Source organism: Nostoc sp. C057 (genome assembly GCF_013393925.1).
GTDB lineage: Bacteria > Cyanobacteriota > Cyanobacteriia > Cyanobacteriales > Nostocaceae > Nostoc > Nostoc muscorum_A.
On sequence record NZ_CP040281.1, the window covers coordinates 4,745,789 to 4,803,459 of the forward strand.

Genomic DNA, 57,671 nt, shown 5'->3' on the forward strand with positions numbered 1-57,671 from the left:
ATCTATCTATAGGAATAAATTGTTTATTCCAGATAGAAATTGCAAGTGCCATGCCTAGGTTGGGCTACGTCTACGCCATTATGGATTTCCAATAAATAAGATTATGAGTCTATACCTTCTGCTTCATACACCTGTTCGCTAAATAGCAGAAAATCTAATTCACACGCCTTAAAAGCTTCAATGGCTTGAGAGTATCCTTGTGCATCAAACAAATCGCGAGCGTGGATTTTAGGCAACCAAGAACGCAGTTTATTTAGTTCCGCCTCGTTCTCTTCTAATTCTGCAAAGGTGAGATTACCTATTTTTCGTTCCTCGCTCAATTCGCTATGCAAATCCCGACATTGCCCCAAAAACTCTTGATATTCTTGATCTGCCTGCTGTTGGAAACGATTTACCAACATAGCGTTTTGCTCAGGCTGATCAATCCAAATAGTCAATAAATCCGCTTCACCACCACCTGCTGTAATGTCTGTTTTTAATTCTGCCAAATGTTGTTGCAAGTCTTCTCTATGCGGTAGCACACACACTGACTGCTGTAGATAAAGTGCGCCCCAGCCCTTGAGTTTACGCCAAACATACACCCGTTGCGTCGAAGGCTGTGCGGGTACTTTGTACACCAATAAGTTCCAACACTTTCTGTCCATAGATAGATTGTAACAGGTGTTGCATTAAATTTATTTTATTGCTAGTCTACTTATGAAACACATGTTGCATTTCATAAAAATTATGAGTCTGAATCATAAAGTTGGAAGCATTGATTGGAGTCCCATTATCGGTAGCATGGAGCTTCGGGGGAATTGTCACGTACCCACATATCTGGGGGATTTGAAGGATGTTCTGCTGAATCATGCTGGTTTGGCTCAACATCCTAAAGGTGAGAAAGCCTACCAACTTGCCAGAGAAATTGCTAGATTGACTACTTTTAGCGATCCAGAAATCACCTATTGGTTCTCAAGAATTACAGAGTTGATGTAGTAAATGCCAGTCAGGTAAACAGGAAATATGCAACTACAAAAGAAACTTTTCCAGACAATTCCCCGCACTGTTTGGGTATTGGGATTTGTCAGTCTGCTGACAGATATTAGCTCTGAGATGATTCATTCTGTATTGCCCTTATTTTTGGTGTCAGTTTTAGGGGCAAATGTTTTGACTGTGGGCATTATCGAAGGCATTGCAGAAGCAACAGCTTCAGTTTTAAAAATCTTTTCGGGAGCGTTGAGTGATTATCTGGGACATCGCAAGGGATTAGCAGTGTTTGGGTACGGCTTATCTACCTTTGTTAAACCACTATTTGCTATAGCTACAAGCCCAACTGGGGTGTTAATAGCTCGATTTGGCGATCGCATTGGCAAAGGGATTCGTGTAGCACCCCGTGATGCTTTAGTTGCCGATTCTACTAATCCAGAGGTACGCGGTGCAGCCTACGGATTGCGCCAATCTCTCGATACTATCGGAGCATTTTTGGGGCCTTTGGCAGCATTTGCCTTAATGACTGTTTCCAAAAACAACTTCCGCCTTGTTTTTTGGCTAGCACTCATCCCTGGTTTCTTGGCGGTGGCTTTATTAACAGTAGGAGTGCGAGAACCAAGGACAAAGCAAACTCAAGTAAGCCGAAGCAATCCTCTGCAATGGGAAGGTTTACGCAGTTTGGGTCAAAAATATTGGGTACTTGTAGCAGTGGCGCTGCTATTCAATTTAGGAAACTCTAGCGATGCCTTTTTGTTGCTGCGAGCCGAGCAAATAGGGATTTCTGCCTCACTCATCCCGTTGACATTAGTGGTGATGAATATGGCTTACTCATTCAGCGCCTACCCATTAGGAATACTTTCCGATCGCTTGGGTAGATTTTGGCTACTAGTAGGCGGATTTTTCCTATACTCTCTAGTATATCTGGGCTTTGCCTTCGTACAAGCACCTTGGCAAGCCTGGGGATTGTTTGCTCTTTATGGTCTACATCTGGGCATGAGTCAAGGATTGCTGTTAGCGTTAGTGGCAAATAGCATACCTGCAAATCTGCGCGGCACTGCTTTTGGATTCCTCAACTTAGCTGTAGGACTAGCGCTTTTACCTGCCAGTTTCCTAGCTGGTGGGTTGTGGCAAACACTGGGAGCAGAGGCAGCATTTATCGCTGGGAGCTTGTTTGCGATCGCAGCTATATTATTGTTAATCACTCAAAGAAACAAATATTAATTCGACCAAAAACAAATTATTTTTATACCATCCACTGCCTATTTTTATTTACTAAATCATCGCTTCCAATTCTTCCAAAGCTTGAAAGCTTCCTACTTGCCAACTGCGTTCCACGGCAGCAGGGATAATCTGAGTAATAGCTATATCTTCAAAATTAGGACTGGTATTAGATTTTATGTATTTCCCATCTGTTAGCAAATAAATAGAAAGGTTTCCACTGTCGTAAACCCATAATTCTGGAACTCCAATGGCTTCATAAGCATCAAGAGTAGTTTTCGATGTGACATCAGTTTCAATGGCTAAATCTGGGGGCGGATCATCAGGTTGTAAGCGGCGATGACCAATCATTTGTTGATAATTCTGAATATAAAAGCAAGCATAAGGTTCAACTCCTGCTACACCTTGCCGTTTAAAGGTGGTGGAAGCAAAAGGTTGATATCTGATATTTTTAGCCTTTAGCAATATTTTGACAATATCAGAAATTAAATCTTTGGGAATTTCATGTTCTGGTAAAGGAGCCATAATTTCTAAAGTACCCTGGCTGTAGGCAATTCGTGTAGTTCTTTTTTCTCCCAATTCTTGTAAAATAGATTCAAATTCTTGCCAGCTAACATCAGGAATACTCACCGCGCTACCAGGTGCTAACTGCATCCGGCTAACAGCTTTGAAAACGGGGATAGCAGCAGTCATGTCGCTTCGCTCCAATTCAAAATTGAAAATTCAAAATTGAAAATTCAATATCTATCAGGTTGCGGTGGATAATACAGCCCACCGTAACCTTTAGACTAATAGATTGAGTTTAACAAAAGCGATCGCTCTACACCTTAAACTTCTCGGTAATCCGCTTCATCGCTTCTTCGACATTCTCCCGGCTGTTAAACGCCGAAATGCGGAAGTAACCTTCACCCGCAGCACCAAAGCCAGAACCAGGTGTCCCCACAACGTTGACGGTTTGCAGCAACTTATCAAAGAATTCCCAACTGGATAAACCATTAGGCGTTTTTACCCAAACGTAAGGTGCATTCACGCCACCATAAACTGATAATCCGGCGGCTGTGAGTTTCTCGCGGATAATTTTGGCGTTTTCTAGATAGAAACTAACCAATGCTTTGATTTGTGCCTGTCCTTCCTCAGAGTAAACCGCTTCGGCTCCCCGTTGAACAATGTAAGAAACACCATTAAATTTGGTAGACTGGCGACGATTCCAGAGTTTCCACAGTTCGACATCGGAACCATCGGCGGCTTTTCCTGTGAGTGTCTTCGGTACAACGGTTAAGGCGCAACGAGTTCCTGTAAAGCCTGCATTTTTGGAAAAAGACCGAAACTCGATCGCAACATCTCTTGCACCTTCTATTTCATAAATTGAGTGCGGAATCGATGGATCGGTAATATAAGCTTCGTAGGCTGCATCAAAGAAAATAATCGAGCCATTAGCTTTGGCATAGTCCACCCATGCCTTTAAATATTCCTTGGTAGCAGTTGCGCCAGTGGGGTTATTGGGAAAGCAGAGATAAATTAAATCGACTTTCTTTGAGGGAATCTCTGCGATGAAGTTGTTATCAGCCGTAATTGGTAGATAAACTAAGCCTTCAAACTCGCCTTTATCGTTGGCATCTCCCGTATTACCCACCATCACGTTAGTGTCTACATACACGGGGTAAACTGGGTCAGTAACGGCAATTAGATTGTCATGACCAAAGATTTCTAGAATATTGCCGGTGTCGCACTTGGAACCGTCGGAGATAAAGATTTCGGAAGCATCTATATCGGCTCCCCGTGCTTGGAAATCGTGAGCAGCAATTTTTTCCCGTAACCAAGCATAGCCTTGCTCTGGCCCGTAGCCTTTGAAGGTATTGCGATCGCTCATCTCTTCCACAGCTTTGATCATAGCTGTGCGGCAAGCCTCCGGTAGAGGTTCGGTAACATCACCAATGCCTAGCCGGATGATTTTAGCATCAGGATTCGCTTCTGCAAAGGCATTCACCCGCCGAGCAATTTCTGGAAATAGATAACCCGCTTTCAGTTTCAGGTAGTTGTCGTTAATAGTTGCCATTATATAGATTATGAAAAACGCCCTCAAATAGCTTACTGCTAATTTATGAGGGCGGGGAGTGGGGAGTGAAGAAGGGAATAGGGTAAAGGTTACAGGGTACAGATTATTCCTTATCACCTATCACCTATCACCTGTCACCTATCACCTCTTGCCAATTAGACATTTACAGGCTGTTTATTATCGGCTGAAATTACAAACTCCGTGATTGATTCTTTACCTGTAATCAATCTTGCTCCGCGATTACGGGTAAAGTAATTCCACGCCCACTGAATCATTACTACTAATTTGTTGTCAAATTCAATTAAGAAGTAGATGTGAATCACTAGCCAAAACAGCCATGCAAAGAAACCTTTCAGCTTGATAAAGCCCAAATCGACTACAGCAGAATTGTGCCCAATCATTGCTAAACTACCATGATCTGTATAAGCAAAAGGTGGCAAACTTTTACCTGCAAGTCTCTGTTGGACTAATGTTGCCACATATTCACCTTCTTGCTTGGCTACAGGTGCAACACCCGGTAGAGGTTTACCATTTTGATGAGAAAAATTTGCTAAGTCGCCAACTACAAAAATATTGGGATGTCCCTTAATACTCAAGTCAGGTTCAACAATAATCCGTCCAGCGCGATCGCACTCAGCACCTGTGCGTTCTGCTAACACTTTTCCCATTGCTGAAGCTTTTACACCTGCTGCCCATAATACCGTTTTTGAGGCAATTTCTTTAACTTCATCGCCTTGTTTGAGGGTAACAGTATCATTTTCAATATTCGTTACCAGTGTTTTTGTCTGGACAACCACCCCCAAGCGCGTCAGGGATGCTTCCGCTTCTTGTGATAACTCTGGTGCAAAGGGTGGCAGAATCCGATCCAAACCTTCTAATAGCAAAATCTTCGCTTCTGAAGTGTCGATGTTGCGGAAATCTTCTTTGAGGGTTTGATTTGCCAATTCTGCGATCGCACCCGCTAACTCTACACCAGTTGGGCCACCACCCACAATTACAAAGGTTAACCAAGCACGGCGTTTTTCTGGATCGGTTTCTTTTTCTGCGGCTTCAAAGGCTGAAAAAATCCGGCTACGCATTTCTATGGCATCTTCTACAGTTTTCAAGCCTGGGGCAAATTCTTCCCAGTTATCTTTGCCAAAGTAGGAATGCTTTGCACCTGTGGCAACAATCAACGTATCGTAAGCTATTGCTTCATCGCCCACAGTCACTTGTTTTGCTTCTGGATCGATATTATTCACCTCTCCCAGCAGCACTTTCGTATTCTTGCTCTTGCTGAGGACAGAACGCAACGGTGAAGAAATATCAGCCGGAGATAGCGCACCTGTGGCGACTTGATATAAAAGGGGTTGAAATAGATGAAAGTTACGTTTATCGATGAGAGTAACGTTTACTGCTGCCTTGGCGAGTGTTTTTGCCGCATACAGTCCTCCAAAACCACCACCAACAATAACTACTTTATGAGGTGGATTATTGTCAAGAGAATTTACCATAAGAAATATTATCCGGTATTCTGACTATTGTAACTATTCTTAACAAATTTGTATCAAAATTGTCATCATATATTTTGTATTCCTGTTTACATTTGAAGAATGATTAAAGCAATCAAAACTACAAGATAAATAGAACTTTTAAAGATAGAGGGTTAGACAATAAGATTTGGCAATATTTAACATACTCTTTGCTTATGTAAATTTATCAACGGTAGATGTAGGATTTATGCAAATTCATTCAGAACGAGTTGATTCTGGTGTTTGTGTCAAACGTAGTGAATGAGTTCGCCGCCAACGGTTAAAGCCATAGATAAGAGCAGCAAAAATTAACAAATAGGGACTGTAAACAATTAACCAAATACCCAGTTTGAGTAAGCCAACAGAAAATGCACTCAAAGAATGGGTAGAGTTATTCCAAGTTTCCTGAACTTGCAAACCAAAAGCAGGTTGGGGACTGGTGCTAGAAACTGCTGCTTCTAGGTTCAGCGTAATTGTGGAATAAGCAACTTGATTTTTGAGGTTTTTCAGTTGGGCATCAATTTGTTCTATTGTTTGTCTGACATTACTCAATTCTTGGGAGACACTAAGCACATCTCTAACAGAACCCGCCCGATCCATAATTTTTTGCAAATTGGCTTCAGTTTTTTGCAAATTTGTTAATCTGGCTTGGAAATCCACCAGGCGATCGCCTACATCTTCCGCAGTAATATTACGACTCTCAACAGTGCCCAATTTAGCTAGCTGTTCTAGGGTAGGTTCTAGCCGATCCTCTGGTATCCGCAATTGGATTGTTGCTGTGTAACGCGGGTTGTCACTTTTGGGTTGTTGTTGTTTCAACCCGATTAAATCCCCTTGCTGTTGATTGATAATTTGCGAAACAGCATCAACAGTTTTATCTACAGAGTTGACAGTCAAAGAGATTGCTGCTTTTTTGATGAGTTGGGGGCGAGAACGGGCTATTGGTGCAGTTTCCGCCTTTTGGGAAATCCTGCTTTCGCTAGCCGGTGCAGATGCTGAATTTCCCGCGCTATCAGCCGCAATTCGAGGTAACTGCTTATTTGCTAACTGAGAGGAAGAGGCACAACTAGTGAAAATCAACCCTCCTAATAATGCACTCACAAATAAAGCAGATGTGCGCGGCAATTTAGTCGAAGCGTACATAATCTATCCTTAGATGGATGAAGTTAAACCTAGTATTGCTGAAAGAATACTCAAAACCTGTATTGTTGCGATTTATGTAACAGGTTTGTCATTTGTAATTTGTCATTTGTCCCTTGCTCCCCTTAGTCCAAAGAGATAAATTGAATTATTTAGCGCCGTGTGCAACTTTTTTTCAAACCTTACCCCCAGCCCCTTCCCTGCTAGCGTTGGGGAGCAAGAATCAAAGCCTCTCTCCGTTTCGGGGAGAGGAATGGAAGTAGGGTTCTAAGAATAAGTTGCACATCGCGTTATTTATAGTCATCTGTGTTACTCAATTTGAGGTACAATCGTAAGCCTGCCAATAAATGACGATGCTTGCTGACAGGAGATGCTTCTATGGCCCGGATGTACTATGACGAAGATGCCAATTTAGACCTTTTGGCTGGAAAAACTATTGCTATCATCGGCTATGGTTCTCAAGGTCATGCCCACGCTCTCAATCTCAAAGATAGTGGTTTGAATGTGATTGTGGGACTATATCCGGGTAGTAAGTCAGTAGCAAAAGCTGAGGCTGCTGGGTTAACTGTGAAGAATGTCGCAGATGCTGCCAATGCTGCTGACTTCATCATGATTTTGTTACCTGATGAAGTCCAAAAAACGATTTACAAAAACGAGATTGAACCCAATCTAGAAGAAGGAAATGTGTTAGCTTTTGCCCACGGTTTCAATATTCACTTTGGGCAAGTTGTACCACCAGATAATGTAGATGTGGTGATGGTAGCACCAAAAGGGCCGGGGCATTTGGTACGGCGGACTTATGAAGGTGGGGAAGGTGTACCAGCGCTGTTTGCAGTTTATCAAGATGCTAGTGGTCAGGCACGCGATCGCGCCATGTCTTATGCTAAAGGTATTGGTGGTACTCGCGCTGGTGTTCTCGAAACCACTTTCCGCGAAGAAACCGAAACCGATTTATTTGGCGAACAGGCAGTATTGTGCGGTGGTTTGAGTGCTTTAATCAAAGCCGGATTTGAAACTTTGGTAGAAGCTGGTTATCAACCAGAATTGGCTTATTTTGAATGTCTGCATGAAGTCAAGCTGATTGTTGACTTGGTTGTAGAAGGCGGTTTAGCTAAAATGCGCGACAGCATTTCTAACACTGCTGAATATGGTGATTACACCCGTGGGCCAAGGATTGTTACCGAACAAACCAAAGCTGAAATGCAAAAAATTCTCAGCGAAATTCAATCTGGGCAATTTGCACGAGAATTCGTTCTAGAAAACCAAGCTGGTAAACCAGGATTTACCGCCATGCGTCGCAAAGAATCTGAACACAAAATTGAGGAAGTTGGTAAAGATTTACGCGCTATGTTTAGCTGGTTGAAAAAAGCTTAAGCAAAACAAGGATCTGAATGTAGAGACGTTGCAATGAAACGTCTCCACAATGATTTTGAAATTACGCAAAATTATTTTTCATACTGCTATAGATGTTATTTAAAATGCGTAGAATAGGTGCATTTTAAATAACATCTTTTGCTTTAGATTTTGAGATAATCTGCAATGTACTCTCCATAGCGATCGCGCAACATTTGTTCGCGTAATTTGAATCCTAATGTTTTTCCTCGACAGGATAGAGATTTGCACAAGCACCGCGAGACAGCTATTGATTCATATTCAGTGGTTTCGTAGTCCCAGGTAATTTCGTCACCTGCTTCGATATCGCCCAAAGCAACGAAGTCATATCCCCCAAACAGATTGTTGCTTACACCAGTATTTGGATCGCAAGAATGATTAATTACGACAGCAGGCTCATCTAGGTTGACATACAAATTAAAATCCATCTGAAAGGAATAAATTGTTCGTTGGGGAACTTCTTCAATTGGGATACCCACCACAACAGTTTCCCCTTTGGCAAATTTTTTCGTAGCAAATACTCCTCTTCCTTTTGCTGTTTCCTGAATCGTGACATGAAAATTGAGCTTTACAGCTGAAATTGACTCTATTGTATTCATAGATAAAGACCCACTATGTTTAAATTTCTTGCTTCCAAATTTCAAACTTGGCTTAGTTTGATTTCACTTTCGAGGTGAAAGCTCGTTAACTGCTCTGTACCTCAACTTTTGCTTCCGGCTCAAGCTTTTGAGGGCTTTGACTTAGAAGCAGAGCAACTAAGACAAGAATCGCGCCAATTAGACCGCGTATTCCCAGATGTTCTCCAAGTAGCCAAAACGAAAAAATTGTGGCGAACAATGGCTCAAGTGTATAAAGTAAAGCTGTTTCGTCGGCTGAAACCCATTGCTGTGCCAATGTTTGCAGCCAGATAACAGCAGCCGTCGCCAACAGACCTAAGTAGACAATTACTCCCCAATGCTGGTGAATTACCTCAAATTGGTTAAGAATTTGGGTATTATTCCAGAGCAGACCTAGCACCGCAATGAACAAAAGTTGAACACTGGTAAGCGTTAAGGTGGGGTGACGAGACGCAACCCGGTCTAGGAAAATTATGTAGCCTGCATAGACAAAAGCATCAACGAACATCAACAGATCGCCAATTCCTAGTTCTCCCCCTTCCCAAAACATCACGCCAATACCGATCACAGCGACTCCAGCAGCTAGGAAAGTTCTCAACGGTACGCGCTGACCACTCAGCCATGCTAGTAGCGGGACGATGAGTGCGTTCAAACTGCCAATGAATGCAGCTCGATTCGCTGGTATAGTCTTGAGTGCAATTGTTTCTATAGCTAAGAAAAAGAACAGGAAAAGACCTAGTACTGTACCATCACGAAGTAAAAGTGCGTTAATATTGCGTAAATTTACAGCAAAAACTGCTGCTGCTATGACAAAGCGTGTAGCAATCAATGCACTTGGTGGAAGATTACTAACGATGTCTTTAGTCAATGGAAAAGTTGTAGCGCTAATTACATTAACAAGGATAAGCAGCATTATTCCTTTTAAACGCAACGTATTTTCAATTTGCATCAAATTAATTGATTGAATAATGTTTCTTTACATCCATAGAGAATGCGATCGCATAGAGAATGTTGGTTTTCCTGTATCCAGTCAGCGCCTTCTGAATTGAGGATTTTTAGTTGGGAAAGTTCTACTAAGTAAGTTGGCACAATAAAAACAAACTATGTAAATAAAAATGAACTAGCCTAAAACCCTTATACCTATTGCCTGTTGTCTATTCCCTATTGCCTTATCCCAACGACAATTATTCACGCCCACTTAACTTAATCTGATTTTGGTAATTTCATGTCTTTTTTCACATTGCAATTAAAAGGTAAAACAAGTTCGCATTAATCCAATCCAAATTGTATCATTTGCTGCGTTATGTTTAAAATTTCTAATCACTAAAAATCTCCTAGTCACAAAAATTATGTCACTAAGTAGATAGCGATAAAATAATTACAAATGTTAGTAGACTGAAAATTTTTGCGATCGCCTAATTGATACCTGCAAATCAGATTGCTACATTGCGCTTCTCATATACTGCGGTAAGCTGCTACACATCATCTATGGATGCGATGATTTTGGTATCACTTCCATTTCTCTTTCCTAAAAGGAGAGAGGCTTTGAGGCTTAGTCACCAACGCTAGCCAGAAGGGGCTGTTCTTATCCTATACAATTGAGAAACCCTATTTATAATCTGGTGAAATCCAAAAATAAATAATTTATACTTGCAAAAAGGCTTTAATCCCATAACTACTAAAAGGATGCAGGTATGAGAAAGTTTTTTAATTTCTGCTTCGAGGTTGAATTTTATCTAAAAATTGCTATTACTTGCACTATTGTTCAGCAAATATTTTATTGGTTGTTGCACAATATAGAACTCAATTTTATAACTCAAGTGCTGTTATACTGGCTTGTTGGTTCTATTTCATTTTATAGCATTGGTCTTTTCATCGAAAAGGTAATTAAAAAGAATGATAATTTAAGAGAGAAACTAACTGCCAGAGTTAAGAAAGTCAAAACACAACCATTTCCTTCATTTACTGCCAAAGGCATCATTACTGGAGAAATCAAAAGTTTCATAGCAGCTTTAATTATCCTCTACATAGCGCCAGAGGTAAATAGAGGAAATAGTTTGCTCTCAAATTTTGGATGGTTTTTGATGAGAATAATTGTTGCTGATTTCTGTTTTTACGTTTCCCATTCGCTACTTCACAGAAAATTTTTACAAAAAATACATTTAAAACATCATGAGTTTGCCGACTCATCAAGTTTTGTAGCTGGACATAAGAGTTTAACTGAATATATTATTGTTACTATTACAGACCTTTTGCCTATCTTTATATTTGGGTATGACATCACCCAACTATGTGCTTGGACTATTATAGGTAATGCTTACAACCTTGAAGGTCATAGTTCCTTATCAATATTTTTTGTTCCATCAGATTTTCACGATCTTCACCACAGTTGTTTCAAGAGAAACTATGGAATTCAAGGATTTTGGGACAGGTTATTCAACACCCTAAACCCTCCTACAAAGAAGCCAGGAATTATGTTCCCTATAGCTTATTTGGAGCATATCACCATGAAGTTGTCTAAGACTTTAGATTGATTAAGAACTTTAAATATAGAGAACCCATCTTTTGATTTTTGGCTACAGTGTACACACAAGTCTTTTAAAGTTCTTCTACAAGCTTTTGATTCTCCCAACTCCCCTTTTTAAGGGGGAAAATTTTCTTAAAGTCCTCCAATTTATCAGAGAATTTAGGATAATCTGAAACATTTATTGTTGAAAGATGTGTGTACACCATAGCTGATTTTTGGAGAGATAAAGCGTAGTTTGACGGGGTTGGTTGCAATGAATCTAGGAATCCTAAATAATTGTCTAAACTCGATATTCATGAGGCAAAATTTTCAAGAAATTCTGACTCATTAATTTTATGTCAAAAATTACCACCCCATTGTTCCTGGACTACCTTTAAATGGCCCGACAATATCAGAGGTAATCCATCCCCCATAAAAATCACCGGGTTGAGACATAACTAGCTCATCATTTACATAGCAAGCATCCATTAAACTAGGGTAAAAAGCATAATATTCTTGAATCGTTACAAAATCAGGTGTGGGGTCAAAATATCGCCAAGCAGCGTTATTTATATACTTATCACCGATGCTAATATCATAATATTGACACTTGCCTTTCCATTCACACCAAGTTTTTTTAGGTGTTTCTATTAGATATTCTAGTTTAATGTCTTCAGAAGGAATGTAATAAGAAGGAGGATGGCTAGTTTCTATGACCCTTTTAGCTTTACTTGTTTCTGCTAAAACAATATTATTAACAATTATCCGAATTGATTTGTTTGTATCTTCTAAACGAGCCGGACGCGGATAATCCCAAACTGACTCTTGACCGGGTTGTGGAGGAATAGGATTTGGTCTCATAGTTAATAATTTCCTGTTTTTACGTTGCCATTAAAATACAAAGGTAGTTCGCATGAATCCAATTCCATTTTAGGGTAATTTTTCGTACTATTCCTCCTAGATTTTGGGCTAGTAATATGTTTGCTGTCTCAGCAACATATTGAGCCTGATCGTTACAGGGAGAAATGGAAAATGTAAAAACTGCTATTCTGTAACTATTAGTAGCCTGCAAAAAATTATTTTTCTAAAACCTCATGTCAGCGTTAATGCTTGATATCTTGAACAATCCTAAAACCGGCGTGTTGATAAAAATTAGGACGGAACCAGTTGCGATAATATTTTAAAGCTTCTGTACCGTTAGTTATCCAGCATCCTCCTAACATCATCTGATGTTTATTATCAAAAAATATTGCAGAATTATCTTCGTAAAGAAAATGAGGCTTATATCCTGACAAAGGATTTAAATTATCACTCAAGTGTTCCCAAATATTTCCGCGTAAATCGTACAATCCAGAATAACTTTTCGCGGTTTCTAACATTCCCACTGGACTAGGTGAGCCAAATTTTAGATTGACATTGTAATTGTCTACATCTTCTACCAAAGCGCTACTATAAGTTGCTAAATGATATTCAGCTTCACTCATTAAACGGGTATTTTTACCTTGCCAACGACAGTAAGCTAATGCTTCATAGTGATTGACCTCTACAGGCCAATCTAAGGGTAAGTCGATTTCATCAAACATGGCTCGATACTTGTAACTGCCATTTTGAGGTATCCAAAATTTGGGATATTTGATGTTGTTTTCAGTTTTCCAATGCCAAGATTCTTCATCCCAATACGCTTGATTGTCGTAGCCACCAGACTTGACAAAATAACTAAAATCTGCATTAGTAATCAGATATTTACTGGCTAAAAAAGATTCTACTTCAACAGTGCGATCGCCATAATCAATATCCCATCCATAAGTTGGATCATTAAAGGCTTTACCCAGCTTTACTACCCCACCAGCAACTCGTATCATTTCGTTTTGAGCAGTGTAGCCATTAAAAGGGGCATATTGCCAGTTTTGAGGGCATTTCACTCTCTCAACTGGTAGTTGGCGAATTAACATCGAAGAGGTTTCAATATGAATACGCTGATGTTCAATCCCCATCATTAAAGCCCAGAGGGGATGAGTAGGGTGAATTGGTAGCGTAATCGGAGTAGTTTTAATTACTTCGGAAATTACTGTATATGCTTGTTTTCGATACTCCCAAGTTTGTGCAACTTGTGGCCATTCTAAATGAGCGATCGCTTGATTTAATTCCTCTGGTACTTCTGGATCAACTCCAATTTCAAATAGGATTTCATAGTCTGGATTAATCCTTTTTTCTAATAATCCAACGCTAATTAATTTATTGATGTAGAAAACAGCCGAGTGCCCCAGATAGAAAATTAGAGGGTTTCTCAAAGGATCGGGATTGAGATAAAATGTATCTTCTCCTATTAAAGTTTTCATCAGCATATCTTCTAGTTGCCAAGCATTCTCAAAATAATCGAGGATAACTTGGCGATCGCAACTATCTAGTTTAGGCGGATGAGTAGATTGAAGACTGTTCATGATATAACTCAATTGCTATTAGATATACGATTAACTCTGGTTGATTTACTTGACATTAATCAAAAAGTTGTTAATGTTAATTGTTGATTGCATTCCGACTTTGTTTATTTTTTCCAGATATGTTGAATTTTCATAAATGAAACATATTCATGAACAAACAAATGCCACTTACTTAAGCATTTATAAAATGGCTAAAAATACTGAGATATTGTAGGATGATCAATGCCTATCCGCCTTAAGTAAGTGCCATTTATGAACAAACCATAAGCTATGGAAGTTAAGGTTTAAGAGGATGTTTGAAAAGTTTTCTTCTCGGTGACAAAACATTCTAGATCCCCCTAAATCCCCCTTAAAAAGGGGGACTTTGATTCCGGTCCCCCCCTTTTTAAGGGGGGCTAGGCAGGGTGGATTAATTGTGCGGAGAGAAAATTTGTAATCCCCGTAACCTCGTCAGCCTGCTAACAGGGGAACTGGATTTATGAACGCAAGAATGAGGGTTTTAATTTTTCTCTCTAGACAATTAATCCACCCTGCTTTTTAAGGGGGGCTAGGGGGGATCAGTTAGTGCCTAAAATCACAGTCAACCACTTTTCAAACAACCTCTAACAGCTAATTCACGGATATGTCTATTTAAATTCAAATTTTGGTAAGCAAAATTTAAGCTTGGCAAAGAATTAACCCAAACCACTGATTGGGATCTGTCCAAGTTTTCAGAGTCTTGAGTCCATGTGTCTCCAGTTGTTTTTGCATAATTACTAAATCAAACTTGCGAGAAATTTCGGTGAGAATGCTCTCTCCATCTGTAAAGCCAACTTGCAAATCTAGCGCTTCTAAAGATACCTCATGACTCTTTTGGCAATGCAGATACATTTCTATTTGAGCATCATTTTGATTATAAATAGCTTGGTGAGTGAATAAGCTGATGTCAAAATTACCTTGAAAACGCCAATTTAAATGAGAAAGGATATTTAAATTAAAAGCAGCCGTTACTCCCTGACTATCATTATAAGCTGGCTCTAAAATTTCTTTGGGTTTTTGTAAATCAATCCCCAAAAGAAAGTAGTCACCTGCTTGCAAAGTCCTAGTAATTTGGCTTAAAAAATTATCACATTCTCGTGGATTAAAATTCCCAAGAGAACTGCCTAAGAAAAAAATCATCCGTGATGCTGCAAATGTTGATTCTAGCTTCGTCAAGGCTTGTTCGTAGGTTCCTATTAATCCCTCAACAAAGAGATTTGGATATTTATGTTGTAATTTTATTACGCTAGATTTAAGGATGCCATGACTAACATCAATGGGTATATATCTACAGTGGCTTGCAATTTTTTGGTAAGCATCTAGCAAAAAAAGAGTTTTTGTAGAACTGCCACTGCCTAACTCTACAAGTTCACAATTACCTGTTATCTGAGCTATTTCATCGGCATATTGGCGTAAAATCCATGCTTCTGTTCGTGTTGGGTAATATTCTGATAATTCACATATTTGTTCAAATAGTTCTGAACCGTAATCATCATAAAAATATTTAGGGGGTAAAGTTTTGGGACTTTGAATTAATCCTTGGATGACATCTTCACCTTCATTGTTGAGAACTCGATCGTTCTCATTAAGAGATTTTAGATATGTAGCTAACATTGTGTCAATATATTTAGTTCTGAATGAAGTACTTAATATGACATATTTAGTACTTTAATAGCAAGGCTTATTTGTAGGTAATTAACAATGAATTAAAATACGAAAAATCTCTCGATTTAGTGTGGTATTAAAGCAGCTTTTACTAATTTCATATTTGTTAATTAATTGAAATGTGGGCTGATAAATAAGTCGATAGGAATAGACATAACTACACTGTTAGAGTTAAACATTATCTACTACTAAAAAATGGCAAAGTACATAAGTTACCTTTATCGATGACAGGGCGAACGCACGGGATTTCTGAAACCCTTGCTGGGCAAGGATCTTGATGAAAAAATAGGCTAAATTAAAAAACGCCAAAACCCTTGCTATTAAAGGATTCTTATACTTTAGATGCGTTTGCCCTGTTATCGATGATAATTTAAAGTTTAGTTAAAAATAATTAAAGCTTTGGTAGTGATCGCAAAATTCAAAGAACTCTTATTTTTATGTTAATAGATAACTAAAGGTTATCGAAAATGAGTTTTATCAAATGCCAAGCTATCTATTTTTTTTTCATAAAATTTAAATGATTTGCGAGCGCCTAAATTAAAAAAGTTGTGTTTTTATACCGTTTTTTGCTTAACTTTTCTCCTGTCAAAGAAGCTCGCTATGCTAGGGTGTATACACAAGTATTTTAAAGTTGTCTCACAGCATTTAGATTCCCCCTACGGTAATAGGAACCAAGGTCTCCCTTTTTTAGGTGGATTTAGGAGGATCTAACGTCGTTTTGTACCTTGTACAGAGTTGTATGTACACCATAGCTTAAAAGGAGAAAGGGTTTGAATTTTACTGCCCTTCTCTACAATTTCAATGCAATTGATAATCGCTATATGGTATTAAGTAGGTAATTAAAATTAAAGATAATAGTAAAATTAAACATAAAATAAAATCCTACTTTTGAGGGATGAATCGCTCAAAAGTAGGATTGTTAGGGTTAAAGCCCTTACTACAAACTTTAATTTATTTAGGCTTAGTTACTTATCTTTTATAGTCATCAGAGAGATTTACAAGTATGAGTTTTAATAAATTTCGTGCAACTAATTTTGAGAAGCATACGGCGATGCCTTCACAGTAGGCATCGCGGATTTTAGATAAAATCTAAAATCCCAAATCGAGTTACCGATTCACCGCCGCAGCTTCTCTTGCTGCTGCTGCTTGATCTGGGTGGATACCCAAGCGGGTGAGATTAATCCGACCTTTGTTATCAATTTCACGGACTTTGATAATCACTTCATCGCCCACCGCTACTTCATCCTCAACTTTGCCAACGCGGTAGTCAGCTAGTTGTGAGATGTGGATCATCCCTTCTTTCCCAGGCAGAAATTCCACAAATGCACCTATCGGTATAATCCGAGTAATACGTCCTGCATAGACATCCCCTTCGTGGAGCTTGCGAGTCATACCTTGGATAATGTTTCTGGCTCTCTTCGCCTTGTTCTCATCCACAGCCGAAATTGTCACGGTGCCATCATCTTCGATGTCAATTTTTGCACCAGTTTCCTCTGTGATGCCCTTAATAGTCTTGCCTCCAGGCCCGATGACCAGACCAATCATGTCTGAGTCAATCTTGATTGTTAACAGACGTGGGGCATAAGGTGAGGTTTCAGTCCGTGGCACATCGATGCAGGCGAGCATTTTCTCCAGGATGTGCAACCTAGCTGCTTTGGCTTGGTGGACGGCTTGGGAAATAACATCCAACGACAAACCGGGGATTTTCATATCCATTTGCAAGGCGGTAATTCCGGTATCCGTCCCGGCAACCTTGAAGTCCATATCGCCCAAAAAGTCTTCAATGCCCTGAATGTCGGTGAGGATTCGCACTTCGTCCCCATCCTTAATCAGACCCATTGCTGCACCACTGACGGGTTTGAGAATTGGTACACCAGCATCCATGAGGGCGAGGGTAGAACCGCAGACTGAACCCATTGAGGTGGAACCGTTGGAAGAAAGTACTTCTGATACGATGCGAATCACGTAGGGAAATTGTTCTTTTGACGGTAACACAGGAATTAGCGATCGCTCTGCTAATGCCCCGTGACCAATTTCACGCCTTCCTGGTGAACGCATTGGCTTGGTTTCCCCGACTGAGAACGGCGGGAAGTTGTAATGATGCAGGTAACGCTTATGTTGGTCTAACTGCATATCATCGTTGAGGTTTTGAGCATCCCCAGGTGTACCCAAAGTACAAGTGGATAATACCTGAGTTAGTTCCCGATTAAATAAACCGCTACCGTGGACTCGCTTTGGTAAAACACCAACTAAACAAGAAACACGTCGCACTTCATCAAGTTTACGACCATCAACGCGAACATTATCTTCGATGATTTGCCGCCGCATGAAGTATTTGGTAATGTCTTTAAAAGTGTTACCAAGTGCCTTGCTATTTGCAGTTGCCGCAACTCGAATTGGATCTTCTTCTGGCAGTTCCTTAATCGTCGTGGCAATTTCATCCTTGACGACATCTAAAGCTGCATCGCGTTCGGGTTTGGTAAAGGTAAATTGAGAGAGGATTTTCTTAATCTGACCGTTAGCGCGATCGCGGATATAATTTTCTAGCGTCTGGTCTACTTCTGGTGGTGCTTCTTGCACTATCACTAAGCCCAGTTCTGCTACTAAATCTTGCTGCGCTTTGATTAAGTCCCGCACTGCTTCATAACCAAAGTCAATCGCCTCGATGATATCTCGCTCTGGCAACTGATTGGCTCCCGCCTCCACCATGATTACGCCATGTGGAGAACCGGCTACTACCAGATCCAAATCTCCGGCTTCAATTTCTGCATAAGTGGGGTTAATAATGAAATCATCTCCCACTAAACCAACGCGAACTGCTGCCATTGGCCCATTAAAAGGAATCTGGGCAATCAGGGTAGCGATGGAAGCGCCTGTAACTGCTAATACATCGGGTGGAACCAACTCGTCCATCGATAGTGTTAAGGCGATAATTTGCAGGTCATCCCGTAACCATGAGGGGAACAAGGGACGCATGGGACGGTCTATAAGACGGCTGGTGAGAATTGTTTTTTCTGGTGGACGACCTTCCCGCCGCATGATCCCTCCGGGAATCCTACCAGCTGCATACAGTCTTTCTTCGTAATCTACTGTGAGGGGAAGAAAATCAATGCCTTCTCTGGCTTGCGATCGCGTAGCTGTCACTAAAACGGATGTGTCCCCTGATTCTATCAAAACCGACCCACCTGCCTGGGGAGCTAGTAAGCCTACTTTCAGTCGAATATCCCTTCCATCGAAGGATATTGACTTATCAACTTCTGCCATTCAGTTCTTTTTCCTTCTCTTTCGCTATTCTCTTTCTGTGGCAATCCTAACATTTATGCACTAGGGCTGACTTCTAGTACATACAAAGATAAGAGTTGTCATCAATCCAAAGCACGATACATCATCAGCGCGTCTACCACCTGTTCATTATCTAGCTTCGCCGCACGAGGAATTCGCCCAATAATCTCAAATCCTAACGACTGCCAAAGGGTAATTGAAGGTATATTAGTTTCAAAGACCAAATTGAACATTACTGCTTCGTAGCCCAGGTTTGCTGCTATCAAGAGCATAGCCTCCCCCATGAACCGCCCGATACCCTGACCGCGCAACCCAGGTTGTACAATAAAACCAGCGTTGCAAATATGGCAACACCGACCGGGGAAGTTTGGTTTTAAATAAAACGCCCCCAATATTTCTTTGGGTTTGTGTGTAGCATCCAAAACAGATGTCCTGACAACAAAGGCATCCTTGCTTAACCAGTAAGTTGAAAATTCTGCCTGAGATAGAGGTTGCCTTTGGGGATAAGTTTTACCTTCAACAATTACAACATTGAGTAATGCTCTTACAACCTCCTGTTCTTGAGGATGAATATAATCTAGTTCTACTTTTATGTTATTTTTTATAACTTTAACAATGGGGAAATCCATTACTAATAATATTGATGCAGAATGATTATTTGAAAATTATTTGTATGCAATAATTTGATTATAAATGCTATTGGCAAGATTTAATAGTTAGAGCTTTGCGAGTTAAATTATTTAATTTTACAAGAATCTGAGTAGTTAGCAAATGGCGATTTTACACGGTAATTGGTTACTAAAAAGTCAAAAGGGTTGTTTATTTATTTGGGGAGAAACTTGGCGATCGCCACGAGTCAATTTAGAGTCTAGTGAAACTGGAGATATCCCACCACATCCATTGGCAATGACATCAGTGGAGTTGAGTGAGTGGTTGGTTTCTCAGAAGATGGCCATTACCAAATTTATCCAGCAACCCCAAGTTGCAAATGCTACTACTGGGCGAACACGAAAAGCCGCCAGTGCCACTGAGATCAGTTTACCAACGCATTCACATATAATTGCCCTACCAACTTATATTCCCGAAGAGAGTACAGAAGGAACATCTGCAATTTTCCCTGTGCATTCTGCCAGCTTGGGGCTAGAAACAGACTCTCCGCAATATTTGCAACCGTGGCGGGTTGAAGGTTTTTGTCTCAACCCCAGCGAGGCAGTAAAATTTCTCGCTGCTATTCCCTTAAATGCTGCAAAAGGTGAAGATGCTTTTTTAGGAGGAGATTTACGTTTTTGGTCGCAAGTTTCCCGATGGAGTTTAGATTTAATTTCACGGTGTAAGTTTTTACCAAGAATTGAACGGCAATCAGACGGTGCATTTGCTGCTAAATGGCAAGTACTTCTAGACAGTGCTGTAGATGGAACTCGCCTAGAAAAATTTTCTGCGGATATGCCGTTGGTTTGTCGGACTTATCAGGGAGATGGGGGAGACAAGGAGACAAGGGGACAAGGGGACAAGGAAAATAACCATGCCGAATGCCTAATATATGTAGACTTTCCAGCCGAACCTCAAGAATTACTTTTGGGATTTCTCAACAGTACGATAGATACGCAAGTGCGAGGGATGGTAGGTTCTCAGCCTCCAATGGAAGCTAAAGCGATGGCATCTTTACCCGGTGGGGTGCGACAGTGGTTGCAAGCTTTAACTAGTGCATCTCATACAGTTAACGCAGATTCAATTGAAGTGGAACGACTGGAAGCAGCATTGAAAGCTTGGACAATGCCGCTACAGTACCAATTAACTCTTAAAACTCTATTTCGTACCTGTTTTCAACTGCGTTCTCCAGAGTCTGGTGAAACAGATTGGACATTGGCGTATTTTCTGCAAGCAGCTGATGATCCTGAGTTTTTAGTGGATGCGGCAACTATTTGGAACAATCCAGTTGAACGATTGGTTTATGAAAATCGGACAATTGAGCAACCACAGGAAACCTTTTTGCGAGGTTTGGGGCTAGCTTCTCGATTATATCCAGCGATCGCACCCAGTTTTGAAACCGAATATCCCCAATCTTCTCGGATCACTCCCATGCAAGCTTATGAGTTTATCAAAGCTGTAGCTTGGAGGTTAGAAGACAGTGGTTTAGGAGTAATTTTGCCTCCTAGTTTGGCGAACCGCGAAGGATGGGCGAATCGTTTGGGTTTGAAAATTACAGCCGAAACCCCAAAGAAAAAGCAGGGACGTTTAGGATTGCAAAGTCTACTAAATTTCCAATGGCAATTGGCAATTGGTGGACAAACTATTTCTAAAGCTGAGTTTGATAAACTTGTGGCTTTAAATAGTCCGCTAGTGGAAATTAACGGCGAGTGGGTGGAATTGCGGCCTCAAGACATTAAGACAGCCCAAACTTTTTTTACCACTCGCAAAGATCAAATGGCCCTTTCCCTGGAAGATGCCTTGCGTTTCAGTACAGGAGATACCCAGGTAATAGAAAAATTACCAGTGGTCAGCTTTGAGGCATCTGGGGCATTGCAAGAGTTAATTGGGGCGTTAAGTAATAATCAAGCGATCGCACCTTTACCCACACCAGAAGGCTTTAAAGGGCAGTTGCGACCTTATCAAGAACGAGGTGCTGCTTGGCTGTCATTCTTGGAACGTTGGGGCTTAGGCGCGTGTCTCGCCGACGATATGGGACTCGGCAAAACCGTGCAGTTCATCGCTTTTTTGCTACATCTTAAAGAACAGGATGCACTAGAAAATCCAACACTATTAGTTTGTCCAACTTCGGTTTTAGGTAACTGGGAAAGGGAAGTCAATAAATTTGCACCAAGCCTGAAAATTTTACAATATCACGGCGACAAACGCCCAAAAGGGAAAGCGTTTTTAGAAGCAGTAAAAAAGCACGATTTAATCGTTACCAGCTACTCACTGCTTCATCGAGATATCAAGTCATTGGAAAGTGTCTCTTGGCAGATAATTGTTTTGGACGAAGCTCAGAATGTGAAAAATCCAGAGGCCAAACAGTCAAAAGCAGTGCGGCAATTAGAAGCTACATTTCGCATTGCATTGACGGGGACACCTGTAGAAAATAGACTGCAAGAACTCTGGTCTATTTTAGATTTTCTGAATCCTGGCTATTTAGGCAATAAGCAATTTTTCCAACGTCGGTTTGCCATGCCAATTGAAAAGTATGGGGATACAGCTTCTTTGGGTCAATTGCGTTCATTAGTGCAACCATTTATACTGCGGCGATTGAAAAGCGATCGCGACATCATTCAAGACTTACCAGATAAGCAAGAAATGACCGTATTTTGCGGTCTGACTGGTGAACAAGCCGCACTTTATCAACAAGTTGTAGAACAATCTTTAGTAGAGATTGAATCTGCTGAAGGATTGCAACGTCGGGGGATGATTTTGGCTTTACTAATCAAACTCAAACAAATCTGCAATCACCCAGCCCAATACTTGAAACAAGCGACATTAGAGCAACATAATTCGGCTAAACTTCTGCGGCTAGAAGAGATGTTAGAAGAAGTTTTAGCAGAAGGTGACAGAGCTTTAATTTTCACACAATTTGCTGAGTGGGGTAAATTACTTAAACCCTATTTAGAAAAACAGCTTGGGCGAGAAATATTCTTTTTATATGGTAGCACCAGCAAAAAACAACGAGAGGAAATGATCGACCGTTTCCAACACGACCCTCAAGGGCCACCGATTATGATTCTTTCTCTGAAAGCGGGTGGAGTAGGACTGAATTTAACACGAGCAAATCATGTATTCCACTTTGATAGATGGTGGAATCCAGCCGTGGAAAATCAAGCCACAGATAGAGTATTTCGGATTGGTCAAACCCGGAATGTGCAAGTACATAAATTTGTTTGTACTGGCACTTTAGAAGAAAAAATTCATGACATGATTGAAAGTAAAAAACAACTAGCTGAACAAGTTGTGGGTGCTGGTGAAGAATGGTTGACAGAACTAGATACAGACCAACTCCGCAACTTGCTAATACTCGATCGCAGTGCAGTAATTGACGATGATGCAGAATAAGTTCGTAGTAAAGACTTTAGTCCTTGATTTGAGCGCTAAAGCGCTCACTACGAACTCACACTGATATAGCAGCAGACTACTAAGTTTTGAAATTGACTTATGACTAATTACACATTACAAGCAAGCCGAGAATGGTGGTCGCAACAATGGTTAGACTTACTAGATTCTTATCGCTTTAAAAAACGTTTAGAACGTGCGAGAAATTATGCCCGTCAAGGAAATGTTTTGAGCATCGAATTTAAAGGCGCAAAAGTATTAGCTAGGGTGCAAGGTAGTGAAGTAGAGCCTTACAAAGTTTCCCTTTCCCTTGAACCCTTTAGTGATGAACAGTGGGGTTATGTAATTGAAACCATGTCCCAAAGGGCAATTTTTGCTGCCAAGCTACTAGCAGGAGAAATGCCACAAAATATAGAAGAAGTGTTCACGGCAAATGGTCTTTCGATATTTCCTTTTACCCTTGGTGATGTCCAGAGTAAATGCTCTTGTCCTGATAAAGCAAATCCCTGTAAACACATTGGTGCGCTGTACTATCAGTTAGGCGATCGCTTCAGTGAAGACCCCTTTGTATTATTTCAATTACGCGGACGCACCAAAGAGCAAATTATCAGCGATTTACGTCACTTACGTAGCGCTAAGATTCAACCCAATACTACAGAAACGCCCGATATTCAACAGTCAATTCCTAATAACAAATACTCGGTAAAAATTGATTCTTTCTGGCAATACAATGAGCCACTAGAGTCATCATTAGTAGTGATTGCGCCTTCCACTAATGAGATGGTATTAGATGTATTAGGAGCAATCCCCCTAGCAAAAGAAGAGGAAAACGCAGTAAGTTCAACTTCAAGTGATGTGGTAATGAAGTATTTGAATACAATTTACAGAGATGTGAGCCAGAAGGCTTTTTTAGCAGCAATGAATGTGGGAGGAAGTTGATACTAATTCGTAATTCGTAATGGGCTACGCCCCGCGACGCTAACGTAATTCGTAATTATGAATTAGGTTGATTGGGTAGTTCAATCTTCACCCATTCCCGCACTGCTTGACGAATTGCCCTTCTACCATTTGCCCGATTTTGCTCAATCAGTTTTGGCAGATACCGAATTGCTAAATTAGGAAACACTAGACTATTTTCTGACTCGACATATTCCCCATTTTGTAGGAGATAAATCTTGAGTTCACCAGAATCATAACACCAGAGTTCTGGTACTCCCAAGCGGGCATAAATGGGAAAACGATTTAGCGACTTACTAGTAACATCAATTTCCAGTGCCAAATCAGGCGGTGGGTCTTGTCTCAAGTCTAGATCCAATCTACCCCGAATCGCAGCTTCATTCTGGAAATAGAAGCAGTTATCTGACTCTACCCCTGCCATTCGGCTTTCTCGCTTCCAAGTAGTCGAGCCATAACTTTCATAGTCTATAGCCAACTCTTCAGCGATATCTTGAACTGCGATACTAATTACCTCTTTGTAATATTCGTGTTCTGGTAAAGGTGTCATAATTTCTAAGGTAGTGCGATCGTAAGCTAACCGTGCTGCCCGATGCTCTCCCAAGTCTTTTAGAAGATTTTCAAACTGTTGCCAGCTAATGTCGTAAAGCATTACTCGGTCTGCTCGATTTTTGGCGACTGTCATTGTTATGACCTCCAGAATGTTTTATTGTCCAAACTCAAGCCTAGCCTGTTCTACCAAATCAGCCGTCACAACTTCTTGTCCTGCTTCACGGGCTAGTTGTTCAATTCTGGCTTTAGCTTGAGAGCGGACAAAAAAGGGAATATTTTGCAATTTTTCCTTAGCTTCAGATGTCCATCGTAAAGCATCAATAAAATTGGAATCGCTCATGGTATTAATGACCTTGGTAAGTCCTTCAGTTTAATCAATAGGTTTACTAATTTTCCTATAAAAAAAGCCCTTGCTTTTACGCAAGAGCTTTTAAATTATTTAGTTGTCAGTAATGAAATAAACTTTACAACCTAATCTAGGTCGTCCATAAACATTACTGGCTCAGTATCACGGTTAATTCCTTTCTCAAAACCACCAGCCGCAGCCCGTGCGCGACCAGCGTGCCACAAGTGACCAACTAGGAAGAAGAATCCTAGTACGAAGTGAGAAGTCGCCAACCAAGCACGAGGAGATACGTAGTTGAAGGAGTTAATTTCAGTAGCCACACCACCCACGGAGTTCAAAGAACCCAGAGGAGCGTGGGTCATGTATTCAGCAGCGCGACGAGCTTGCCAAGGCTGAATATCGTTCTTGATTTTTTCCAAGTCAAGACCATTGGGGCCACGTAGAGGCTCCAACCAAGGGCCACGGAAATCCCAGAAGCGCATGGTTTCACCACCGAAGATGATTTCACCAGTTGGAGAGCGCATCAGGTATTTACCTAGACCTGTGGGGCCTTGGGCAGAACCGACGTTAGCACCCAAGCGTTGGTCACGAATCAAGAAGGTCAAAGCCTGAGCTTGAGAAGCTTCTGGACCAGTAGGACCAAAGAATTCGCTGGGATAAACGGTGTTGTTGAACCAAACAAAGATGGATGCAATAAAGCCCATCAGTGAAAGAGCGCCCAAGCTGTAGGAGAGGTAAGCCTCACCAGACCAGATGGATGCACGACGTGACCAAGCAAAAGGCTTGGTAAGAATGTGAAAAACGCCGCCAGCAATACAGATAAAGGCAATCCAAATGTGACCACCGACCACATCTTCCAAGTTATCAACGCTAACAATCCAGCCTTCCCCACCGAAGGGAGACTTGATTACATAACCGAAGATAACTGCTGGGTTCAATGTCGGATTGGTAATAACACGAACGTCACCACCGCCTGGTGCCCAAGTGTCATACAAACCACCGAAGAACATTGCCTTTAGAACCAACAGCAAGGCACCGCATCCCAAAATAATCAGGTGGAATCCGATGATGTTGGTCATCTTGTTCTTGTCTTTCCAGTCGTAACCAAAGAAAGAAGAGTATTCTTCTAAGGTTTCTGGGCCACGGACGGCATGATAGATACCGCCAAAGCCAAGGACGGCTGAGGAAATTAGGTGGAGTACACCGACAACAAAGTAGGGGAAGGTGTCGATTACTTCACCACCAGCACCAACACCCCAACCCTGAGCGGCGAGGTGAGGTAACAGGATCAAGCCCTGCTCGTACATGGGTTTTTCAGGAACGAAGTGAGCGACTTCAAATAAAGTCATCGCTCCAGCCCAGAATACAATCAAACCAGCATGGGCAACGTGAGCGCCCAGGAGTTTGCCAGATAGATTGATTAAACGCGCGTTACCAGACCACCAGGCAAAGCCAGTAGATTCTTGGTCGCGTCCAGTGCCGCCTAATATATTTGGTCTATTAGAGAGCGTTACCACGTGGTAATACCTCCTCAGGGAATACAAATTGTTCGTGGGGTTGATCTTGAGGAGCCATCCAAGCGCGGATACCCTCGTTCAGCAAAATGTTTTTGGTATAGAAGGTTTCAAACTCAGGGTCTTCCGCCGCCCGTAATTCTTGGGAGACGAAATCATAAGCCCGCAGGTTGAGTGCTAAACCGACGATGCCGACGGCACTCATCCACAAACCTGTGACTGGCACGAACAACATAAAGAAGTGCAACCAGCGTTTGTTTGAGAAAGCAATCCCGAAAATCTGTGACCAGAAACGGTTTGCTGTCACCATTGAATAGGTTTCTTCAGACTGGGTGGGATTGAAGGCGCGGAAGGTGTTAGCACCATCACCATCTTCAAACAAGGTATTTTCTACCGTGGCTCCGTGAATGGCACACAATAATGCACCACCCAATACACCAGCAACACCCATCATGTGGAAGGGGTTGAGTGTCCAGTTGTGGAAGCCTTGCAGGAATAGCAGGAACCGGAAAATTGCCGCTACGCCAAAGCTGGGTGCAAAGAACCAGCTTGATTGTCCCAAGGGGTACATCAGAAATACGCTGACGAATACTGCAATGGGAGCTGAGAAGGCGAGGGCGTTATAAGGACGGATACCTACTAGACGCGCAATTTCAAATTGCCGCAACATGAAGCCAATCAAACCGAAGGCTCCGTGTAGGGCGACAAATGGCCACAAACCACCCAATTGGAACCAACGGGTGAGGTCGCCTTGGGCTTCTGGCCCCCATAACAGCAATAGGGAATGTCCCATGCTGTCGGCGGGGGTGGATACTGCCACTGTTAGGAAGTTAGCACCTTCTAGGTAGGAGGAGGCTAATCCGTGGGTATACCAAGAGGTGACGAAGGTGGTGCCGGTCAGCCAACCGCCTAGTGCTAGGAAAGCGCAAGGGAACAACAGTATCCCTGACCAACCTACGAATACGAAGCGATCGCGCTTGAGCCAGTCGTCTAGAACGTCAAACCACCCTCTACTGGGCGCACGTCCAACTGCGATGGTCATCGGACTAAAATCCTCTTTTTTTACTAAAATTGCAACGTTTCTAAGGCAATACGGAGAGCCAATGTAACCGGCTGCCGTGAGGAATTAACGTTTTTTTTGACAATCTCAACAGCTTAAAAGCGACTGAGATTCTGAGAAGTTGCTGACCTGTGAAATCAGCATTTCTCTTTCTTTATGCCATTACACGTACCATCGGCTAGTAATCTAGCTTGTGGTAACTTAATGATTCTTAACTTATCACACTACTCAGGGTTTTTGCCTGACACACAGAAGCAAATCAGGCATGAAACACGAACCTTATAAATAATATGAATATCAGAAATTTTACAATTTGACACAACTTTTCTCAGAAATGTAAGAAAATTTAGTCTAGATGGACGTAGGTAGGTAACTCATTCCCAAGAGGTCAAAAAGAGGTAGAGGGAAGGGAAGAAAGAATTTTTATCCGCCAGTGAGTAAAGAAATCATATAACGTCCCCTCACAAATAAATTATATGGGTCGCAGGAGGCAGGAGCGCATCTGAGTTTTTGTCAACAATGTTTGGTAAAATAATCAAGCAGCAGAGCCTCTAAAGTGTGCTTTAGTTGAATGACTAGCCTTCAATTTAGTCGAATTCTGTCTAGTAGCATTCAGTGTGCGAGTATTTCACAGCGAGTATCTCACGGGCAATTGTAGTTCAATGACGACATCAACAACGATTAACAAAGGCGATCGCCTCCTGCATCAAAATGTTCTCGGTTCTCGTCGGTTCAGTAACTACTGGTGGGCAACTATCGTTACCTTGGGAGCAAGCGGCTTTTTACTGGCTGGGATATCTAGCTACTTAAAAGTTAATTTACTCATAGTTTCCGATCCAACTCAACTAGTATTTGTCCCCCAAGGATTGGTGATGGGGTTATATGGTGCTGCTGGCTTGCTATTAGCCACATACCTATGGCTAGTGATTTTATTGGATGTAGGTGGCGGCTACAACGAATTTAATCAGGAAACTGGCACAATCAAAATCTTCCGTTGGGGTTTTCCTGGCAAAAACCGCCGAATTGAGATTGATAGCCGCATAGAAGATGTGCAATCTGTGCGAATAGCTGTCAAGGAAGGTCTTAATCCCGTTCGTGCCCTTTATCTACGCATTAAGGGGCGGCGAGATATTCCCTTAACACGAGTTGGACAACCCTTATCTTTAACAGAGTTAGAAACAGAAGGTGCGAAGTTAGCCCGCTTTTTGGGAGTATCGTTAGAAGGGCTTTAAGAGATTAGGGTAAAGGGTACAGGGTACAGATTATTCCCTATCACCTGTTAACTGTCACCTCTCCTCTAATCCCAATTCCCCTGAAAAGGATAAGATACTGTGGTTAAATCAGTAACTGGCAATGCGGTTAAAAATTTCACAATTTTTGCTTTCTCTTGTGCTTATTAGTGCTGTGATGCTTGGAGGATGTTCAACACAGCAGGTAGCTTCTAATACCTCTTCTCCAACCTCGACAGCTACCTCGACTACCCAGACGACTACTGAAGCAACATCTGTATCTCAAACTAGTAGTGAGAGTATTCCTGGAACCACTGGTTTACCACGTCTTGAAGGCAAGGCGACTGTGGTAATGACGGTTAAAGGTTCGCCCATTACTATCGAAGTAGACGGCACTGATGCCCCGATTACAGCTGGTAACTTCGTAGATTTAGTTCAAAAGGGTGTTTACGATGGTTTAGCTTTCCATCGAGTTGTACGCGAACCCCAACCGTTTGTAGTTCAAGGGGGCGATCCTCAAAGCAAAGACCCGAAAGTTCCAGCAGATCAGCTGGGAACCGGTAGCTATATTGACCCAAAAACGGGAAATGCTCGCTATATACCTTTAGAAGTTAAGCCGAAAGGTTCGGATACTCCGCTTTATAACAAACCATTTGATGCTACTGCTCAACCCGTCGTATTGCCCCATAAACAGGGTGCAGTAGCGATGGCGCGATCGCAAGCACCAGATTCGGCTTCTGCTCAGTTTTACTTTGCTTTGGCGGATCTAGCCTTTTTAGATGGTAACTACGCCGTGTTTGGCAATGTCACTCAAGGCTTGGATGTAGTGAACAAAATTCAGCAAGGCGATCGCATTGACTCTGCTAAAGTCACCCAAGGGGCTGAAAATCTGAAAACAGCAGGGCAGTAGGAAGAGAGCAGGGGGAGATGAGGGAGTAGGGTGAGATGAGGGAGTAAATGGAGCAAACAAACTCTTCATCATCTCCCTTATCCCCCTCATCCCCCTCATCCCCCTCATCCCCCTCATACATCCCCCCAAATTGCAAATTGATTAAGGTTTGTGTCACTGGTATTGGTCTTGTTTCCGCCTTGGGTGGAAGCTTAGAGGATAGCTGGCAAAATCTGATAGCAGGTAAATCTGGAATTAAGTTACATCAACCATTTCCAGAACTTAAACCACTTCCTCTAGGTTTGATTGCTCAACAACCATCTGAGTTGGCAATGTTAACTCAAATGGTTGTTACTTCTGCTTTGCGAGATGCTGGGTTAGTTGCACCTTTAGCTGACTGTGCTGTCGTCATTGGATCGAGTCGCTCTTATCAAGCATCTTGGGAGATGTTGGCGCGGCAAATGTATAAAGATGCGGAAAATTTGCCCGTTTCTGATTTTGGAAATTGGTTAGAGATATTACCTCATATCAATGCGATCGCAGCTGCAAGGCAAATCGGTGCAACAGGAATAGTTTTAGCACCGATGGCAGCTTGTGCAACTGGAATTTGGTCTATCGCCCAAGCAGCTTTACTTATACAAACTGGGCAATGCCAACAGGCGATCGCTGGCGCAGTGGAAGCGCCGATTACACCCCTAACTTTAGCTGGGTTTCAGCAGATGGGTGCTTTGGCGAAAACTGGGGCTTATCCCTTTGATTTGCAGCGAGAAGGCTTAGTTTTGGGCGAAGGCGCAGCTGTGTTTGTCTTGGAATCCGCAGAGTTGGCAAAGCAGCGTCAAGCAAAAGTGTATGGTGAAATTCTCGGTTTCGGCTTAACTAACGACGCATATCATAGTAATTCACCGGAACCTGAAGGGAAAAGTGCGATCGCAGCTATCAAACAATGTCTAGAACGTAGTTGTCTATCACCAAGCGATATTGATTACATTCATGCTCATGGTACAGCAACCCAGCTAAATGACCAGATGGAGAGTATGGTAATCCAGCGTTTGTTTCCCCAAGGTGTGGCAGTTAGTTCCACCAAAGGAAGCACAGGTCATACATTAGGAGCTTCGGGAGCATTAGGCGTAGCTTTCTCTCTCATGGCATTAAAGCATCAAATATTACCGCCTTGTGTAGGATTGCAGCAGCCAGAATTTGATTTAGAAATCGTTACAGCAGCGCGTTTAAGTAAAATTAGTCAGGTTTTATGTTTGAGTTTTGGCTTTGGTGGACAGAATGTAGCGATCGCGTTAGCTAAGTCCCCATAGTACTTTGTACCTACAGCATAATATAAAATATAAAACTGTAACAAAAACTACAAAATTCCTATTTTTCTCAAAAAAAGGATAAGCTAGTTACAGAATGATATCCGGTTCGTAAAGATACCGTGATTAGGAGAAAATTTTATGATTTCAAAATCACTACTACCGCTAGAACCTGCTTCTCCAGCGCATATATGCCCATTTGATCAAGCCTGTAGTTACTTAGAAGCGGCAGCTAAAGAATTAAATTTAAATCAAGGTTTGCTGGAAATCCTCAGCCACCCGCGTAAGGTTGTCACAGTTTCCATTCCCGTGAAACTAGATGACGGGGAAATACAGGTTCTCGCTGGACACCGAGTACAGCACTGCGATGTCTTAGGCCCTTACAAAGGCGGAATTCGTTATCATCCGGCTGTGACATTGCGCGAAGTATCGGCTTTGGCAATGCTGATGACCTGGAAATGTGCATTGTTAGGTATTCCTTATGGTGGTGGTAAGGGTGGCATTGCCATAGATCCAAAACGCTACAGTGTTGGCGAATTAGAGCGAATCAGCCGCCGTTATATCAGCGAGTTAATTAAAGATATTGGGCCTTCTGTAGATATTCCTGCGCCAGATATGGGGACTTCAGCCCGTGAGATGGCTTGGATGATGGACACTTACTCTGTGAATGTCGGTAATGCTGTACCAGGGGTTGTGACTGGGAAACCGCTTTCCATTGGTGGTTCATTGGGACGCGAAATGGCAACCGGACGTGGCGTGATGATTACTGTGCGTGAGGCGCTGGCAGATCAAGGTAAATCCTTGGCAGGAGTGCGAGTAGCAATTCAAGGTTTTGGTAATGTAGGTGGTGCTGCTGCTGAATTACTATATGAAGCAGGCGCGAAAATTATCGCTGTTTCAACTGGTGCTGGGGGAATATTTTCCGAAGTTGGTCTTGATATTCCCGCGTTGAAAATCTACGCTGCTGAAAACCGCAAGAGTATTGTAGGTTTCCCGCAATCTGTACCAATTAGCAATGCAGATTTATTAGCTTTACCCTGTGATGTCTTAATACCAGCAGCTTTAGAAAACCAGATCACTGAAGAAAATGTGAATCAGGTGCAAGCGCAAATTGTCGCAGAAGCAGCTAATGGGCCACTTACTCTTGAGGCTAGCTTGTCTTTAGAGGAACGGGGTGTGATTGTACTACCAGACATCTTAGCGAATGCCGGCGGTGTGGTAGTCAGTTATTTGGAGTGGGTGCAGGGTCTTTCTTACGTATTTTGGGATGAAGAGCGAGTTAACCGCGAAATGGAGCATTTGATGGTGCAAGCCTACCGCAAGGTGATTCAGCAATCTAAGAAGCGGCAAATTTCTTTAAGATTAGCAGCTTACACTTTAGGGGTGGGTAGAGTTGCCCAGGCCCTGACTGACAGAGGTCTTTATCCTTAATATTTAGGAAGATACAATATTTTGAATTGAATAGACCAGATGTGTAGGGGTGCAAGATTATATTGTGCCCCTATAATTACATGGCGAGCGATCGCTGCAATCTTCGATTCAAGATATACAGTTAGGAGCATACAGCTAGCTTTACACTCCTAACTGTATATCTGTTATTACTTACTACTCGCCAGAAGGGGAAGCAGCGTGAATTAAATCTGGCTTCTTCTCAGCAGGAGGAAGTTCAATAGTTTGAGTCGATGTGGGACGTTGATGGCGAGCGCGAGTTTGGATCTGCACAGGTTTACCCATCTCAATTGACTGATAAAGTGCTTGAATGATCGAAACATCAATCAACCCTTCTGTCCCAGATGGCTCAGGGTCTTTATCTTGGAGAATACAATCAGAGAAGTAGGTAAATTCAGCTGCTAGTTGGTCATGATCCTCAAAGGTACGCTCTTGAGTTTCACCATTAATTGTCAAATAATGCTTGATTTCCCCCTGCCAAGGATAGGCAGGTTCTACTCGTAAATCTCCTTTAGTAGCTACAACCTGATAGGTTGAAACATTTGCCCCTCCAAAACTACAGGTAAATGTTGCCAATCGCTCGTTGGGAAAACGCAAAGTAACACTAGTCATTTCTTCCACTTCGCTGAAACGTTGTTCTCCCTTATTGGCAGCTACAGCAAATACTTCAATTGGTTCGTCTTGAAATAGATAACGTACAGCATTAATGCAGTAAATGCCTATATCATAAAGCGTGCCACCACCAGTTACATCTCGTAAACGAATATTGCCTTCTTCTACTTGTTGACTAAAAACCGAGTTGAAAATACGTGGTTCACCAATTTGCTTCGAGCGGATAATTTCGACTGCTTGTAAATTGGCTTCTTCTAAATGTAAGCGATAGGCAATCATCAGCTTGACATTATTATCATTGGCAGCTTTAATCATTGCCTCACACTCTTGTTCTGTCACTGCCATTGGCTTTTCACACAATACATGAATTGCCTGATTAGCAGCCCGCACAGTGTAGTCACAATGCAAGTGATTAGGTAATGCAATATAAACTGCATCAATCTCGCCGCTTGCCAAACAGTCCTCATACTCTTCATAGGAGTAAGTATGCTCTATTCCATACTTTTTGCTCAGTTCTTCGCTTTTAGTGGGGTCATCTGAAACGAGTGCCACTAATTCTGAGTTTTCGGCGTGACCAAAGGAAGGCAAGGCGGCTTCTTGGGCAAACCAACCTAAACCAACAACCGCATAACGAATTTTGCGCTTACCATTTGTAGCAGTCATTTTTCTCCTCTCTGATAAAGGAATATTTTGTTTAATGAACCAATTACGTTGGAATTAGGGCTAATTGTTTATACAAGTACTGAGAAGAAATTAGGTTCCTACATTGCTAATGCAGCTTCTACATTTGACACCAACTTATCTTTAGTTTCCTGAAACTCCTGTCCCAATTCAGTTAGCTCTTTATCACTCATACATTCGCGCACAGCATTAAAAATTTCGCTTTCTTCTTCTTCTGCATGATGCTCAAATGTTTCCTTCAATTCGCTCATTTTTTCTTTAAACTCAGGATCGGTAGGGTTAAGCGCCTTAATCTCTTCTAAAATAAATGAAACTTCTTCATGCTCTTCTTCAGCTTCTTCAACATATTGTTCAGTTTCTTCGTATTCTCGCAAAGCTGGGTAGAAGACTAATTCTTCAGCTCTTGCATGTAATATCACCGCTATATAGATTTGATTGAATTGTTCAACTAATTTTGCACCCTTAGCTTTTTCTACTTCTTCAAAAAGCTTCTCAACTTGACGATGCTCTGCTTCAATTAATGCCAAAATGTCTGTTACTTTTCCTTTATTGGCTTTAGTTTTAGGCATTTTCTTTTCCCTTCGTAATTATCAATTTTTAGGGCTGAGAATTTGGAGGTTGATGAATGGGATCTTGTATATTCTCAATAAATTGATAAATTAAAACCTCATTCTTTCAGTAAGCTTTAGTTTAGACTTAAGGAATATTTCCGCTATTGCACCGTAACTGGAATTCATAACCTCAGCATGATGGATACTGAGTATGTAGCGTTAGCAGCCCAAGAATACGGCTCAATCGTCAACCATACGACCTGTGAACGTCCCAAAGGTGGCTATGGCAGTAAGATGATGAGTGCGATGCGGGTGAATGGGAAATGTCAGCTTTGCCTAATGGACAAGTGCAAGTCACACTGAGTTGGCGTTTACCCTCAGTCGATCTGGCTAAATTAAAAAAATAGTAGGAGTTCGGCTAGTCTATGGTAAAACCAATAATCCAATCAGCAACTCAAACCTTATACGACGAAGATTATTATCTGTGGCTGAGGACAACTATAAATCAACTTCGCACTGGACAGTTTTCTTCTGTTGATTTGGAGAATTTGTTAGAAGAGTTAGAAAGTATTGGTAGAAGGGAGAAGCGAACAATTGAAAACTTATTAATTAAGCTTCTTCAACATCTACTAAAACTCAAGTGTTGGGATGAAGAACGAGAACGTAATCAAGGACATTGGAAAGGAGAAATCAGGACTTTTCGTAGAGAAATTAAAAAAGCTCTGAAAGATAGTCCTAGTTTGAAACCTTACATTTTAGAAATATTTGATGAATGTTATCAAGATGCAAGAACAGAAGCAAGCGATGCCTACGGCGGTAAACTACGCTCTCAACTTACCATTGACATATTTCCTACTGTACCCATTGGCTCTTTAGAACAAATCTTAGATGAAAACTGGTTTCCTGAATATAACCACAATCATTACGGTAAACCCGATTAAAATGAATACGCAACTTGGGTTTCCATAGGAGTATGCAGCCGTGCAGCCGGACTTAATAGGCTTGGAAATTAGTAAGGGGGAACTAAGACGTTTGACTGGATTCGATCCAGAAGACGTTTTTCGACCTTCTGTTCTGCGAGATGGCAAAAAGCGATTAGGGTTTTTTATCAATGAAATGTTGGTGACGCTGGCGCTAACGCCCATAATTGTGGGTTTTGTTTATGCGTTTATTATTCTGCCAACTATTGGTTCTTCGATTCGACTAGGAATTCTTTTACTAATTTTAGTGCCAATGCCGATATTAGTGGGGCGATGGCTATGGCGACAATTGACCTGTCCTGAAGGACTAACAATACTTTTAGACGAAGTTGATAAATATCATGACCTGGTTGCTGCCATCGATATTAATGACCAATTGGCAGCATCAGGAAACGTAGAAAGCAGTATCCATGACCGAGATAAAGTCACCGCCGCCTTACAACTAATTAGAGAAGATTTAGTCCGCGCTCTGAAAACGGAACGAATTTTGCGAGATAATAAAAAATTGCTTGCTAATAACCAAGAGTTATTTGTGAATAATTTAGCCAGTCTGCAAGCTTTACAAGTTAGTAGTCAAGCAGGCGAATATGCTCAACTGCTAAATCAATCATTGCAAATTGCGATCGATGTGCAAGCAGAAATCAGAAAATTGCACAAAGGCTAAGTGGATGTTTGTCAACCTTGGGCGACTAGAAGTCGCGGCTACACAGACAAAACCTGCCTCCGCAGGTTATAAAACCATTGATTTTGTATTAGTCCACGGAGGTGGACTTTGCTTGTGTAGTAGCGACTTCTAGTCGCCCAATACTTTCCCACAAAACAATCGCCCCGTTGACCTAAATGAGCAACAAACCAAAAATAATTGTCCTAGATGATGACCCTACAGGTTCTCAGACAGTCCACAGCTGCTTGCTGCTAATGCACTGGGATGTGGACACTTTACGCAGTGGGTTACAGGACAATTCGCCGATTTTCTTTGTACTGACTAACACTAGATCGCTAACGCCAGAGTCAGCTACATCTGTCACCAAAGAAGTTTGCCAAAATCTGAAAATTGCTTTAAGTGCTGAGGGAATTGACGATTTTTTGATTGTCAGCCGTTCTGATTCTACTTTGCGCGGGCATTATCCTATCGAAACTGATGCGATCGCACAAGAACTCGGCCCCTTTGATGCTCATTTTCTTGTTCCAGCCTTTTTTGAAGGTGGACGCATCACCCGCGACAGCGTGCATTACTTGATGATTGGCGGTGTCCTCACTCCAGTCCATGAAACCGAATTTGCCCGTGATTCAGTCTTCAGCTACCATCACAGTTACTTACCCAAGTATGTTGAAGAAAAGACTCAAGGACGAATTAGTGCTGAAACTGTAGAAAGGTTTCTCCTAGCTGATATTCGCGCTGGTAGTTTAGAACGCTTGTTACAACTGAGTGGTAATCAATGCGCTGTCGTCGATGGTGAAACTCAAGACGATCTCAACCGCTTTGCAGTAGATATATTAGCAGCAGCAAGTCAAGGGAAACGCTTTCTGTTTCGTAGTGGCGCAAGTATTTTAACGGCTTTAGCCGCTTTACCACCCCAACCCATTGCAGCTGAAAACATGGCGCAATACGTGCGTCAAGGCAAACCAGGTGCGGTAATTGTTGGTTCCCATGTGAAAAAGACCACTCAGCAGTTAGAGGCGCTATTGCAAATAGAGGGAACAGTGGGAATTGAAGTAAATGTCGCGCGATTACTTGATGATGCAAATCAATCTGCGGTTCTGCTAACTGAAATCAAAGAAAGTACACAGGCGGCACACGAAGTGGGTAAAACACCAGTAGTTTATACTAGCCGTCAGGAACTGAGCTTTAAAGATGTCAACACCCGATTGGAGTTTGGGACAAAAGTTTCAAGTTTATTGATGGATATTGTGCGGGGTTTACCATCCGATATAGGATTCTTAATCAGCAAGGGTGGCATTACCTCAAACGATGTCTTGAGTACTGGGCTAACCTTAACTTCAGCCCGCTTACTCGGTCAAATTTTAGCTGGTTGTTCAATGGTGTTAACCCCATCCGATCATCCCCAGTTTCCTAATTTGCCTGTGGTGCTGTTTCCAGGTAACGTTGGTGATGCTGATGCCTTGGGGACAGTTTATCAGAGGTTGACTAAACAATCTTGAGTGTTGCGTGAAGATGATGATAATTCCAAACTACTCCCTTTCTGCTAGAAGATATTTTTTTACGTAGATGCGGCTAAGGGAGTACCCGCAAGGTATCGCAATGAACGCAAAGTGAAGATACAAGTAATCTTATGGCGGAAAGGGAGTAATCTATGCTCCGCACTTTCTGGTCTGATCATGTTGTTAGATTTTCCAACTGATCTAATATTGGTAATGATTCGGAGTGTCCCTTGTCTTTTGGCTAGTACTGCATGACTTCTGATTCTGCAATTCCCAATCTAAAGTCAAATTCTGCACTTCCTAATGCAGAATTAAACTCTATCCTTTCGGAGGTAGAGGTAAATCCTACTGTTTCTGATGTAGAGTCAGATCCTATCCCCCCTGATGCGGAGTTAAGATCCGTCCTTCTTTATTTAAAATCAAATACTATCGTTGGGGATGTAGAGTCTAATCCTGCTAACCCAGACTTAGAGTCTAATTCTGCTAACTCAGATGTAGAGCCAAATCCTGCTAACCCAGATGTAGAGCCTAAGACTGATGTCGCATCAGATTTTATCTTGACTGATTCAAATCCCAATGAGTCAGCAATATCAGGGTATCGCGTAAATGATAATACTCAAGTCCAATTAAGAAGTAAGGAGGGACGACTGTTATTAATTTTGCCCCCGGAATCTCAAGTATCTGCCTCAGAACTCAGTTGGTCTGATATTTGGCAACAAATCAGGCAACGTTTGAATGCAGGCGATCGCTTCCGAATAGCAAATACACCCGTACATCTAATGGCACAAGACCGCTTAGTAGATGCCAGGCAACTCCAAGAACTCGCCGAGGCTTTAACTGAAGTCCAACTGCGGCTAATTTCTGTCTCAACGAGTCGCCGACAAACTGCGATCGCAGCCGTCACATCTGGGTATTCTGTAGAACAATTGCAGCCTGTAACTTCCCTGAGTACAGGGTCAGAAGCTACAGCTACACCCCAGGCAGATGCCCTCTATCTAGAAACAACAGTCCGCTCTGGAGTAGAAATTCGTCATCCTGGTACAGTAATTATCTTGGGAGATGTAAACCCAGGTGGTATTGTAATTGCAGATGGAGATATTATCATCTGGGGTCGTTTACGTGGAATTGCTCATGCTGGGGCCGGAGGCAATCGTGAGTGTCTGATAATGGCTTTGCAAATGGAACCTACCCAATTGCGGATCGCAGATGCTGTAGCTAGGGCACCAGAAAAATTACCGACGCAATTTTCTCCAGAAGTGGCACATATTATGCCCCAAGGGATTCGCATCGCTAGGGCTAGTGATTTTTCTAGAAACCAATTTACTAAGAGCAATCAGTAGCCCTGAATATTTACTTAAAAGATGAAGAATATGAAGGATGAAATATAGCGGTTTTCATGTAGATGGAATACACTACTCTAATGCCTTTCCCCTAGCAAAGTGTATTTAACACGACTGAGCAAAGACGCGGATCGGCTTGTCATAAGACATCGCAATAAAAAAATATTCATCCTCGCCCGAATCAGGGAGACCAGATATTTCTTCATACTTGATACGAGACTTCATACTTTATACTGCAATTTACGGTTTTATATTTCCTGAACCCTCATTGACCGCATTTCTATCATGACTCGCATTATAGTGATTACCTCCGGTAAAGGAGGAGTGGGTAAAACCACAGTTTCAGCAAATCTGGGCATGGCTTTAGCCAAAATGGGTCGTCAAGTTGCCTTGGTTGATGCGGATTTTGGTCTGAGAAATTTGGATTTGCTGCTAGGGCTGGAGAACCGCATTGTCTATACTGCGGTGGAAGTCTTGGCCAGAGAGTGTCGCTTAGAACAAGCCTTGGTGAAAGATAAACGCCAACCCAATCTTGTACTCCTACCGGCAGCCCAAAATCGCTCCAAAGATGCAGTCACACCGGAACAGATGAAATTACTGGTCAATGCCCTAGCGCAAAAGTATCAGTATGTGATCATCGATAGCCCCGCCGGTATTGAAAATGGGTTTAAAAATGCGATCGGCCCTGCCAAAGAAGCGCTAGTTGTCAGCACGCCAGAAATTTCCTCAGTTCGTGATGCCGATCGGGTAGTGGGGTTACTTGAAGCACAAGGTATCAAGCGTGTTCATTTAATAATTAACCGCATCAGACCCGCAATGGTGCAGGCAAATGATATGATGTCAGTGCAAGATGTTCAGGAACTTCTCGCCATTCCCCTGATCGGGGTAATCCCTGACGACGAGCGTGTTATTGTATCTACCAATCGCGGCGAACCCTTAGTGTTAGCGGAAAATCCCTCTTTAGCCGCCACAGCCTTTGAGAACATTGCTCGTAGATTAGAAGGGGAAAGTGTCGAATTTCTGGAGATCGACTCATCCCAAGACAGCATCTTCGCCCGTCTACGAAGGTTGTTGTGGACAAAGATTGTTTAACTTACTTTTCTAGTCTCCGCGCCAGACCTATTCGTAATGATTGAACTTCTAGAAAAACTTTTTTCTCGCGGCCCTGATAGCAGTCGAACTCAAGTTAAACGTCGGCTGCAATTGGTGATTGCTCACGATCGCGCTGATTTAGATCCTCAAACGTTGGAAAAAATGCGGAAAGAAATCCTAGATGTAGTCTGTCGCTATGTCGAAATTGAGACAGAGGGCTTGGAGTTCTCCTTAGAAAGCAACCAACGAACCACAGCTTTAATTGCTAATTTGCCCATCCGCCGGGTGAAAGGAGCCATACCTGAATGGGAAAGGGGTGATAAATAAGTTTTAATAGTTTTAGTCTTAAATATTTTTATTGCAATTGCAACGAGTTGTCCCAAGTTTTAGATGAAATAAACTCCTATATTGACATATTTGGGTGGGTGTCAATATAGGAGTTTTGAGTATAGAAAGTACCCAATAAAAATCTCCCGTTGTCCATCGGTGAAGATAACGGGAGTAGATAAATTATTTTATAAACTATCGGTAAGCCACTTGTGGCCCTGCCCAAATCTCTGTAACCTTTTTACCAAAAGTAATCGGCTGATCTTCGTCTGTTGTGGGTACAGTCTTGCCATCATTAGCAACTTGCATTAGTGGCCAGTTTTCATCACCCAATTCACCTGCACGGAATAGTACATGATCCGGTTGCTTTTTACTCCAACCTAACAAGACGGCAATTTTCTCATGCTCATCTTGCTCATTAGCAGGAGCAACTATATTAGCATGATTTTTTTGCCGATCCCAAATCACTGCACTATCAGTAGAATCGCCTGTGTTAAATATCCCTTCAAACTTGCGTGCTAAAAAGCGATCGCCTTTTTCCGACCAGCTAACCGGAACTAATACCCCAATTTGACCGTTTGGATTAACCTCTTCTGACGAAGCACCCTTTAGAGCTTTTACTTTTAATAAAGGATCGCTAACTGGAGTAGTTGAAGCCATTACCCACAACTTCTTCGTGTGCATATCTTGGACAAACAGAACGCTGGTAACACGGCTGTTGTACATTTCGGGTTTTACTTCTAGTTGCACCCGACTATAAACAGCATATTTACCATCTGGAGAAACCACGGGTACGCTACGGTAGTGACGAACTCCAGAACCACCGTTGGAACCAATTGCTTCTTGAGTCGCTGTAATCCATTTCCAAGGAATAGGATGAGGACTACCTATGGGATCTATTTGTTCAGCTTGGGACTCATCACGTGGTTCAGAAACAGGTATTTCTGTTGTTGTAATTGGTTGTGACTCTCTAAGAGTTGGCGCTATTTGAGTTGCTGTCAATGATTTAGTAAAAGACTTTTCTCTAGAGAGAGATTTTTCTTGTCCTTTCAAAGACTTGATATTAGCAGCTTTGAGTTTTTGTACTAGATTAAGCTGACTAACAGGAACATCTGTTAATGGTGCAAGTTCAACTGCTGCCAAAGTATCAGGAACAGTTAAATCGTTGTTTAACCCATAACTATCTGCTTGAGCAAAAGACTCAATTTTATCTGATGGTAATACTTGCGGTTCCTGGACAGCAGGACTTTGTGTGGGTACAGAGTCAAATTTTTCTGTTAAAGAATAGATTTGATCTGTTTTCGATATTTCAGCTATCTCAGGTTCCCCAACTACAGCTATTTCCTTTGATACAGAGTCAGAATCTCCAGCCTTCGAAGTTAGTTTAGCTACTTCGGATTTTGCAGGGAACGAGTGAGCCGATGCCCCTAGCAAGGGTGCGATCAGTATCACAACGACAACGTAATTGAGAAATGGTTGCGCGCGGAACCATCCTGACAGCAAAAGGGGTTTAAGCATTTGTAGACTCTCTAGAGGGGCGGTTGCTATGTGAGAAGCAATACCTATGCAGCAATGGGGCAGGCAGTAATTATATGTATAACAAGAAACTAAAAACTTTGACGAGATTTTTCCTTCAAAGTTTGCTGAGTTTTACAAAAATTAAGTATCATTGTCTACACCTTTTCTTACTCAGGTACTGAATGTTTTTTTGCAAAAGTATGCGAGTATAGTAAATACGCTGAGAACTCAGTAATTACTACACGATCTATAGTCCTGCTGTTGATATACCTGACAATACCAAAAGAGATATTAGTCAAGGCGTATTCAAGTTATAGTTGAGGCGATAACGCTGGCAACAAAAAATGATATAACTTAAGCTATTGGGGATCGTACTAGTTGTAGCTAGTACACAATCAACAAGTCAGGTTACACACTAAATATAACAGCGCAAACCCTCATAATGGTAAAGTTGAGGTGTTATGTGAAAAGCTGGGAAAGCAGACGCATAATAAATCATACTCAGAAAATACTGCTGTCAGCAACCCAAATTTATAAATTGCAATCTCAACTACAAAATAGCTAGAAGAAGCAATAGTTTTTTACAAACCCAACTGCCTTTAATGCCAATTCGGGGTAAACGTTCGGGAACACAACAAAACTAACTTGGTAGATGCTCTAGCGGCTCGTGACGAGACACCACTAAACGATGAGGGTTTCCTAAAGGCAATGCAGCTTATACTAGCTGTTACACTTGTCAAGTTAACTATGTAAGTTAATCAAACAGCCTTTTGGTTTCACTCGATACGAAAATATTGTACCACCAAACAGCCGATATTATTTACCATTAACTAATGACTTACGATTAACAAATAATTATTAATGAAAATTGTATTTTTTGGTACACCACAGTTTGCTGTACCCACGTTGGAAAAGTTATTGAATCATTCAAAATTTGATGTGTTGGCAGTTGTCACTCAACCAGATAAACGCCGGGAACGGGGAAATAAACTTACTCCTTCACCTGTAAAGGCGATCGCCACTGCCCACAGCTTAGCAGTATGGCAGCCAGAAAAAGTAAAAAAAGATACTGATACTTTAACCAAGCTCAAAGAATTAGACGCAGATGTGTTTGTTGTTGTCGCTTATGGACAGATTTTATCGTCAAAAATCTTAAAGATGCCAAAGTTAGGCTGTATTAATGTGCATGGCTCGATTTTACCTAAATATCGGGGTGCAGCGCCGATTCAGTGGTGTTTGTATAATGGTGAGAAGGAAACGGGGATCACAACCATGTTAATGGATGTGGGGATGGATACCGGGCCAATGCTAGAAATAGCCACTACACCGATTGGATTACTGGATAATACTCAAGATTTAGCCGAAAGACTAGCTGCGATCGGTGGGGATTTGTTGGTGGAAACTCTGTTGAAGTTGGAACGCCAGGAAATTAAACCAATACCCCAAGATAATTTGTCAGCTACTTATGCACCTCTGATTCAAAAAGAAGATTATGGTTTGGATTGGTCAAAAAGCGCGATGCAATTACACAATCAAATTAGAGGCTTTTATCCTAACTGCACGGCTACCTTTCGTAACAACTTGTTGAAAATTACCGCTTCGGCTCCCCTTGGTTCTGTAGGCGATCGCATCCCACCAGAACTACAAGAATTAATTTCTAAATTGCCTGATTTGTCAAATGTATCAGACAAACCGGGAGTTGTAGTGAACATTACCAAAGGCATTGGAGCGATCGTCCAAACTGGGGAAGGTTTGTTGCTGTTGCGAGAGGTTCAGCTAGCTGGGAAACGTCCCCAGTCAGGATGGGATTTTGTTAATGGTACCCGCTTAACTGTGGGAGAAGTTTTTGGTGCGGGTAGTTGAGGGAAAATAACTCCTCCTTATACAGACGCGATTAATCGCGTCTCTCTTAGCTCTTAACTTCTAACTTTTCATAAAAGCGGCAAGATTCGCAAGGGCCCTCTGGGTTGACTGCACAGCGAATGAGTTCTGAATGAGCATTGTAAGAGCAGGTAGCATCGCCAACTACCCAGCGTCCACCTACCAAACTTTTTTCAGATGGTCGTTTAGCCGACTGCACGTAAATAGCAATATTATGTAAGCGGTAGCGCCCAGCTTTGAGTTGGTATTTATGGCGGCGTTCTAAAACCGCATAAGTTTTACCTTCAAAATCGAGATAATTTCCAGGTTGGGGTGTCCAATCAAGTTGCACTTTACCGAGTGACTCACGCGGGTGCGTCAGAATCACCTCGGTTTGTAAAGAGTCTGGCTCCATAAGCTTATGTGATTTGATTTACATTAGAAGAATGGTATAGCATAGCTTTCTTTAGCTTACCGAATTTAGATTACAATTAATGACTAACTCTTCGCGCCCCTAAAGATTACGGCAACCAAAAGTCAGGTAAGACAGATTTGCCCAAGTCACGTAGAGTTTGGTTGAGCGATCGCGCCACTTGGATATGTGCTTCATCCTCTTCTACAGCTAAAATCTCGGCTGGCTGACCTTCTCCTAAATAAGACACCACCAAATTCGCCGCCTCTAAACCAGTAACATAAGCCTTTTCTTGTGACCAGGAACCATGACGGTTCACAATCCAATCCCCACTCATAAACACATTCTCAAAACTTGTCTTCGCAGGCAACATATAACGATAGCTACCAGGTGCAAAGTGAGTCACCGCCTGAGATAGGCGAATTACACTGCTATCAACGATCTTTGCCTCCCGAAAGGCAGGTACACAAGTTGCTAAATAACCCTGAACTATTGCTAAAATCTCCTCATCACTCAAACTGAGGAACTGATTCGCATGATAAAAATCAGCTTCAATCACCGTTCCTGGCTCATCTCGATATTCATCATGTAAGGCATTCAAATCAAAAAACGTCCAACCTGTACTTGCGTCGAATCCGAAACAAGCGTTAGAAGGACGGGGAATATCAATTTTGCGGTCAAACCATAGCCGCGTTGCTAAAACATCAATCCCTCCTAAATTGCTCAAATTACGGAATTCTTCATGACTTTGTAAACTAGGGCTAGTTGAGACAATTTTCTTCATCCCCGTGATCCCAACTGCAAAAATCACGGCATCTGCTTCAATTACTTCATCACCACAAACCACACCTTTTGCGCGATGATTACTATCAACAATTAAGTCTGTAACTCGGCGCTTGGGTAGCACTCGCGCCCCAGCTTTTTCAATCTGTTCCACCCAAGGACGAAATATCTTTTCTCCAACAGTTCCCCGACACCAAACTACATCAAAATCAGGTTGATGAGCCAGAATAAAAAAGTAAAGCATTCCTAAAGTTGCTGCGGCCGAACATTGTTCACCAGGGGCAAACAAGCCGACTAATAACATTGGTTCAAAAGCCTCGCGGTAAAGTCGTGCAGAAACATTAAAGTTTTTGAACAATTCCCTAGCAGTTACAAAGTCATAGCGCCGCCAAGCATCATCAGAATTGTCAAAATCAACAACAGCATATAGTAAAGGCAGGGCGCTCAGACGGTCAATTAGTGGCAATCGTTTAAACTGAGTATATAGAAAAGTTCCTAGTGGGGATGGGAGTCGCGGTAAGTCTTGAAAAATCGGTGATTCAACTTCCAAGCCTGCTGGTGAATATTGTGAAGAACGAGTCCAAGTAGTAAAAGGATTAATTTCTAATTGATTAATTAAGGAAAAAATATTTTTGTAAGGATACCAAAAGCCATGAATGCCGGCTTCAACAGATTTTCCGGCGGCTGTTTGCCAACCTGCCACCAATCCACCTGGATAGGGGCCTGCTTCTAGAAGGGTCACATCATAGCCTTGTTTTGCCAAATGGTAGGTTGCTCCTAAACCAGCCCAACCAGCACCTACAACTACCACCCGTTTTTTTTGTGATCCTTCTACCATCCCAGCCTCCGATTGTTGCTGTCCATCAACTAATGTATACGAACTTGTGTTCTGATCGGATGACAGGTTGTTACTATAGCGGTTTTCTTTGGGATGCAGTTCAGTAAAAATGCCTTGCGGTTAATGCTGAGTTAAGAGTATAACAGAAAACAGACTTGACTATTCATGAGGAATAATCCTAATGACTCAATTAGCAAATACAAAATTCAGTTTAAATGACTTTGAATTACGAGATGGCATTTATTTTCCTAGTGACTATGAACAATTGAATAATACTCAACATAAAAAAACATGGGACGCAATTGGTAAAACATATTATGGTTCCCAAAAAATTGAAAAACTTGCAGATACGTCTCCCATCAAACAAGATTACACTTTACTAACTGGTACACCTGGAGGTACTTGGAACAAATTTCCATTGAATAAAACTGTTGGCTCTATTCTAGAGATTGGCTCTGGTTATGGCCGCGCACCTTTACATCTCTCGAAAGCGAAAAATCTAAAATGTGAAAAATATTATGGTATTGATATTTCTGAACCTTTATTGCGGCGGTTAATCAAGGTTAAACAAGAATATAATTTTTTCCCAGAAGCTGAATTTAACTTGATTTGTACTTCTGCTGAAATATTGCCTTTAGAAGATAATTCTATAGATTTGGTAATTTCTAACTGTGTCTTTATGCACATACCAGATGCACAGCTAAGAAGCTTATTAGCTGATATATCTCGTGTGCTAAAACCTGGTGGAATTTTTGTTTTTAATCATTCCTTTCACAACAAGTCTTGCCCTTCTCATATTATCCATAATTTTATCAGAAGGCTGAATCCATTTGTGAGAAATCCAGTTTATCTCAAGCAATATTCTGGTGCTGAAATAAATGAAATGTTAATGACTGCTGGCATCCAAACTAAGTGTCCAGAATACATTGTGGAACCAACGGCAGAATATGCAATTTTGCCGGAAACTATTAAGGGAATTCCAGTACCTTTTGCTAATGCTATTAACAGAAGTCTTAAACCATCAGATGCTTTAAAAGAAACTTTGGCTTATGGTTTTAGTGCCTACAGCACGAAACTGGATTAATTCAGAAACTCTTCTATTGGGTGGAAGTTTGTAGTCAGTAGCCCTAACGGAATCCTATCTGATTTCTGAAAATTAGCGATCGCTAATATCCCCGACTTATTACCAGAAGTTGGGGATCTGACTTTTCACACCATCTAGAAAGCCTCTCTTCTTGTAGTGGAGAAGCTTTGAATTTTCTCCTTTCTTTACGAGGGAAGTGCGCTAGGGGGTTAGATTTGGCGTACATGACGTGAAAAGTCAGATTCACTTAGGCAATAAAGTCTAAAGCGGTAGATACGTTTGTAGTATCTTGCACAACAGCAATTAAATCGCCATTTCTGTAGATGAGGGTATCTAAAGCTGCCGCACCGCTGAAGTTGGTTGTTGTAATACTGTAGCTATTGATACTACTACCAATCCTAATCTTGTCACCTTCCGATCGCTGGAAGTCTGTGATTAAGGCATATCCACTGCCCAAATAATCAATGTTGGTGCTAAAAGATCCATTAAAACCAAGGCTGAATGTATCCGCCCCAGTACCGCCAGTATACCTATCTATTTCGCCGCTACTACCGCCATAGCCACTGAAGAAATCATTGCCTGCACCACCAATGAGTGTGTCATTGCCACCTCCTCCGTAGAGTAGATCGTTACCATCTTCACCACTCAAGTAGTCATTACCTGCGGGAGTACCGCTACCATTGGTGATTTCGTCGCCGAAGAGTACATCACCACCTGTTCCACCATAAAGTGAGTCATTACCAGTTCCACCGATCAGGTTATCGATGCCATCACCACCGTAAATATAATCGTTCCCACCTTTACCTTGAAGGTAATCGTTTCCTCCCAAACCACTTAGTAAATTTGAGTATTCATTTCCTGTAATCTCATTATTGAGGTTGTTGCCAAAGCCATAGTAAGCAGTATTTGCATTCAACAATGTTAAATTCTCCAGGTTTGCCCCTAGAGTGTAGCTAGAATAGGATAGAACCGTATCAGTACCTTCGTTAATATATTCAGTAATCGTGTCAGCCGTATCTCCTGTTGCAGAGATGAGGTAAGTATCATTACCTGTTCCACCAATTAAAAGATCAGTGCCTGCTCCACCCCATATAAAGTCATCGCCTGCTTCACCAAAAATAACATCATTGCCGTTCTCTCCGTAAAGAGTATCTTTGCCAATACGGCCCAGAATGGTGTCGTTACCATTACCGCCAAGAACCAAGTCATCTCCCTCTCCAGCATCGATTATGTCATCTCCGCCTTTGCCATTAATCTGATCGTTGCCTCCATAGCCAAAAATCGAAATATCAGCGGATTCAGTACCGTTTAGATTGTCATTGCCAGAAGTACCGTAGATAGCCATAAAAATATCCTCTTACTATTTTTCTGAGGACTTACGCAAGTGTCATATTTGTTTTGTAAAGGTTCTCCAGAGCAGAGCCTGAGACTTCTGTTGCCTTGGGCTTTGCTCTAGGCTCTACATAACAGAAAATGTATATGCCAGTTGTATCAGTCCTAACATATTCTCCAATATGAATATTTTGTTTTTCGGAATTTTATTGAATATTTTTATGTAATTTCAGTAAGTCGGTGAGAATAACTAAACTACATTAATTAATGTAAAAAGTATTGAAATTATTTCCCAACTAGGATATGTGTAGAAAGCTCTTAAAGGGGGTACACTACGAACCTTTAATTATTTACGCTGACTTACTTACCAACTTTACCAGCATATTTCAATTCAAGTTGGTAAATTAGGGATTAGTTGAGCTAATTCTTCCCTACGCAACTATGCCATTGGATTTATCGCCTCTTTGGATATCACTCAAAACTTCATTACTTGCTACATTTATCACCTTCTTCTTGGGTATTGCTGCTGCTTACTGGATGCTGGGATATGGTGGCAAAGGTAAATCGTTGATTGAGGGTATCTTTATTGCGCCACTGATTTTACCGCCTACAGTTGTCGGTTTTTTGCTGCTGCTATTTTTTGGCAAAAATGGCCCTGTAGGGAAACTTATGGAGTCTTTTGACTTCACCATCGTTTTTACTTGGTATGGTGCTGCGATCGCAGCCACCGTAGTTTCTTTCCCTTTAATGTATAAAACTGCACTGGGAGCATTTGAACAAATAGATGGCAACTTGCTGCGAGTAGCTAGAACCCTTGGTGCAAACGAAACTACAATCTTTTGGCGTATCAGTTTACCCCTAGCACTACCCGGCATTGTCGCCGCCACAATGCTCGCTTTTGCGCGTGCTTTGGGAGAATTCGGCGCAACATTGATGTTAGCTGGTAATATTCCCGGACAAACGCAGACAATCCCAATGGCGATTTATTTTGCTGTGGAAGCGGGAGCAATGAACGAGGCGTGGTTTTGGGCGATCGCAATTATGGTGATTTCTCTATCTGGAATAATTGCAGTCAACTTCTGGCAAGAATTGAGGGAAAAGAAGAAGGCAGGGGGCGGAGGGCAGGTGGTCACTGAGCGTAGCCGAAGTGGAGCAAGGGGAGAAATTTTTTATAGCCCGCAATCTAGCTTTGAATCTGGTGGATTGTTTGTCAATATTGAAAAAATACTTCCTAGCTTTGATTTAAAAGTTGCTTTTACTACTGATGAGCAACCCTTGGGATTATTGGGAGGTTCTGGTGCAGGTAAAAGTATGATTTTGCGCTGCCTTGCGGGGATAGAAACACCCTCTAGTGGACGCATAGTTTTAAATGGCAGAGTTCTGTTCGACTCAGAACAAGGAATTAATCTACCCAGCCGCGATCGCCGCATCGGTTTTTTAGTGCAGAATTACGCGCTATTTCCGCATTTGAGTGTGGCGCAAAATATCGCTTTCGGTTTGCCCAAAAAACTATCTGCTGGAAGTATCCGGGTGCAGGTAGAGGAGCAACTAATAGCGATGCAGTTGCAGGGATTAGGCGATCGCTATCCGCACCAACTTTCTGGAGGCCAACAACAACGGGTAGCCTTGGCAAGAGCATTGGCAAGCCAACCGGAAGCATTGCTTTTAGATGAGCCATTCTCGGCACTTGACACCCATTTACGTAGTCAATTAGAGCAGCAAATGACAGAAACTCTTGCTGACTACCAAGGTGTGACTCTATTTGTCACCCATAATATGGAAGAAGCTTATCGGATTTGTCCGAATCTATTGGTATTGGAGCATGGTAGAGCCGTTCATCATGGCAGCAAATACGATATTTTCCAGCATCCTGCTACCGTTAGTGTCGCTCAACTTACCGGATGTAAAAACTTCTCCCGTGCTGTTCTCCAGTCATCACAACAGATAGAAGCAATTGATTGGGGTTGTACTCTTCAAGTTATTGAACCAGTCACGAGCGAATTATCCCATGTCGGCATTCGTGCCCATCAGTTCATTTTTACCAACGACTCATCACAGGAGAATACCTTTCCCTGCTGGATAGTACGAACAAGTGAAACGCCCCACCGAATGACATTATTTCTCAAACTACATTCTGCTGGTAAGAATTCTCAAGATTACCATCTGCAAGCTGAAGTCTTCAAAGAAAAATGGGTGACTATGAAAGATCAACCGTTTCCTTGGTATGTGCGTTTAGATCCTCTGCGCTTGATTTTGATGGAGTGAACGCAGAAATAGATGGGACATGGCAAATTATTCAAAATCATCTTAACTTCAAGCGCCCAGACCCCAAAGAGTCTGAGCGCTTGAATATTAGGTTGCAGAGAAACTTCTGCTAGTTAGGGAAATTAAGCAGGCATCATTTGCATACTTCTGCAAGAGTCTGCACACTTACGACAAGCAGCAGCACATTCCATCATTTTCATGTCATCGCTCATCATCTCACATGCCATTGCAGTGCGATCGCACATTTCAGCACAGAGCATACAAGTACGTTCCATGAACTCAGAACCACTCATCATCATATTCATGCACATCATGCACATTTCAGAGCAATCGCGCATCATGCTCATCATGCTCATCATGTCCTTGTTCATCTGCATACCACCTTTGGCCATGCAGTAAGTCATGGTTTCCATGCACATTTTATGACAGTCCATACAAACTTCCATACAAGCTTGCATTTCGGCAGTCATGGTTTCAGTCATCATCATCATCATAGGAAATACCTCTTGATTTTTTGATGCATAAAGAGTGTCCTTCTAAGGACTACTCACAACATTAATCCTATCCTTTGAAAGAGTCAATGGAAGTTTTTTGTCCAAAATTCAGAAGCCTACTATCCCGATATAATTACCGGGAATTTGGGCAAATCCTACAGAAGTTTGGTGCTGTTTTTTTGGCTATTCTTACACATTAAGGCTTAGAAACTCTCGTTGTGGAGTGGGGTTTTATGGAGCAAGTCAACTTTTCTATCAGCAAGCAAAAGTTAGAGCTATAATCTAGATTAAAGATAATGTCATGATTTCTTGACAAAGGTTTTTTAGAAACATTTATTAAATTCTATTAAGCCAGTATTTATTAGCTCTAATGAATATTTTGTGTATTCTCATCGACTTCATTTCAATCACAAAATCTTAGTATTAAGTAAGGCGGTCTAATAAAAGCAAAATGTGTGAAGAAAGGTAAAGAAAGCTAAAACTATTTTTGCCTTGCCCCTGTCTTATCCCACTGATAATTATTTACGCCGAGCTACTTATTCTTTGCGCTGTTGCTCCAACCATTGTAAAATCCGATTCCATGCCCACCAAGGATCGGAGTCTTGTACTTGACGCTGGCACTCTTTACTACTCAAATAGCCAACATGACCACCGTACTGAGTGAGCAATAAATCTATTGCGGAATTGCGATCGCAAGCTTCTTGTAATTCCGGTATGATGGCTGGGTCAAAAAGTGGGTCATCAGCAGCATATAAAATCAAAGTCGGTTTTGAGATTTGCGGCAATATTTGTAAAGCACTACTAGCTTGGTAATATGCTTCCACAGAAGAAAAACCTAATCGGTTAATTACCAGTTCGTTATCAAAACCCCAAATACTATTCGCCCGTTCAATCGCTGCTGGGTCAATGCTTCCAGGATGAGCATCATGAATTCGCCATGCTAGTTTTTTTAAATTCTGGGCAATCCCCGCTTCCAAATATCTACCAAAGGGTTTTGTAACTAGATAAGATAGCGATCGCTCCGAATCCAAACTCGGACAAATCACCATACCACCGCCAATATCGCTGTCTTCTAGTCCTAAATCTTCATATTCCCTAATCACCTCACCAGCCACCTTCACTGCCCATAGTGCCAATTGACCTCCTAAAGAAAACCCTGTAAACCAAAATTTCCCAGGACATCCCATTGCCTTAGCTGCGGCGGCGATGCGAACAAAATCTTCCCCTTCATACAAACCATCAGAAGTCAGAGTTGGCGACAATTCGGCAGTTTTCCCGTGGGCCCGCCAATCAAACAACACTACAGCGTATCCTTGAGCGTAGGCTTTACGCCCTAGCACCCTCAAAAACCATTCTGTTTTTAACTCTCCAGTAATGCCGTAAGTGCCGATAATCGTGCTATGGGCATTTTCCGGGATGGCAACCAAGCCAAAAATTGGCACACCTTGGCCACCAACAAAGATTTTCTCGTGATAAGAAGGTTCTGGGTCTTTAGTAGTACTTTGCCAGTGACGTTTTCCCCACAAAGCAGTGTATACAGTCATCATCACACCGTTTTGTAAAAACCAAGACGGATTGTAGGGGGGAGTATAACACATCATAGACTATAAGATTTCATGTAGTTGAGTCTTGATTTCATAGTCATTTAATCTTAATATTTATGTAAGATTTAAAAACTTTTTTAGAATCGTTTCAAAAATCTTTGTATCTATCAAAGGTTGTTAATTATCCTTAATAAGTAGTAATAATTTTTAAGAATGCCGAGGATTCTTGTCATAGACGATGACCCAGCGATTTCAGAACTAGTTGCCGTCAACTTGGAAATGGCTGGCTACGATGTTAGTCAAGCTGAAGACGGCATCAAAGGTCAAGCGCTGGCTCTCCAGCTTCAACCAGACTTGATCATGCTCGATTTAATGTTGCCCAGAGTAGATGGGTTTACAGTTTGCCAACGCCTGCGCCGAGACGATCGCACCTCTGAGATTCCCGTGTTAATGTTGACGGCTTTGAGCCAAACTCAGGACAAGGTGGAAGGCTTTAATGCTGGCGCAGATGACTACCTCACCAAGCCTTTCGAAGTTGAAGAACTGTTGGCACGGGTGCGGGCACTTTTGCGACGTACTGACCGCATTCCCCAAGCCGCAAAGCATAGTGAGATTCTGAACTATGGATCATTGACCCTTGTTCCCGAAAGATTTGAGGCAATATGGTTCAATGACACGGTGAAATTGACTCATTTGGAATTTGAGCTACTTCACTGCTTATTGCAACGCCACGGTCAAACAGTTTCTCCTAGCGAAATCCTCAGAGAAGTTTGGGGCTACGATCCCGATGACGATATTGAAACGATTCGAGTCCATATTCGCCACTTGAGAACCAAGCTAGAACCCGATCCTCGCCATCCCCGCTATATCAAAACAGTGTATGGTGCTGGATACTGTCTTGAGTTACCCGGTATACCTCCATCAAATGAAGGGGCTTCAGTAACAGTCGTTGAATGAAATCGCTAAATTGCCTTAACTAAGCCATCACTTAGGCAAGAACTTTCAGAAACACTTATTCCTTACCGTTTAGTTAAGGTTATTGGTGAGGTTTTCCGGTGTGTAGAGACGTTGCAATGCAACGTCTCTACAAGCGTTACCGACAGGGAAATTATTTTATCCCAAGGGTATTAGTCTAAAATCATCTCAAGAGTATTGCTGTAGGATACTGAACAAAAGCACTGATACGAATGGCACTAAGAAAAGATACAGCCCTTGTTCTGACTGGTTCCCAGCCTAGAGACTGGAAATCCGTTCTGGAAGGGCTGCCGCCTCCGGTAGCTTGAATTGAGGCAGAGCCTCTTTTAAATACATTCCCAGTCTGGAGGCTGGGAACGAAACGACACAAGCTTTTGGGCTTTTCTTAGCGCCATTCAGCACTTAGGGGCTTGCAAGAAAATAAAATACCAGTCATTCTAGAAGAATAGGAGGCGCGGATCTGCCCGCGTTTGCTCTGAATTTCTAGAATTGGAATCACAGGGTTCATGCTTACCGACACCATAAAATCTACCTTCAAAGATGCAGCCAAGAAACTAACTGGCAGCTGTAAAAGAGACTTCATGGCAAAAGTTACTGAAGATTACTTCGATAGTTCAGCACGCATTGCAGAAACAGTTTTAGGATGGAATCGCTCCTGTGTACAACTTGGCTTGCATGAACGGCGGACAGGGATAGTCTGTGTGGATAACTATCATGCAAGGGGACGACATAATAGTGTTGAGATTCTGCCCAATTTAGAAGCAGATATTTGTTCTTTGGTAGATGCTCAAGCCCAAGCTCCAAAATTTCAATCGACCTTTCTATATGCTCGTATCAGTGCCAGAGCGGTACGAGAAGCATTAATCAGTGAAATAGGTTATGACCACAGTCAATTGCCGTCTCGTCAAACTCTGGGGAAGATTCTTAATAGCTTGGGGTATCGCCTAAAAAAACACAAAAAACAAAGCCCTTGAAAAAAGATTCCGCAAACAGATGCCATTTTCGACAATGTGTTTCAGGAAAATCAGGCATCGGATGAGAATCCCAAATCGTTGCGAGTCTCTATCGATACTAAAGCCAAGGTGAAGATTGGCAATCTTTCCAGAGGTGGTAAAGCTCGGACACTGGAAGCAAAAGCTGCGGATGACCACGATACACAGTGGGAGGCAGTCTTAGTTCCTTTTGGCATTCTCAACACACACAGTGAAAAGCTTACGATTTACTTAGGTCAGTCGGCTGAAACCAGTGATTTTATTGTCGATTGTTTAACTGCTTGGTGGTATGAGAATCAACACGATTACCAAGATTATGATGAATGGGTAATTGACCTTGATGGTGGTGCAGCAACTCGCAGTAACCGCACACAGTTTATCAAACGTATGGTTGAACTGTCTCAAGCAATTAATTTAAGAATCCGACTGATTTACTATCCTCCGTACCATAGCAAGTACAATCCCATAGAGAGGTGTTGGGCAGCCCTAGAGAACTATTGGAATGGCGCAATTCTGGATTCGATTGAAGTTGCCATCAAGTGGGCTTCCAATATGACTTGGAAAGGGATTGCACCCATTGTTCACCGTGTTGAAGCAACCTATGAAAAAGGAATCAAGGTTCTCTCACAAGAGTTAGAACACTACCAAACCTTCTGGCAACCTTCCGAAACTCTACCTAAATGGGATATCACAATTTTCCCCGTTTAATTGGTATCTTATTTTCTTGCAAATCCCTTATACTGTTTACACTGCTAGTTTAAGTAGGCTGTAGGGTACTGACTAATTTTAGTTGGCGGCCGTTTAATTTTTCCCTCGCAGTAACCCAGGTCGTACATACTAGCAGCTTGAGAATCTTCTTCTGGTGCCAATTTAGCTTTTCCAGCCCAAGCATCAGATTTTCCTAAGTTAAACCAATCTTCATTAGTCATCCCTAAACCAAATGTGTTCTCGGTTGTTTTTGTCATTTAAGTACCTCTACCGTACTGATAAGTGACTGGCTTTGAATACCTTGCGATACACTACGACTGGGCGTGCCAATCTTGGGCTTGTTGGCGGATAGACTGTAATTCTTCAGAAGACATTTTATCTAAATTCTTTAAAATAAAACTCATCCTTCCTTGAGACTGTAGTTGTTGGCGGTGTCGGTTAAAAAAATCCCAATAAAAGAAGTTGAACGGACAAGCATTTTTACCGACACGTTCCTTATGGTTATAAACACAACTTTTGCAATAGTCACTCATTTTATTTATATAGTTAGCAGAAGCAGCATAAGGTTTTGATGCCAACACACCTCCATCAGCAAATAAACCCATACCAATGACATTTGTCTGCATTACCCAGTCATAAGCATCAATAAACACTGCATGGAACCAGTTTTCTACAGATTGTGGTGAAAGTCCGGAAATCAAAGCAAAATTACTCAACACCATTAGCCGTTGAATATGATGAGCATAGCCAGTGCGTTCCACTTGCGTAAGAATCTGGTGTAGACAATTCATTTCGGTTCTGCTTGTCCAGAAAAAATCAGGTAGCAGTTGTGTGTGGCTAAACCAATTTTTATCTGAGTAATCTGCATCTACATAGTGATAGATGCCGTGCATATATTCTCGCCAACCCAACACCTGACGAATGAAACCTTCTACACTATTTAAAGGCAATTGCTGTTGGAAGTATGCTTGTTGTACGGCTTGAATTACCTCCATTGGTTGGAGTAAACCGATATTCAAATAAGGAGAAAGTAGCGCGTGCCACATTGTTTCTTCCCCTGTTACCATTGCATCTTGGTAGGGGCCAAAATGCGGTAGACGATTTTGAATAAACCAATCTAATACTTGAAGTGCCTGTTGGCGATTTATTCCCCAGCGAAAAGGTTTTATTTCCCCATAAGTTGGGCAAGTGAGAGAATTAACTTGAGCAATGACATCGAGAGTAATTTCGTCTGGTTCAAACCATTGTGCAGGTGGTGTATTTAATTTACCTTTGGGTGGTTGACGATTTTCTTTATCTAAATTCCACTGTCCACCAACTGGTTTATCTTTCTCCATTAAAATTTGGAAACGTCGCCTTCCTTCCCGATAAAAGTCTTCCATTAACAGGCGCTTACGATCTGATGCCCAATGATTGAATTCTTCTGTACTCCACAAAAAATGATTGTTAGGAATCAAAGTGATTGTACAGAAAAGTTCTAAACTTTGAATCATTTGGGTGAATGGTAGATCATTCGGTGTCATCACCCGCAATTGAGTAATTTGATTTTCCCTAATCCATTCTTGGAGTGGTGCTTCAAAATCTTCAGCTATTTTGTATGTTACTGAATATTTTAGTTGTCGCAACTCTTGGGCAAAATGCCTCATTGCCGACCAAAGTAAGACTAACTTTTGCCGATGGTAAGGTCTTACTTGAACATGACGCAGTGACTCAATCAAAATTACAGGCACGTTCTCCTGATGAAAACAACTTTCTAAAGCTGCTTGTTTTACCCAAAGTTGATCGCCTAATACCCAAACCCCAATTGTCACGTCGTTTCACTCCGAATTCAAAATTCAAAATTCAAAATTAATAATCGCCATCAATAAATTTAGTTGCTCTGTATCCTTTTCTGTTTTAGTTATTGTTAGTACCACTAATGCCCATACCTACAGATAAACATAGATAGTGCTTATCTGTAGGGCGTGGGGAATGGATTTGATTTAGGAGTTTATGAGTTTTCCTCTAGAATTTTTGGGTGCGATCGCTTTGGAATAACTGATGCAATGCATAAACACAAGGTAACTACCCGATTTCACACAATTCGAGTTACTTGCTGATTCACACGGGGACGGCCAAAGCGCTCCCAAGCACTCCCTCCTCGCAAAAATAGCTCTAAAAAGCGCAATGGTTCTCCTGAATCGCCTCTTGACCAACCGGAACTACCTGGAGCAAAGGCTAAAGTTCCTTCAGATACCTTGAAGCTGCCATCAGAATATACTGCATCACTAACCACATCTCCAATTCGAATCACAATCTTGCTTTGAGGCTCCAAGTTTAGTGTATGCGCCCCAATAGTTGTTTTGATGTTGCCGTAGCCATCAACCCAGGCAATTCGATCTGGTGGAACATCTGGGATTTGCTCGTTCTTAAGGCTATCTCCTAGAAGGCTAAAATCTTCATTCATAATGGCAGCCGCAGCCGGAGGAAACACATCCCGTGAGCGAAACTGCGATCCACCACGAGAAACGTTCACTACTCGCAACTCCTTTGTATAGTCTTTGATAAAGGAGAGAGTGTAGCCCGCATTTACACCTACTACTTTTACACCATTAGATAAAAGGGCATAAGTTAGTCCTTCACCTTCATTATCGCGACGGGCTTCAGGATCATCCTGACGAGGGGCACAGTTGTGATAAATTAAGCGATCGCTAGGGCCAGGGTTGAGTCCTAGTTGGGCAATCCAGAATCCCGTTGCTAAGGTACTGAATGCTGGAACCGAAAGCAAATGAATTTGGGCATGGGGAAAAGCCATCAGCAGACGTTGTGTGACTTCTGTAAATGCCGGATCTCCTGTACCGTAGTCTGCAATGACACAAATAAACATTCTGCTCCTCCTTCCTTAGCAAGTAATTTGCAATCAATGGTTAGGCAATAGGTGGTTTTAAACGCCCCACTGGCCCTGCCTCATCAGTAGTTTAGGTGCGA

51 protein-coding genes are annotated in these 57,671 nt (G+C 41.9%); 23 read left to right on the forward strand and 28 right to left on the reverse strand.

The window, feature by feature from the left end; genetic code table 11:
* Positions 1-101: 101 nt before the first annotated feature.
* Positions 102-617: a Chromate resistance protein ChrB gene (locus FD724_RS20340; RefSeq protein ID WP_256874325.1), complete on the reverse strand. Its 516-nt coding sequence runs from the start codon at positions 615-617 to the stop codon at positions 102-104.
* Positions 618-726: 109 nt separating this feature from the next.
* Between FD724_RS20340 and FD724_RS20345 the strand changes: the two genes are divergently transcribed.
* Complete coding sequence (locus FD724_RS20345; protein WP_179073881.1) at positions 727-975, forward strand: hypothetical protein; 249 nt, start codon at positions 727-729, stop codon at positions 973-975.
* A 27-nt stretch (positions 976-1,002) separates the two neighbouring features.
* Positions 1,003-2,190, forward strand: coding sequence for an MFS transporter (locus tag FD724_RS20350; RefSeq protein ID WP_179073882.1), 1,188 nt, complete (start codon positions 1,003-1,005; stop codon positions 2,188-2,190).
* A gap of 51 nt (positions 2,191-2,241) precedes the next feature.
* Here the strand turns inward: FD724_RS20350 and FD724_RS20355 are convergent, their stop codons facing one another.
* The 4 genes from FD724_RS20355 to FD724_RS20370 all read right to left on the reverse strand — a co-directional run bounded on the left by FD724_RS20355 (position 2,242) and on the right by FD724_RS20370 (position 6,897).
* Positions 2,242-2,880 (reverse strand): Uma2 family endonuclease, encoded by a 639-nt coding sequence (locus tag FD724_RS20355; protein WP_179073883.1) that lies wholly within the window; start codon positions 2,878-2,880, stop codon positions 2,242-2,244.
* Between the two features lie 127 nt (positions 2,881-3,007).
* Entirely contained in the window at positions 3,008-4,243 is a 1,236-nt protein-coding gene (locus tag FD724_RS20360; RefSeq protein WP_179073884.1) for an LL-diaminopimelate aminotransferase, read from the reverse strand.
* Positions 4,244-4,398: 155 nt separating this feature from the next.
* Complete coding sequence (locus FD724_RS20365) at positions 4,399-5,736, reverse strand: NAD(P)/FAD-dependent oxidoreductase (protein WP_114081285.1); 1,338 nt, start codon at positions 5,734-5,736, stop codon at positions 4,399-4,401.
* 234 nt (positions 5,737-5,970) lie between these two features.
* On the reverse strand, positions 5,971-6,897 hold the full coding sequence (locus FD724_RS20370; protein ID WP_179073885.1) for a DUF4349 domain-containing protein: 927 nt from the start codon (positions 6,895-6,897) through the stop codon (positions 5,971-5,973).
* Between the two features lie 375 nt (positions 6,898-7,272).
* On the opposite strand from FD724_RS20370, the gene ilvC reads away from it, so the two are divergent.
* Positions 7,273-8,268: a ketol-acid reductoisomerase gene (ilvC, locus tag FD724_RS20375; protein ID WP_179073886.1), complete on the forward strand. Its 996-nt coding sequence runs from the start codon at positions 7,273-7,275 to the stop codon at positions 8,266-8,268.
* 143 nt (positions 8,269-8,411) lie between these two features.
* Here the strand turns inward: ilvC and FD724_RS20380 are convergent, their stop codons facing one another.
* From FD724_RS20380 to FD724_RS20390, 3 genes are all read right to left on the reverse strand, one after another.
* On the reverse strand, positions 8,412-8,885 hold the full coding sequence (locus FD724_RS20380) for an SET domain-containing protein (protein ID WP_179073887.1): 474 nt from the start codon (positions 8,883-8,885) through the stop codon (positions 8,412-8,414).
* 85 nt (positions 8,886-8,970) lie between these two features.
* Positions 8,971-9,816, reverse strand: coding sequence for a DMT family transporter (locus tag FD724_RS20385; RefSeq protein WP_245245949.1), 846 nt, complete (start codon positions 9,814-9,816; stop codon positions 8,971-8,973).
* 35 nt (positions 9,817-9,851) lie between these two features.
* Positions 9,852-9,992 (reverse strand): hypothetical protein, encoded by a 141-nt coding sequence (locus tag FD724_RS20390; RefSeq protein ID WP_159402525.1) that lies wholly within the window; start codon positions 9,990-9,992, stop codon positions 9,852-9,854.
* A 605-nt stretch (positions 9,993-10,597) separates the two neighbouring features.
* Here FD724_RS20390 and FD724_RS20395 point away from each other — a divergent pair.
* A complete protein-coding gene (locus FD724_RS20395) occupies positions 10,598-11,437 on the forward strand; it encodes a sterol desaturase family protein (RefSeq protein WP_179073888.1) in 840 nt (279 codons plus the stop codon).
* Between the two features lie 338 nt (positions 11,438-11,775).
* Here the strand turns inward: FD724_RS20395 and FD724_RS20400 are convergent, their stop codons facing one another.
* The 5 genes from FD724_RS20400 to FD724_RS20420 all read right to left on the reverse strand — a co-directional run bounded on the left by FD724_RS20400 (position 11,776) and on the right by FD724_RS20420 (position 19,444).
* Positions 11,776-12,270: a DUF427 domain-containing protein gene (locus FD724_RS20400; protein WP_114081279.1), complete on the reverse strand. Its 495-nt coding sequence runs from the start codon at positions 12,268-12,270 to the stop codon at positions 11,776-11,778.
* A 242-nt stretch (positions 12,271-12,512) separates the two neighbouring features.
* The gene (gene ovoA / locus FD724_RS20405) at positions 12,513-13,850 is read right to left on the reverse strand and encodes a 5-histidylcysteine sulfoxide synthase (protein ID WP_179073889.1); all 1,338 of its coding nucleotides are present in this window, start codon (positions 13,848-13,850) and stop codon (positions 12,513-12,515) included.
* Positions 13,851-14,507: 657 nt separating this feature from the next.
* Positions 14,508-15,482 carry an L-histidine N(alpha)-methyltransferase gene (gene egtD, locus FD724_RS20410; protein WP_179073890.1) on the reverse strand — a complete coding sequence of 325 codons (975 nt, stop codon included), beginning with the start codon at positions 15,480-15,482 and terminating at the stop codon, positions 14,508-14,510.
* A gap of 1,158 nt (positions 15,483-16,640) precedes the next feature.
* Positions 16,641-18,797 carry a polyribonucleotide nucleotidyltransferase gene (locus FD724_RS20415; RefSeq protein ID WP_179073891.1) on the reverse strand — a complete coding sequence of 719 codons (2,157 nt, stop codon included), beginning with the start codon at positions 18,795-18,797 and terminating at the stop codon, positions 16,641-16,643.
* A 101-nt stretch (positions 18,798-18,898) separates the two neighbouring features.
* Positions 18,899-19,444: a GNAT family N-acetyltransferase gene (locus FD724_RS20420; RefSeq protein ID WP_179073892.1), complete on the reverse strand. Its 546-nt coding sequence runs from the start codon at positions 19,442-19,444 to the stop codon at positions 18,899-18,901.
* A gap of 142 nt (positions 19,445-19,586) precedes the next feature.
* Here FD724_RS20420 and FD724_RS20425 point away from each other — a divergent pair, with 142 nt between their 5' ends.
* Complete coding sequence (locus FD724_RS20425) at positions 19,587-22,856, forward strand: DEAD/DEAH box helicase (protein ID WP_179073893.1); 3,270 nt, start codon at positions 19,587-19,589, stop codon at positions 22,854-22,856.
* Between the two features lie 99 nt (positions 22,857-22,955).
* Positions 22,956-23,792 (forward strand): SWIM zinc finger family protein, encoded by an 837-nt coding sequence (locus FD724_RS20430; protein ID WP_179073894.1) that lies wholly within the window; start codon positions 22,956-22,958, stop codon positions 23,790-23,792.
* Positions 23,793-23,847: 55 nt separating this feature from the next.
* Here the strand turns inward: FD724_RS20430 and FD724_RS20435 are convergent, their stop codons facing one another.
* The 4 genes from FD724_RS20435 to psbD all read right to left on the reverse strand — a co-directional run bounded on the left by FD724_RS20435 (position 23,848) and on the right by psbD (position 27,261).
* Positions 23,848-24,492 carry a Uma2 family endonuclease gene (locus tag FD724_RS20435; RefSeq protein ID WP_179073895.1) on the reverse strand — a complete coding sequence of 215 codons (645 nt, stop codon included), beginning with the start codon at positions 24,490-24,492 and terminating at the stop codon, positions 23,848-23,850.
* Between the two features lie 21 nt (positions 24,493-24,513).
* Positions 24,514-24,699 (reverse strand): PCP reductase family protein, encoded by a 186-nt coding sequence (locus tag FD724_RS20440; protein WP_069070310.1) that lies wholly within the window; start codon positions 24,697-24,699, stop codon positions 24,514-24,516.
* Between the two features lie 131 nt (positions 24,700-24,830).
* A complete protein-coding gene (gene psbC, locus FD724_RS20445) occupies positions 24,831-26,222 on the reverse strand; it encodes a photosystem II reaction center protein CP43 (protein ID WP_179073896.1) in 1,392 nt (463 codons plus the stop codon).
* Positions 26,206-27,261: a photosystem II D2 protein (photosystem q(a) protein) gene (psbD, locus tag FD724_RS20450; RefSeq protein WP_012409998.1), complete on the reverse strand. Its 1,056-nt coding sequence runs from the start codon at positions 27,259-27,261 to the stop codon at positions 26,206-26,208. Before psbD ends, psbC begins: the two co-directional genes overlap by 17 nt.
* 680 nt (positions 27,262-27,941) lie before the next feature.
* On the opposite strand from psbD, the gene FD724_RS20455 reads away from it, so the two are divergent.
* From FD724_RS20455 to FD724_RS20470, 4 genes are all read left to right on the forward strand, one after another.
* Positions 27,942-28,511, forward strand: coding sequence for a photosystem I assembly protein Ycf4 (locus FD724_RS20455; protein WP_179073897.1), 570 nt, complete (start codon positions 27,942-27,944; stop codon positions 28,509-28,511).
* A gap of 121 nt (positions 28,512-28,632) precedes the next feature.
* Positions 28,633-29,418 carry a peptidylprolyl isomerase gene (locus FD724_RS20460; RefSeq protein WP_179073898.1) on the forward strand — a complete coding sequence of 262 codons (786 nt, stop codon included), beginning with the start codon at positions 28,633-28,635 and terminating at the stop codon, positions 29,416-29,418.
* A 137-nt stretch (positions 29,419-29,555) separates the two neighbouring features.
* A complete protein-coding gene (locus FD724_RS20465) occupies positions 29,556-30,707 on the forward strand; it encodes a beta-ketoacyl-ACP synthase (protein ID WP_179073899.1) in 1,152 nt (383 codons plus the stop codon).
* Positions 30,708-30,845: 138 nt separating this feature from the next.
* Positions 30,846-32,135: a Glu/Leu/Phe/Val dehydrogenase gene (locus tag FD724_RS20470; protein WP_179073900.1), complete on the forward strand. Its 1,290-nt coding sequence runs from the start codon at positions 30,846-30,848 to the stop codon at positions 32,133-32,135.
* Between the two features lie 174 nt (positions 32,136-32,309).
* On the opposite strand, the gene FD724_RS20475 is transcribed toward FD724_RS20470, so the two are convergent.
* Together FD724_RS20475 and FD724_RS20480 are read right to left on the reverse strand one after the other, a co-directional pair.
* On the reverse strand, positions 32,310-33,428 hold the full coding sequence (locus FD724_RS20475; protein WP_179073901.1) for a Gfo/Idh/MocA family protein: 1,119 nt from the start codon (positions 33,426-33,428) through the stop codon (positions 32,310-32,312).
* A 98-nt stretch (positions 33,429-33,526) separates the two neighbouring features.
* Positions 33,527-34,015, reverse strand: a complete 489-nt coding sequence (locus tag FD724_RS20480; protein WP_179073902.1) for a hemerythrin domain-containing protein — start codon at positions 34,013-34,015, stop codon at positions 33,527-33,529.
* Positions 34,016-34,192: 177 nt separating this feature from the next.
* On the opposite strand from FD724_RS20480, the gene FD724_RS20485 reads away from it, so the two are divergent.
* The 7 genes from FD724_RS20485 to minE all read left to right on the forward strand — a co-directional run bounded on the left by FD724_RS20485 (position 34,193) and on the right by minE (position 39,899).
* A complete protein-coding gene (locus tag FD724_RS20485) occupies positions 34,193-34,360 on the forward strand; it encodes a hypothetical protein (protein WP_159402526.1) in 168 nt (55 codons plus the stop codon).
* Between the two features lie 62 nt (positions 34,361-34,422).
* Positions 34,423-34,938 carry a DUF29 domain-containing protein gene (locus FD724_RS20490; RefSeq protein ID WP_179073903.1) on the forward strand — a complete coding sequence of 172 codons (516 nt, stop codon included), beginning with the start codon at positions 34,423-34,425 and terminating at the stop codon, positions 34,936-34,938.
* 40 nt (positions 34,939-34,978) lie between these two features.
* On the forward strand, positions 34,979-35,641 hold the full coding sequence (locus FD724_RS20495) for a hypothetical protein (protein WP_012410006.1): 663 nt from the start codon (positions 34,979-34,981) through the stop codon (positions 35,639-35,641).
* A 176-nt stretch (positions 35,642-35,817) separates the two neighbouring features.
* Positions 35,818-37,140, forward strand: coding sequence for a four-carbon acid sugar kinase family protein (locus FD724_RS20500; RefSeq protein WP_179073904.1), 1,323 nt, complete (start codon positions 35,818-35,820; stop codon positions 37,138-37,140).
* A 251-nt stretch (positions 37,141-37,391) separates the two neighbouring features.
* Positions 37,392-38,480, forward strand: coding sequence for a septum site-determining protein MinC (minC, locus tag FD724_RS20505; protein WP_179073905.1), 1,089 nt, complete (start codon positions 37,392-37,394; stop codon positions 38,478-38,480).
* Between the two features lie 285 nt (positions 38,481-38,765).
* Positions 38,766-39,572 carry a septum site-determining protein MinD gene (gene minD / locus FD724_RS20510; RefSeq protein WP_012410009.1) on the forward strand — a complete coding sequence of 269 codons (807 nt, stop codon included), beginning with the start codon at positions 38,766-38,768 and terminating at the stop codon, positions 39,570-39,572.
* A gap of 36 nt (positions 39,573-39,608) precedes the next feature.
* Positions 39,609-39,899, forward strand: coding sequence for a cell division topological specificity factor MinE (minE, locus tag FD724_RS20515; RefSeq protein WP_012410010.1), 291 nt, complete (start codon positions 39,609-39,611; stop codon positions 39,897-39,899).
* Between the two features lie 195 nt (positions 39,900-40,094).
* Here minE and FD724_RS20520 read toward each other — a convergent pair whose 3' ends face one another.
* Complete coding sequence (locus FD724_RS20520; protein WP_179073906.1) at positions 40,095-41,417, reverse strand: hypothetical protein; 1,323 nt, start codon at positions 41,415-41,417, stop codon at positions 40,095-40,097.
* An 861-nt stretch (positions 41,418-42,278) separates the two neighbouring features.
* Here FD724_RS20520 and fmt point away from each other — a divergent pair.
* Positions 42,279-43,280 carry a methionyl-tRNA formyltransferase gene (gene fmt / locus FD724_RS20525; protein WP_179073907.1) on the forward strand — a complete coding sequence of 334 codons (1,002 nt, stop codon included), beginning with the start codon at positions 42,279-42,281 and terminating at the stop codon, positions 43,278-43,280.
* A gap of 46 nt (positions 43,281-43,326) precedes the next feature.
* On the opposite strand, the gene FD724_RS20530 is transcribed toward fmt, so the two are convergent.
* Positions 43,327-43,692 (reverse strand): DUF6464 family protein, encoded by a 366-nt coding sequence (locus FD724_RS20530; RefSeq protein WP_179073908.1) that lies wholly within the window; start codon positions 43,690-43,692, stop codon positions 43,327-43,329.
* Positions 43,693-43,798: 106 nt separating this feature from the next.
* Positions 43,799-45,310 carry an FAD-dependent oxidoreductase gene (locus tag FD724_RS20535; protein WP_179073909.1) on the reverse strand — a complete coding sequence of 504 codons (1,512 nt, stop codon included), beginning with the start codon at positions 45,308-45,310 and terminating at the stop codon, positions 43,799-43,801.
* A 181-nt stretch (positions 45,311-45,491) separates the two neighbouring features.
* Between FD724_RS20535 and FD724_RS20540 the strand changes: the two genes are divergently transcribed.
* On the forward strand, positions 45,492-46,394 hold the full coding sequence (locus FD724_RS20540; protein ID WP_179073910.1) for a class I SAM-dependent methyltransferase: 903 nt from the start codon (positions 45,492-45,494) through the stop codon (positions 46,392-46,394).
* 247 nt (positions 46,395-46,641) lie between these two features.
* Here FD724_RS20540 and FD724_RS20545 read toward each other — a convergent pair whose 3' ends face one another.
* A complete protein-coding gene (locus tag FD724_RS20545; protein ID WP_179073911.1) occupies positions 46,642-47,739 on the reverse strand; it encodes a calcium-binding protein in 1,098 nt (365 codons plus the stop codon).
* A 428-nt stretch (positions 47,740-48,167) separates the two neighbouring features.
* Here FD724_RS20545 and modB point away from each other — a divergent pair, with 428 nt between their 5' ends.
* Positions 48,168-49,991: a molybdate ABC transporter permease subunit gene (gene modB, locus FD724_RS20550; protein WP_179073912.1), complete on the forward strand. Its 1,824-nt coding sequence runs from the start codon at positions 48,168-48,170 to the stop codon at positions 49,989-49,991.
* A gap of 122 nt (positions 49,992-50,113) precedes the next feature.
* Here the strand turns inward: modB and FD724_RS20555 are convergent, their stop codons facing one another.
* Positions 50,114-50,485, reverse strand: coding sequence for a four-helix bundle copper-binding protein (locus FD724_RS20555; protein ID WP_179073913.1), 372 nt, complete (start codon positions 50,483-50,485; stop codon positions 50,114-50,116).
* Between the two features lie 536 nt (positions 50,486-51,021).
* Entirely contained in the window at positions 51,022-52,086 is a 1,065-nt protein-coding gene (locus tag FD724_RS20560) for a YheT family hydrolase (protein WP_179073914.1), read from the reverse strand.
* Positions 52,087-52,242: 156 nt separating this feature from the next.
* Here FD724_RS20560 and FD724_RS20565 point away from each other — a divergent pair, with 156 nt between their 5' ends.
* From FD724_RS20565 to FD724_RS20575, 3 genes are all read left to right on the forward strand, one after another.
* Positions 52,243-52,986 carry a response regulator transcription factor gene (locus FD724_RS20565; RefSeq protein ID WP_094331110.1) on the forward strand — a complete coding sequence of 248 codons (744 nt, stop codon included), beginning with the start codon at positions 52,243-52,245 and terminating at the stop codon, positions 52,984-52,986.
* A 524-nt stretch (positions 52,987-53,510) separates the two neighbouring features.
* Positions 53,511-53,978 (forward strand): hypothetical protein, encoded by a 468-nt coding sequence (locus tag FD724_RS20570; protein WP_179071339.1) that lies wholly within the window; start codon positions 53,511-53,513, stop codon positions 53,976-53,978.
* 36 nt (positions 53,979-54,014) lie between these two features.
* Positions 54,015-54,704: a transposase gene (locus tag FD724_RS20575; protein WP_179073915.1), complete on the forward strand. Its 690-nt coding sequence runs from the start codon at positions 54,015-54,017 to the stop codon at positions 54,702-54,704.
* Positions 54,705-54,748: 44 nt separating this feature from the next.
* Here the strand turns inward: FD724_RS20575 and FD724_RS20580 are convergent, their stop codons facing one another.
* The 3 genes from FD724_RS20580 to FD724_RS20590 all read right to left on the reverse strand — a co-directional run bounded on the left by FD724_RS20580 (position 54,749) and on the right by FD724_RS20590 (position 57,570).
* Positions 54,749-54,961 carry a hypothetical protein gene (locus tag FD724_RS20580; protein ID WP_114081729.1) on the reverse strand — a complete coding sequence of 71 codons (213 nt, stop codon included), beginning with the start codon at positions 54,959-54,961 and terminating at the stop codon, positions 54,749-54,751.
* A gap of 54 nt (positions 54,962-55,015) precedes the next feature.
* The gene (locus tag FD724_RS20585; protein WP_179073916.1) at positions 55,016-56,515 is read right to left on the reverse strand and encodes a cryptochrome/photolyase family protein; all 1,500 of its coding nucleotides are present in this window, start codon (positions 56,513-56,515) and stop codon (positions 55,016-55,018) included.
* Between the two features lie 263 nt (positions 56,516-56,778).
* Positions 56,779-57,570 carry an S-adenosyl-l-methionine hydroxide adenosyltransferase family protein gene (locus FD724_RS20590; RefSeq protein WP_179073917.1) on the reverse strand — a complete coding sequence of 264 codons (792 nt, stop codon included), beginning with the start codon at positions 57,568-57,570 and terminating at the stop codon, positions 56,779-56,781.
* Positions 57,571-57,671: the final 101 nt, after the last annotated feature.

Coding starts and splice junctions, on each gene's coding strand:
- FD724_RS20565 (WP_094331110.1), top strand. CDS start 52,243: ATGCCGAGGATTCTTGTCATAGACGATGACCCAGCGATTTCAGAACTA.
- FD724_RS20485 (WP_159402526.1), top strand. CDS start 34,193: ATGATGGATACTGAGTATGTAGCGTTAGCAGCCCAAGAATACGGCTCA.
- FD724_RS20455 (WP_179073897.1), top strand. CDS start 27,942: ATGACGACATCAACAACGATTAACAAAGGCGATCGCCTCCTGCATCAA.
- FD724_RS20355 (WP_179073883.1), bottom strand. CDS start 2,880: ATGACTGCTGCTATCCCCGTTTTCAAAGCTGTTAGCCGGATGCAGTTA.
- ovoA (WP_179073889.1), bottom strand. CDS start 13,850: ATGAACAGTCTTCAATCTACTCATCCGCCTAAACTAGATAGTTGCGAT.
- FD724_RS20570 (WP_179071339.1), top strand. CDS start 53,511: ATGCTTACCGACACCATAAAATCTACCTTCAAAGATGCAGCCAAGAAA.
- FD724_RS20420 (WP_179073892.1), bottom strand. CDS start 19,444: ATGGATTTCCCCATTGTTAAAGTTATAAAAAATAACATAAAAGTAGAA.
- minE (WP_012410010.1), top strand. CDS start 39,609: ATGATTGAACTTCTAGAAAAACTTTTTTCTCGCGGCCCTGATAGCAGT.
- FD724_RS20365 (WP_114081285.1), bottom strand. CDS start 5,736: ATGGTAAATTCTCTTGACAATAATCCACCTCATAAAGTAGTTATTGTT.
- FD724_RS20415 (WP_179073891.1), bottom strand. CDS start 18,797: ATGGCAGAAGTTGATAAGTCAATATCCTTCGATGGAAGGGATATTCGA.
- FD724_RS20360 (WP_179073884.1), bottom strand. CDS start 4,243: ATGGCAACTATTAACGACAACTACCTGAAACTGAAAGCGGGTTATCTA.
- minC (WP_179073905.1), top strand. CDS start 37,392: ATGACTTCTGATTCTGCAATTCCCAATCTAAAGTCAAATTCTGCACTT.
- FD724_RS20440 (WP_069070310.1), bottom strand. CDS start 24,699: ATGAGCGATTCCAATTTTATTGATGCTTTACGATGGACATCTGAAGCT.
- FD724_RS20475 (WP_179073901.1), bottom strand. CDS start 33,428: ATGACTGCTACAAATGGTAAGCGCAAAATTCGTTATGCGGTTGTTGGT.
- FD724_RS20470 (WP_179073900.1), top strand. CDS start 30,846: ATGATTTCAAAATCACTACTACCGCTAGAACCTGCTTCTCCAGCGCAT.
- FD724_RS20380 (WP_179073887.1), bottom strand. CDS start 8,885: ATGAATACAATAGAGTCAATTTCAGCTGTAAAGCTCAATTTTCATGTC.
- FD724_RS20395 (WP_179073888.1), top strand. CDS start 10,598: ATGAGAAAGTTTTTTAATTTCTGCTTCGAGGTTGAATTTTATCTAAAA.
- FD724_RS20460 (WP_179073898.1), top strand. CDS start 28,633: ATGCGGTTAAAAATTTCACAATTTTTGCTTTCTCTTGTGCTTATTAGT.
- FD724_RS20560 (WP_179073914.1), bottom strand. CDS start 52,086: ATGATGTGTTATACTCCCCCCTACAATCCGTCTTGGTTTTTACAAAAC.
- FD724_RS20400 (WP_114081279.1), bottom strand. CDS start 12,270: ATGAGACCAAATCCTATTCCTCCACAACCCGGTCAAGAGTCAGTTTGG.
- FD724_RS20555 (WP_179073913.1), bottom strand. CDS start 50,485: ATGATGATGATGATGACTGAAACCATGACTGCCGAAATGCAAGCTTGT.
- FD724_RS20425 (WP_179073893.1), top strand. CDS start 19,587: ATGGCGATTTTACACGGTAATTGGTTACTAAAAAGTCAAAAGGGTTGT.
- minD (WP_012410009.1), top strand. CDS start 38,766: ATGACTCGCATTATAGTGATTACCTCCGGTAAAGGAGGAGTGGGTAAA.
- FD724_RS20520 (WP_179073906.1), bottom strand. CDS start 41,417: ATGCTTAAACCCCTTTTGCTGTCAGGATGGTTCCGCGCGCAACCATTT.
- FD724_RS20385 (WP_245245949.1), bottom strand. CDS start 9,816: ATGCTGCTTATCCTTGTTAATGTAATTAGCGCTACAACTTTTCCATTG.
- FD724_RS20530 (WP_179073908.1), bottom strand. CDS start 43,692: ATGGAGCCAGACTCTTTACAAACCGAGGTGATTCTGACGCACCCGCGT.
- FD724_RS20490 (WP_179073903.1), top strand. CDS start 34,423: ATGGTAAAACCAATAATCCAATCAGCAACTCAAACCTTATACGACGAA.
- FD724_RS20345 (WP_179073881.1), top strand. CDS start 727: ATGAGTCTGAATCATAAAGTTGGAAGCATTGATTGGAGTCCCATTATC.
- FD724_RS20350 (WP_179073882.1), top strand. CDS start 1,003: ATGCAACTACAAAAGAAACTTTTCCAGACAATTCCCCGCACTGTTTGG.
- ilvC (WP_179073886.1), top strand. CDS start 7,273: ATGGCCCGGATGTACTATGACGAAGATGCCAATTTAGACCTTTTGGCT.
- egtD (WP_179073890.1), bottom strand. CDS start 15,482: ATGTTAGCTACATATCTAAAATCTCTTAATGAGAACGATCGAGTTCTC.
- FD724_RS20480 (WP_179073902.1), bottom strand. CDS start 34,015: ATGCCTAAAACTAAAGCCAATAAAGGAAAAGTAACAGACATTTTGGCA.
- FD724_RS20540 (WP_179073910.1), top strand. CDS start 45,492: ATGACTCAATTAGCAAATACAAAATTCAGTTTAAATGACTTTGAATTA.
- FD724_RS20580 (WP_114081729.1), bottom strand. CDS start 54,961: ATGACAAAAACAACCGAGAACACATTTGGTTTAGGGATGACTAATGAA.
- fmt (WP_179073907.1), top strand. CDS start 42,279: ATGAAAATTGTATTTTTTGGTACACCACAGTTTGCTGTACCCACGTTG.
- FD724_RS20500 (WP_179073904.1), top strand. CDS start 35,818: ATGAGCAACAAACCAAAAATAATTGTCCTAGATGATGACCCTACAGGT.
- FD724_RS20535 (WP_179073909.1), bottom strand. CDS start 45,310: ATGGTAGAAGGATCACAAAAAAAACGGGTGGTAGTTGTAGGTGCTGGT.
- psbD (WP_012409998.1), bottom strand. CDS start 27,261: ATGACCATCGCAGTTGGACGTGCGCCCAGTAGAGGGTGGTTTGACGTT.
- modB (WP_179073912.1), top strand. CDS start 48,168: ATGCCATTGGATTTATCGCCTCTTTGGATATCACTCAAAACTTCATTA.
- FD724_RS20430 (WP_179073894.1), top strand. CDS start 22,956: ATGACTAATTACACATTACAAGCAAGCCGAGAATGGTGGTCGCAACAA.
- FD724_RS20545 (WP_179073911.1), bottom strand. CDS start 47,739: ATGGCTATCTACGGTACTTCTGGCAATGACAATCTAAACGGTACTGAA.
- FD724_RS20435 (WP_179073895.1), bottom strand. CDS start 24,492: ATGACAGTCGCCAAAAATCGAGCAGACCGAGTAATGCTTTACGACATT.
- FD724_RS20370 (WP_179073885.1), bottom strand. CDS start 6,897: ATGTACGCTTCGACTAAATTGCCGCGCACATCTGCTTTATTTGTGAGT.
- FD724_RS20590 (WP_179073917.1), bottom strand. CDS start 57,570: ATGTTTATTTGTGTCATTGCAGACTACGGTACAGGAGATCCGGCATTT.